This is a genomic window from Streptomyces sp. NPDC058880 (assembly GCF_042742535.1).
In the GTDB taxonomy this organism is placed as follows: domain Bacteria; phylum Actinomycetota; class Actinomycetes; order Streptomycetales; family Streptomycetaceae; genus Streptomyces.
In genome coordinates this window covers 1-55,896 of sequence record NZ_JBHYMC010000043.1, presented here as the reverse complement: position 1 = coordinate 55,896, position 55,896 = coordinate 1, and the positions used below count along the sequence as shown (strand labels likewise).

Genomic DNA, 55,896 nt, shown 5'->3' with positions numbered 1-55,896 from the left:
CAGGGCGCCCGAGGCCTCGTCCAGGGCCGCCACGACGGCCGCCTTGGCCTCGGCCAGCGCCAGCGCGAGCTCGGCCGGCTCGTCGTGGTCCAGGGTGTCCTCGTCGAAACCACTGACGATCACGTGCGGGGCGAGACCGGCCTGCCGCAGCAGGTTCAGCCGGGCGGGGGAGGCGGAGGCGAGGACGAGCTTGCGCCCGCTCGCGGGCCGGGGTGTGGCAGTCATGCACGCCATCGTAGGTGCGCCCGAGGGCGGCTCAGAAGTGGCGCACACCGAGGACGTAGACCACCACGAGCATCGCGACGGCGAGCACCACGGTGAGCCGCCGGATCATCGCCTGCGCGTCGCGCATCTCCTCGGGCGGCTCGTTCTTCGGGTCGGACCAGAGCATGTTCCGATCCTGGCCCCGGGAGGGGGTGCGGCGCCTGAGTACGGGTACTCAAGCGCCGCAGCGTGTTCACGCCGTGCCGGCCCCGGCTATCCGGGCCAGTACGTCCGCCCCCAGGCCCGGGGCCCCGGCTGCGGCAGCCGCCGCCGTGCCACCCGGGCCGGCGTCGACCACTCGTCCGCGACCTCCGGGGCGCCCGGGGGCGGCGACGAGGCCAGCAGCGCCGCGCGCGCCCGGACCACCGCCAGTGCGGCGGCCAGCTCCTCCGGGGTCGGATTGCCCTTGACGACCTTGATCACCACGGTGACCTCCTGGAGGGACTAGAGGGGGATGTTGCCGTGCTTCTTCGGCGGCAGGGACTCCCGCTTGGTGCGCAGCTGCCGCAGCCCCTTCACCACGTGCGCACGGGTCTCCGACGGCATGGTCACCGCGTCGATGTAGCCGCGCTCGGCCGCCGTGTACGGGTTGAGCAGGGTGTCCTCGTACTCGGCGATGAGCCGGGTCCGGGTCTCCTCCACCTCCTCGGGAGCGGTCTCGGCAAGGGTGCGGCGGTGCAGGATGTTCACCGCGCCCTGCGCGCCCATGACGGCGATCTGAGCCGTCGGCCAGGCCAGGTTCAGGTCCGCGCCGAGGTGCTTGGAGCCCATGACGTCGTAGGCGCCGCCGAAGGCCTTGCGGGTGATGACGGTGATCAGGGGGACGGTGGCCTCCGCGTACGCGTAGATCAGCTTGGCGCCGCGCCGGATGATTCCGTTGTACTCCTGGTCGGTGCCCGGGAGGAAGCCCGGCACGTCCACGAACGTCAGCACCGGGATGTTGAAGGCGTCGCACGTCCGTACGAAGCGGGCCGCCTTCTCGGAGGCGTCGATGTCCAGGCAGCCCGCGAACTGCATCGGCTGGTTGGCGACCACGCCCACCGGGTGGCCCTCGACCCGGCCGAAACCGGTCAGGATGTTCGGCGCGAAGAGCGACTGGGTCTCCAGGAACTCCGCGTCGTCGAGCACGTGCTCGATCACGGTGTGCATGTCGTACGGCTGGTTCGCGCTGTCCGGGATCAGCACGTCGAGTTCGCGGTCGCCGTCGGAGACCTCGGTGTCGGCCTCCTCCGGGAAGGCGGGCGGCTCGGAGAGGTTGTTCGACGGGAGGTAGGACAGGAGCGACTTCACGTACTCGATGGCGTCCTTCTCGTCGCCCGCCATGTGGTGCGCGACGCCGGACGTGCTGTTGTGCGTGCGCGCACCGCCGAGCTCCTCGAAGCCGACGTCCTCGCCGGTGACCGTCTTGATGACGTCCGGGCCGGTGATGAACATGTGCGAGGTCTGGTCCACCATCACCGTGAAGTCGGTGATCGCGGGCGAGTACACGGCTCCGCCTGCGCAGGGACCGACGACCAGGCTGATCTGCGGGATCACACCCGAGGCGTGGACGTTGCGGCGGAAGATCTCGCCGTACATGCCGAGCGCGCTGACGCCCTCCTGGATGCGGGCGCCGCCGGAGTCGTTGATGCCGACGAGCGGGCAGCCGGTCTTCAGCGCGAAGTCCATGACCTTCATGATCTTCTGGCCGAAGGTCTCGCCGAGGGCTCCGCCGAAGACGGTGAAGTCCTGCGAGAAGACGGCCACGGGGCGGCCGTCGACCGTGCCGTAGCCGGTGACGACGCCGTCGCCGTAGGGCCGGGTCTTCTCCAGCCCGAAGTTGGTGGAGCGGTGCCGGGCGAATTCGTCCAGCTCGACGAAGGATCCTTCGTCCAGCAGCAGGGCCACCCGCTCACGCGCCGTCAGCTTGCCCTTGGCGTGCTGCTTCTCCACGGCACGGGCGGAACCGGCGTGGGTGGCTTCGTCGATGCGGCGCTGCAGATCCGCGATCTTGCCCGCGGTGGTGTGCATGTCGATCGGCTCTGACGGATGTGACATCGGGGTCGCGGCTCCCTGCGTGGTGTCAACTGCCTGGTCAATTGATTGACTACTGCTGGCTACTGGTGCGTAGCGTATCGGCGGGCATGGCGCTCGGCAGTGCGGCGTTTGACACACCTACATTGGGTTGCATGACGCCATCAGATGCATCAGCCGGAGCCTCCGCAGGTCGTTGGTCGAGCCTGGACCGGCCGCCGCTCAACGCCGCCGCGCTGCGGCGGGCCCTCGTCACCGGGGACGGGCTGTGGACCTCCGTGGAGGTGGTCGCCTCCACCGGGTCCACCAATACCGACCTTGCCACGCGGGCGGCCGAGCTGCCCGAGGGGGCCGTGCTCGTCGCGGAGGAGCAGAGCGCCGGACGCGGCAGGCTCGACCGGAGCTGGGTCGCCCCGGCCCGGTCCGGGCTGTTCTTCTCCGTGCTGTTCAAGCCGGGCGACGCGGTGCCGCAGGAGCAGTGGGGGTGGCTGACCCTCCTGGCCGGCGTGGCCACCGCGACCGGGCTCTCCCGGGCCGCCGGCGTGGACACCGCCCTCAAGTGGCCCAACGACCTGCTGGTCGCCGTGGAGGGGGAGGAGCGCAAGGCCGGCGGCATCCTCGCCGAGCGGGTCGAGGACGGTGTGGTCGTCGGGATCGGGCTCAATGTCACCCTCACCGAGGACGAGCTCCCGGTGCCGGCCGCCGGATCGCTGCTGCTGGCCAAGGCCACCGTGACCGACCGCGAGCCGCTGCTGAAGGCCGTGCTGCGGTCCCTGGAGGAGTGGTACGGGAACTGGCGTGCCGCCGGGGGCGACCCGGCGGCCAGCGGCCTGCAGGAGACCTACGCGGCGGGTTGCGCCACCCTCGGCCGGCACGTGCGTGCCGAGCTCCCGGGCGGGCGCACCCTCACCGGAACGGCCGAAGCCGTCGATTCCGATGGCCGCCTGGTGATCCGTACGGCCGAGGGGACCCACGAGGCGGTGGGGGCGGGCGACGTGGTCCACCTGCGGTCCGTGCACTGACGGGGGCGGGGCCGGGCGTGCGGCGGAATGCATCGAATGAGGCGTTTCGGGTGCGCGCGGCCCCCGCGTCGCCTCGGGGAGCCCCGGGCCGGACCCGGATCGGAGCAGGGGAGGGGGAGTGAGCTACGGCACACCTGCCGTATGGTTTAGGCGATCCCGCTGCTCGTGGTGATCAACCGGTTCGGCAGGGCAGTGCGCACGGAATGGACAGGAGGCGGCCCTTGACCGTCGACGACTCTGCCTCCGGCGCGTCCGCCCCCGGGCCCACCGGTCCGGGCACCCCGATCGGGCGCGACCAGCACACTCCCCACCACGAGGTGGATCACACCGTGCAGCCGACGGCGGATCCCCTCGCGATCCGCCTGGAGCAGCTGATCCTCGGCGCGGAGCGCCGTTACACGCCCTTCCAGGCCGCCCGCAGCGCCGGGGTGTCGATGGAGCTCGCCTCCCGCTTCTGGCGGGCCATGGGCTTCGCCGACATCGGCCAGGCGAGGGCGCTGACGGAGGCGGACGTGCTGGCCCTGCGCCGACTCGCCGGCCTGGTGGAGGCAGGGCTGCTGTCCGAGCCGATGGCGGTGCAGGTGGCGCGGTCCACCGGGCAGACCACGGCGCGGCTGGCGGAGTGGCAGATCGACTCGTTCCTGGAGGGGCTCACGGAGCCGCCGGAGCCGGGCATGACCCGTACGGAGGTCACATACCCCCTGGTCGAGCTGCTTCTGCCGGAGCTGGAGGAGTTCCTCGTCTACGTCTGGCGGCGCCAGCTGGCGGCGGCCACCGGGCGCGTGGTGCAGGTGGCGGACGACGAGGAGATGGTGGACCGGCGGCTGGCGGTGGGCTTCGCCGACCTGGTCGGCTTCACCCGTCTGACGCGCCGGCTGGAGGAGGAGGAGCTCGGTGAGCTGGTCGAGTCCTTCGAGACGACCGCGGCGGACCTGGTGGCCGCGTATGGCGGCCGGCTGATCAAGACCCTCGGCGACGAGGTGCTGTACTGCGCCGACGACGCGGCGACCGCCGCGGAGATCGCGCTGCGGCTCATCGAGACGATGGAGGCGGATCCGCAGATGCCCGAGCTGCGGGTCGGGATCGCCTTCGGGACGGTGACGACCCGGATGGGTGATGTCTTCGGGACCACGGTGAACCTGGCGAGCCGTTTGACGTCGATAGCCCCCAAGGACGCCGTGCTGGTGGACGGGGCGATGGCCGAGGAGCTCTCCCGGACCGGCGCCGCGCCGGTGTCGGAGAAGGAGGCGGAGGCGGAGCCCGACGAGGGTGCGGCCTACCGGTTCGCCCTCCAGCCGATGTGGCAGCGGCCGGTGCGCGGTCTGGGCGTCGTGGAGCCCTGGTCGCTGACGCGCCGCAAGCGCCGCTGACGTGCGGCAGGCGCCGCCGGCGTGCGGCAGGCGCACGGCCGGGTCCGGCGGCGGCACCGCGACGGGCCACTGGCCGTCCCCGCCGGTGGGGCCACCCCCTAGTATCCCGGGGTAACGTTCGTTAACCGGGAGGGTCCTATGGCGTCCGAGTTCGAGTCGGAGTTCGTGGCGGTTCGCCGTCACGAGGGCGGGGTTGCGGAGCTGGTCCTGGACCGCCCCAAGGCCATGAACGCGGTCTCGACCGGCATGGCCCGGGCCATCGGCGCGGCCTGCGCCGCGCTGGCCGCGGACCGTTCCGTGCGGGTGGTCGTGCTCTCCTCCGCCGCGGAGCGGGCCTTCTGCGTGGGGGCCGACCTCAAGGAGCGCAACTCCTTCTCCGACGCCGAGCTGACGCGGCAGCGGCCGACCACGCGCGGGGCCTACGGCGGCGTGATGGAGCTGCCGATGCCCACGATCGCGGCCGTTCACGGGTTCGCGCTGGGCGGCGGCTTCGAGCTGGCCCTGGCCTGCGACGTGATCGTCGCCGACGAGACCGCGGTGGTCGGTCTGCCCGAGGTCTCCGTCGGTGTGATCCCGGGCGGCGGCGGTACGCAGCTGCTGCCGCGCCGGGTGGGCGCCGCGCGGGCCGCCGAGCTGATCTTCACCGCGCGCCGGGTGGAGGCCGCCGAGGCGCTCTCCCTGGGGCTGCTGGACTCCGTGGTGCCGGCCGGCCGGGACACGGCCGAGGCGCTGGCCCTGGCGTCGCGGATGGCCGCGAACTCGCCGGTGGGCCTGCGGGCCGCCAAGCGCGCGCTGCGGCTGGGGCACGGGACGGACCTGGCGACCGGTCTGGAGATCGAGGACGCCGCCTGGCGGACGGTCGCCCTCTCCGGCGACCGCGTGGAGGGCGTGGCGGCCTTCAACGAGAAGCGCAAGCCGAACTGGCCGGGGGAGTAGGCATCGGACCGGGGGCCCGGACGGGCCTCCGGTCGTCCTGCCGGTGAGCGGGCCGGCAGGGAAACTCGCGCCAATTATCTCAAAATCCGACAAAACTCCCTAACCTGGGGTGATGGGAGCTGACGGGCGGCTGCGAGCCGTGGTGGGCCTCGCCCAGGCGATGGCCGCGGCGGGCACGCCGCGCGACAGTGTGCGTGCGGCCGCGCGGGGCGCGCGCCTGGCGATGGACGGCTCGTTCGCCGCGATCTCCGCGTGGGAGCGGGAGCGCGGGTGTCTGCGCGTCCTCGTCAACGAGGGCGAGCGGCGGGCGGGGGAGGAGGAGTTCCCCGAGGACGAGTCCTATCCGGTGCACGACTTCCCCGAGATCACCGAGTTCCTGCACGAGCGCTGGGTGGGCGGCGGCGGTCCGCATGCCTGGGTCGAGAGCGCCGTCGGCGACCGGCCGGGGCGGCGCGGCGAGGCCCTGCGCCGTCGGGGCCGGGGGACGTGCGTGGTCGCGCCCGTGGTGCTCAGCGGGCGTGCCTGGGGCGAGCTGTACGTCGCCCGGGACGAGGGGCTGCCCGACTTCGACGAGGACGACGCGGAGTTCGCCACCGTGCTCGCCGCCGTGGTCGCGGCCGGCCTCGCGCAGAACGAGCGCCTGGAGGAGGCGCGGCGGCTCGCCTTCACCGACCCGCTGACCGGGCTCGCCAACCGTCGGGCGGTCGACATGCGCCTCGACGAGGCCCTGGAGGAGCACCGCCGGACCGGTGTCGTCGTCAGCCTCGTCGTCTGCGACCTGAACGGGCTGAAGAAGGTCAACGACACCCTCGGGCACGCTATGGGTGACCGGCTGCTGGAGCGGTTCGGATCGGTGCTGAGCCTGTGCGGGGCCATACTCCCGGGCGCGCTGGTCGCCCGCTTGGGCGGCGACGAGTTCTGCCTGGTCGGGGTCGGCCCGCCGGCCGATGACGTGGTCCGGGTCAGCGAGGAGCTGTGTACGCGCGCCGCCGGGTTGGAGCTGGGCGAGGGCGTGGCCTGCGGGGTGGCCTCCACCGGGGACCCGATCGGGCCGGTGAAGTCCTCCCGGAGGCTGTTTCGCCTCGCGGACGCCGCCCAGTACAAGGCGAAGGCGGCGCGGTCGGCGGGGCCGGTGGTGGCGGGCCGGGACACCGCGGTGGTCCGGCTGGCGGACGCCGCCGCCCAGGAGGCCCCGGGGGAGCGGCGGCGCTTCCGTGGCCGGCGGTGACCGCGGACGGCGGGCGGCGGGCGGCGGCCGCGGAGCCGGGCGTCCGGCCGTCCTCGCGGACCCGGGGCCCGGCGCGTCCGTGCGTAAGGGGTCCAGTGGCTGCCCGATCGTGACAGTTCCAGCTAGTGACATGAAGCGATTCAATCCGTAGGGTGCTGAATATGGATATGCACACTGTCGTGGTGGGGACGTCCGGTACCACCGCCGAGGACGTCATCGCCGTTGCCCGCGGCAACGCACGGGTCGAGCTGTCCGGCGAGGCGCTCGACGCACTCGCCCGCGCCCGCGAGATCGTCGACGCGCTGGCCGCCAAGCCCGAACCCGTCTACGGGGTGTCCACCGGGTTCGGCGCCCTCGCCTCCCGACACATCAGTCCCGAGCTGCGCGCCCAGCTCCAGCGCAACATCGTCCGCTCGCATGCCGCCGGCATGGGTCCGCGCGTCGAGCGCGAGGTGGTCCGCGCGCTGATGTTCCTCCGGCTCAAGACCGTCGCCTCCGGCCACACCGGGGTGCGCCCCTCCGTGGCGCAGACCATGGCCGCCGTGCTGAACGCCGGGATCACCCCGGTCGTCCACGAGTACGGCTCCCTCGGCTGCTCCGGCGACCTCGCGCCGCTGTCCCACTGCGCGCTCGCGCTGATGGGCGAGGGCGACGCCGAGGGCCCGGACGGCACCGTCCGCCCCGCCGCCGAGCTGCTCGCCGAGTATGGCATCGAGCCCGTCGAACTCCGCGAGAAGGAAGGCCTCGCCCTCCTCAACGGAACCGACGGCATGCTCGGCATGCTGATCATGGCCCTCGCCGACCTCGACAGGCTCTACAAGTCCGCCGACATCACCGCGGCCCTCACCCTGGAGGCGCTGCTCGGCACCGAGAAGGTCCTCCAGCCCGAGCTGCACGCCATCCGCCCGCACCCCGGCCAGGGCGCCTCCGCCGCCAACATGGCCGCCGTGCTGAAGGGCTCCGGCCTGACCGGGCACTTCCAGGAGGAGTCCGCGCCGCGCGTGCAGGACGCCTACTCCGTGCGCTGCGCCCCGCAGGTCGCCGGCGCGGGCCGCGACACCATGGCGCACGCCGCCCTGGTCGCCTCCCGCGAGCTGGCCTCCGCCGTCGACAACCCGGTGGTGCTGCCCGACGGCCGCGTGGAGTCCAACGGCAACTTCCACGGCGCCCCGGTCGCCTACGTGCTGGACTTCCTCGCCATCGCCGCCGCCGACCTCGGCTCCATCGCCGAGCGGCGCACCGACCGGCTGCTCGACAAGAACCGCTCGCACGGCCTGCCGGCCTTCCTGGCGGACGACGCCGGCGTGGACTCCGGTCTGATGATCGCCCAGTACACGCAGGCCGCCCTGGTCAGCGAGATGAAGCGGCTCGCGGTGCCGGCCTCGGCCGACTCGATCCCCTCCTCCGCCATGCAGGAGGACCACGTCTCGATGGGCTGGTCGGCCGCGCGCAAGCTGCGTACCGCGGTCGACAACCTGACGCGGATCATCGCCATCGAGCTGTACGCGGCCACCCGCGCCATCGAGCTGCGTCACGGGCTGACGGCAGCCCCGGCCAGCCTTGCCGCGATCGCCGCCGCCCGCGCGGCGGGCGTGCAGGGGCCCGGGCCGGACCGCTTCCTCGCCCCCGACCTGGCAGCCGCCGACGCCTTCGTCCGCACGGGCGGGCTGCTCGCCGCGGTGGAGCCGGTGACGGGTCCGCTCGCCTGACGGCGGCCACCGCACGACACGCCGAAGGGCTGCCCCGGGAAGACCCCGGGGCAGCCCTTCGGCGTCGTACGCGTCCGCGGAAGTCCTGCGCGGAGGTGTTCCTACGACCTGGGGGAGCGGCGCACGGAGAAAGCCACGAAGGCGGCCCCCACGCCGAGGCAGAAGGTGCCGCCGAGGAGGTACGGGGCGGTGTCGACGGAACCGGTGTCGGCGAGCGAGAGGGACTGCGCCCCCGCACCCGAAGCGGAAGGCGCGGAGCTGGTGATCGTGCCGGTGGTCGAGGTCCCGCCGGCCGGCTCCGCGGTGTTCGCGCCCGCGGGCACGGCGGAGGTGCTCCCCGCCGCTTCCGGTGCGGTCGCGCCCGCCGAGGGCACGAACCACAGGGCGGCGAGGAGGGTGGTCGCTCCGAGAGCGGTGAGCATCGGTCGGCGTGCGGACACGGTGCGATCCCCCTTGTGGCAGCAGCGAATTGGCCGTGTGCGCCGATGCTACGGAAAGGGGCGGGTCGTGGGAAAGTCAGGGCTTCCCCGGGCTTACTCTCCGTCGTATGAACTCTTCTGAGACATCACGGTATGTACGACTTCGGGTGGATCTGGTGCTTGAGGTGCCGGACGCCCAGGCGCTCACCGGCGCCGCGCTCGCCCACATCAAGGCCGACGAGTTCATGCCGGACGAGGAACGCAGCCATGCGGAAGCCGCCGTCCGGGAAGACGAGTCGGAAGCCCTCGCCTACCTCGTCGACCCCACTGACCTGGTCCTGGACATCCCCGGGGTGGAGCTGGCGCAGGCGTCCTGGAGCAGCGAGCCCGTCGAATACGACCCCGAGTCGTTGGAGTGGGACCTCGACGAGGAAGATGGGGACTTCGACGAAGAACCCGACAACGCCTGACCGTGCGGTGGCCCACATCCCAACGGAATGTGGAACCGGCCGGCGCCGTTAACGCGTTGTCAGGACCGGGCAGGGGGGTGCGCCCCCTGCCGGGCCAACCCCGTGACGGATGTCCCGGGGTTACCGGCAACGATGGAGTGGCGTGTGAGGACGGACAGCAAGCGGCGGAGAAGGTCCCTGGCGGCCATATCCGTCGTGCTCGGCGGCGTACTGGTGCTCTCGGCGTGCAACGACGGGGACAGCGGGGGCGGGGACCCGAAGGGCAACGGGGAGGCCAGCAAGTCCCAGGCGGACGTGGACGCGGCAGCGGCCAAGGACACCTCGAAGGCCAAGATCACGATCACGCCGGAGGATGGCGCGACCAACGTCGGCCTCAACGACGCGGCGAAGGTCACCGTCGCCGACGGCACGCTCACGCAGGTCGAGCTGAAGACGAGCGAGGGCACGGCGGTGGCCGGCGACATGGCCGCCGACGGCAAGAGCTGGAAGCCCAAGGCGGCGCTGAAGCGCTCCACCAAGTACGCCCTGTCGGCGACGGCCAAGGACGCGGACGGCAAGGAGGCGCACGAGAACGCCTCCTTCACCACCGTCTCCCCGGAGAACAGCTTCGTGGCCAACTTCGTGCCGGAGGAAGGCCAGACCGTCGGCGTCGGCATGCCGGTCTCGATCACCTTCAACAAGGCGATCAAGGACAAGAAGGCCGTCCAGGCGGGTATCACCGTCTCCTCCAGCAGCGGCCAGGAAGTCGTCGGCCACTGGTTCAGCGCCCAGCGCCTGGACTTCCGCCCCGAGCAGTACTGGCAGGCGGGCTCCACCGTCACGCTGAAGCTGGCGCTGGAGGGCGTCCAGGGCGCTCCCGGCGTCCAGGGCGTCCAGAGCAAGACCGTCACCTTCAAGATCGGCCGCAGCCAGGTCTCCACGGTTGACGCCAAGACGAAGAAGATGACGGTCACCCGGGACGGCGCGGTCATCCGGACCATCCCGATCTCCGCGGGCGCCCCGGCCAACCCGACCTACAACGGCCAGATGGTGATCTCCGAGAAGTTCAAGGAGACCCGGATGAACGGTGCCACCGTCGGCTTCACCGACGCCGACGGCAAGGGCGAGTACGACATCAAGGACGTGCCGCACGCCATGCGTCTGTCGACCTCCGGGACCTTCCTCCACGGCAACTACTGGGGCGCGGACTCGATCTTCGGCAGCGTCAACACCAGCCACGGCTGCGTGGGCCTGAACGACGTCAAGGGCGCCGGCGACCCGAACCAGCCGGCCGCCTGGTTCTACGACAACTCGCTCATCGGTGACGTCGTCACGGTGGTCAACTCCCCGGACAAGACGATCAAGCCGGACAACGGCCTCAACGGCTGGAACATGAGCTGGGCCGACTGGAAGGCCGGCTCGGCCGCCTGACGCAGGGCGCGCCCCGCCGCCTCCGGGCGTGCGGCGCCTTCGGGCGCTCGGCTCGCACGAGCAGGGCGGCTCGCGCCACCGGGACGGCGGGGAACCCCCACGGGTTCCCCGCCGTCCGCCGTTTCCGGGGCACGGACGGCGGTGGCGCCGTCGCCGCACCCGGTGACCGAAAACCCGCGGGCGGCGCGTCCGGGCGCGCTCTAGGGTCGGGCCCATGATGATCCATTCTCTCGCCCTGCCCCCGTCCGACACCGAGGTGGACACCTGGCTGACGGTCCTGGCCTCCGCCGCGGCCGTCGACCTGCCGCAACTGCCCCCGCCCTCCCGCGTGGAGATCGCCGGGCGGCTGTGCGTGAGGCCGGCCCGCGGCCGGCCGGTGCTGTGGACGGCCGGCGACGGCGAGGGCGTGGCGGCCCTGCTGCTGTTCACCGAGGAGGGCAACGAGCGCACCGCGTTCCTGGACGCGCTGACGGTGCGCCCGGCGGCGCGGCGCCGCGGCATCGGCACCGCCCTGTGGGAGCAAGTCCGCGAGGAACTGCTCGCGGACGGTCGTACCTCGGTCGCGGCCATGCTGGACCTCGGCGGGCCCGGCCAGGCCTTCGCGGAGGCGATGGGCTTCGAGAACGTCCTGCCGATGGCCTGGTACGTACAGGACATCCCGAACGGCACGGCGACGGACGGCAGGGCGGCGGACGGCACGGCAGCCGCTCCGGCGGCCACCCCGGCGGACGGGCCCGTCCACGACCCTGCCGTCCCCGGATACGAGCTCCTGACCTGGTACGGCCTCGTCCCCGACGCCTGGGCGCCGGCCGCGGCGGCGGCCCACGCGGCCATGGAGGACGCCCCGACCGGCGATATGGACGAGCGGATCCAGACCTGGACGGCCCAGCGGCTGCACACCCTCCAGCAACTGGTCCTGGACCGGGGCGGAGAGATGATCACAGTCGCGGCGGTGACCCCCGGGGGTGAGGTGGCGGCGTACACCGAGATCGTCCTGCCGGATCCCGCGGGTACCAGCGCCCTCCAGTACGACACGGTGGTCGTACCCGCCCACCGCGGGCACGGCCTCGGGCGCGCCGTGAAACGGCACATGGCAGCGCGGGCCGCGGCCCGCCACCCGCAACTGCGCCGCATCGCCACCACGGTGGCGGACGAGAACGTCCCCATGCGGGCGGTGAACGAGGCCCTCGGCTACCGGCGCGAACGCGGCGCCGGCGTCTTCCAGATCACTCTCTAGACGGCCCGGGCGACAGGCCGCCACCGCAGGTCAGCCGGTCGGCTGCGCGGTCTGCTCCGCCGTCCGCGCAGCCGACCGCTCCGCGGCCCGCTGCGCGTCCCACGACGCCAGCAGGCGCAGTGCGTCCTCGGAGGCCGAGCCCGGCTCCGCATGGAAGGTCACCAGGGCCTGCGTCGGATCGTCGGGAAGCGTCAGCGTCTCGAAGGACAGGCGCATCTCCCCCACCAGCGGGTGACGCAGCAGCTTCACGCCGTGCGTCTTGTCCGCCACCGTGTGCGCCGCCCAGAGCCGTCGGAACTCCTCGTTCTTCACGGACAGCTCGCCGACCAGCGCCGACAACTGCTCGTCGTCCGGGTGCTGGCCCGCGTACAGCCGCAGGTTGCTGACGACCCAGCAGGCCTGGCACTCCCACTCCCCGTACAGCTCCGCGGTCGCCGGGTCCAGGAACATCAGCCGGACCAGGTTCCGCTCCGCGGCCGGAAGTGCCCCGAAGTCCCCGAAGACCGCGGCCGCCAGCCGGTTCCAGCCGATGACGTCCTGGCGGTGCCCCACGAGATAGGCCGGTACGCCGTCCATCGCGTCCATCAGCGTGCGCAGCGCCGGACGCACCTGCTGCGGCCTTCGGCTCTGGCGGCGCCTGCGGGCCCTGGGCCGCGCCAGGTCCATCAGGTGCGCCCGCTCCGTCCCGTCCAGGCGCAGGGCCCGCGCGATGGCCTCCAGCACCTCCGTCGAGACGTTGACCCCGTCGCGCTGCTCCAGCCGCGTGTAGTACGCGACCGACACCCCCGCCAGCTGCGCCAGCTCCTCACGCCGCAGCCCCGGCACGCGCCGCCGGCGCCCGTAGTCCGTCAGGCCCACGTCCTCCGGGCGCAGCCGGGCGCGGCGGGAGCGGAGGAACTCGCCCAGGCAGGCTCGCTGATCAAGCTGGTCCATGCCGCCCAGTATCTCCGGGCGGCCCACCGCCCGGACGGTCCCAGCCTGACCCCAGCAGTAGTAGGTTCGCCAGTCGTACGAAGCGCAGGGGCCTGGGTACCGGCGGCACGGACCGGCAGCGTGGTGCGCACCGCGACACCACCGCCTCAAGGAGCCCCATGTCCGCCACCGCCGCCACCACCGCCGCCGGCACCGCGCACACCCCGGTCACCCGGGTCGCCGCGTACGCCGCCCCCGCCCCCGGCGACCCGCTGGAGCGCACCACCGTGCCGCGCCGTCCCGTCGGGCCGCACGACGTCCTCATCGACATCATGTACGCGGGCATCTGCCACTCCGACATCCACCAGGTGCGTGACGGATGGGGCGAGGGCATCTACCCCATGGTCCCCGGACACGAGATCGCCGGAGTCGTCGCCCAGGTCGGCGCGGAAGTGACCCGGTTCGCCGTCGGCGACCGGGTGGGCGTCGGCTGCATGGTCGACTCCTGCCGCGTGTGCGAGCACTGCCGCAGTGGCCGGGAGCAGTACTGCACACAGGGCATGACCGGCACCTACAACGCCCTCGGCCGGGACGGCGAGCCCACCTACGGCGGCTACTCGACCCACCTCGTCGTCGACGAGAACTACACCGTCCGCATCCCCGACGGCCTCGCCCTGGACGAGGCGGCCCCGCTGCTGTGCGCGGGCATCACGCTCTACTCGCCGCTGCGGCACTGGCAGGCGGGCCCGGGCAAGAAGGTCGCGGTCGTCGGTCTCGGCGGCCTCGGCCACATGGGGGTGAAGATGGCGCACGCGCTGGGCGCGGAGGTCACCGTGCTGTCGCAGACCCTCCGCAAGGAGGCCGACGGCCGGCGGCTGGGCGCCACCCACTTCCACGCCACCAGCGACGAATCCACCTTCGAGAAGCTCGCCGGGACCTTCGACCTGATCCTGTCCACCGTCTCCGCCCCGCTGGCCCTGGACGCCTACCTGGGCCTGCTGAAGGTGGACGGCGCCCTGGTCAACGTGGGCGCCCCGGAGGAGCCGGTCTCCCTCAACCTCTTCTCCCTCATCGGCGGCCGTAGGACCCTCGCCGGATCGATGATCGGCGGAATCGCCGAGACCCAGGAGATGCTGGACTTCTGCGCCGAGCACCGGCTGGGCGCGGAGATCGAGCTGATCGACGCCGCCCGCATCAACGAGGCCTACGCCCGCGTCCTGGCGAGCGACGTCCGCTACCGCTTCGTGATCGACGCCTCCACGATCTGACGGGGCGCCGGCCCCGGCTGCGCGCCCCGGCCGTCGCCGCCGGCGAAGAGCCCGTCGAGGACGGTGCCGGGGCGGGGCAGGGGGCCGCTCACTCCCCGGGCGCCGGGGCCACGCCGATCGGGCAGGACACGCCCGTGCCGCCGATGCCGCAGTATCCGCCCGGGTTCTTGTCGAGGTACTGCTGGTGGTGTGCCTCGGCCGGCCAGAAGGGGCGCTCCGCCGCCGGGAGGACGGCCGTGGTGATGTTGCCGTAGCCCGAGGAGCCCAGGACCTGCTGGTAGGCCTCGCGGGAGGCCTCCGCCGTGGCCTGCTGGGCGGGGGAGTGGGTGTAGACCGCCGAGCGGTACTGGGTGCCGACGTCGTTGCCCTGGCGGAAGCCCTGGGTCGGGTCGTGGGACTCCCAGAAGTGCTTCAGCAGGGCCGCGTAGGAGACCTCCGCGGGATCGAAGACGACCCGGACGACCTCCGTGTGGCCGGTCAGGCCCGAGCACACCTCCTCGTACGTCGGATTCTCGGTGAAGCCGCCCTGGTAGCCGGCCACTGTGGTCCACACCCCGGGGGTCTGCCAGAACGTGCGCTCGGCCCCCCAGAAGCAGCCCAGCCCGAAGTCGGCGACCTCCAGGTGGGCCGGATACGGTCCGGCCAGTGGGTTGCCCAGCACGGTGTGCTTCTCGGGAAGGGCGAACAGCGGCTCCGGGCGGCCCGTCAGGGCCTCCTCGCGGGTGGGGAGCTCGGGCGTGCGGCGGTACGAGAACATGGATTCCCTCCTTGTGCGAGGGACAACGCACGGAGGGCGGGCCGGGATTCCCCGACCCGCCCCCATGGCTCACAGGCCCGGCGTCACCACGCCCACCGCCCAGTCGCGGGCGTACAGGTACCGGCTCTTCGGCGACCCGGCATAGCTCCACGGCAGGGCGCCGATGTAGCCGTCGATGTGCCGGAACTGCTCCACGGCCTGCTCGTCGCGGTCCTGCCAGAACAGCAGGTAGGCCAACAGGTGCCGCATGTGCGCCGCCCCGGGGTGGTCGTCGCCGGCCGCCGCCAGGTCCAGGAGGGCCGCGTCCACGGCGGCGACGATCTCCGGCTCCTTGAAGTACGTCTCGGCCGCCAGGTCGTCCTCGTACGTCTCCTGCTCGAAGTACGCGATCAGCGGCAGCAGCGACAGCAGGTCGCCGGGTTCACCGACGGCTGCGGACGCCCGCGCGTGGGCGAGCGCCAGCTCGTGCGAGCCGCGCCACTTCCGGCACCAGTACTGCAGGCCGGCGATGTGCGACCACAACACCTTCGGGTCGCGTTCGACGACCTTCGCCCACAGCTCCCGGTAGCGCTCGTGGGAGTAGCCCAGCCCCTGGCCGATGGGCTGTTCCACGATGTACGGGGTGGGGTCCGCCGGGTCCGCCAGGCGCTGGGCCTCGTGGGCGGCCTCCTGGGCCTTGACCAGGAGCTCGCGGAAGAGCCGGAACTGCTCCTGTGTGGTTCGGCTGCCGGACTGGCTGCCGCGCACGTTCCACGCCACCATGATCGCGGCGTCGGCGTTGACGAGGGCAGCCGTCGGGTCGGACGGACGGGCCGCGCGCCATGCCAGCAGCCAAGCGTCGTCGTCCGCGGCGGCCGCCTCGGCCAGCGGGCGGACCCGTTCCATCCGCTCGTGCCAGTCCGTGCCCGCCGCCTCCACGTAGGCCGCCGCCGCTTCCCAGTCGCCCGCCGCAACGGCCTGCAGGACGGCAGTCCGCTCGGGCGGCACCGGCGCCGGGTTCTCGGTGTCGAGGTCCTCCTCCGCCACGAAGCCGAGCGCGACGACCGCCGCGGCCTTGTCCGCCTTCAGGCCCGCCTCGACTGCCTCCGTACCGGCGTCCAGCGTGGCGATCTCCGCCTCCAGCCGCTTCGCCTTGCGGATGTAGTAGACGCCGCGCAGGAACTTGAAGGCGCCGAACAGCAGCACGGCGCCGAGGATGTACAGGCCGATCACGGGGCAAGCACCAGCTTTCGCAGGGGTTCGGTGTCGGGCTGGTCGGCGACGACCGCGTCGAGGGCCAGCCGGAGCTGCTCCTCGAAGCCCTCGGTCGGGTAGCGCAGGGTGGCCGAGTCGGACCAGGACAGCTGCCAGCGGGCGGCGCCGCGGCCCGTCAGCTCTACGGTGACCAGCTGGTTCAGGGCCCGCCGCACGACCGGGCGGGCGAACTCGCGGGCCGTGCGGCCCGTGGCGGCCGCGGCCTCCTCCGACTTCGGGAAGCGGTCGGCGACCCGCCAGCGGACCGCCGGGTCGGCGTCGACCGCGTCGAGCAGAGCGGACAGCCCGGGACCGGCGCCCTCGGCGGCGAAGGCCTCGCGGATCTCCTCCGCGCCCTCGCCGACGTACCGCGTCATCGACTCGTGGACCAGGTCCTCCCAGTCCACCCGCTTGAGCGCGAGGGCCTCCGGGGTGAGGACGACCTGCTCCAGCGCGGCCAGCGAGGCGCCGGCGTCGGACAGCAGCTCCAGGGCGGGACGGGCGCCCTGCCCGCCGCGGCCGTCGTCGGGCAGGGCCTCGATACGGGCGACGCGCTCGGCGAGCGGGGGGTGCGAGTCGTACGGGGAGGCGGGCTCGGTCGACAGGTCCCGGCGCAGGTCGTCCAAGTCCTCCGTACGGGCGTCGAGCAGCTTGCGCAGGCCGCCGAAGACCTCGCCGGGGCGGGGCAGCAGGCCGGCGCCGACGCCGAGGGTGGCGTACGAGCTCATGTAGAAGCCGTGCGCCGAGTCCAGGACGTTGATCTCGCGCAGCGCGGAGGCGGCGGAGTCGCGGCCGGCGACGCGCACCGAGGCGAGGTCGGCGGCGAGCTCCTGGCGTCGGCCGGCAGCGCGGGTGGCGCGCAGGTAGAAGGAGCCGTACGCCGTGTAGATCTTGGCCATGGCGCGGTACGTCGCGCCCTCTCCGGAGGTGTCGACGCCCTTGGCGCCCTTGCCCTTGGCGATCCGCTTCTCGTCCCGCTTCTCCTGGCGGGCCCGCTCCTTGGCGACCTTGTTGTCGGCGCGCTCGTGGAAGTGGCCGATCGTACGGATCAGCTGGGCGCGGCCCCGGGCGATCAGCGGGGTGAGGCGGGTGTCGAAGTTGGCGTAGTGGCCCATCTCGTGGGCGAGCACGGCGCGCAGCTGCATCTCGTCCAGGCCCGTCATCAGGGGCAGGCCGAGGTAGAGGCGACGGGTGCCGGGGCGCAGGCCCAGCAGGCGGGCGTCCTCGGCGACGGCCGCGTTCACCTCGTCGATCAGCACGATCTCGTCGGGGGCGCGGGTGCCGACCTGCTGTGCGATCTCGCGCACGGTCCGCCACAGGACGGGCTCCTGCGCCTCGGTGACGGTGATGCCGGCCGGCGGGTCGTCCTTGGGGGTGCGGAGCATGAACAGGCCGCGGACGATCGGGACGGCGAGGACGACCGACACGATCACGATCTTGAAGGCGGCCGGGCCGTGCAGCCAGGTGACGACGGCGAAGTCGAGGCCTGCGAGCGCGGCGAGCAGGAAGACGCCGAGCAGGTAGAAGCCTGCGAGCAGGACGAGCGCGCGAGCGGCGCGCAAAGAAGCGCCCATATGGACAGATCCCCCCACGGGATGAAAGCGGTGCCGAGACGCGCGGCGGGGGGTGGCCGCCGCCCCGCACGATGCGGCTCAGAGAATGGTGACGGCAACTTTATGCACCGCTCATCGCCGCTGGTCGTGGGGGGTACCCGCCGGTAGTGGGCGGTGGGTGGCGTTGCTGCTTGCGCGGGACCGGCCCCCGGCGCGGCCGGCGCGCCGGGGGTGTCCACCGCTACTGGGGGAGCGTGGCGGGGGAGCCGCCGTTGGCCTCGTAGCCGGCCACCGCCAGGGCCCGGTACAGGGCGTACTGCGCCGCCGGATCCTCCGCCGCCGACCACGGCAGCGCGCCGACGTATCCGTCCACGTGGCGGACCTGCTCCATCGCCTCCGCCCACCGCTCCATGTTGACCAGGAACAGCAGCAGCAGGTGTCGTACGTGCGCCAGCATCGGGTCGTCCTGCCGGGCCGTGTGCACGGCGTACAGCGCACCCTCCACCGCCCGCGTGACGGCCTCGCTGCGGTAGAAACCGCTGCTCAGGATCACCTCCGGCAGGTTCTCGTACAGCGCGAACAGCGGCAGCGCCGCCAGCAGGGAGCCCTGCGGCGCGCGCGCGGCGGCCGCGTGCGAGAAGGCATCGGCCTTCTCCCGCGAGCCGTGCCACTTCGCGCACCAGTAGTGCAGCGCCGCCAGGTGCGCGCCCATGTGCTCCGGCGCCCGGTCGATGACCTTCGCCCACAGCTCGTCGAACTCCGCCTCCGGGTACGCCAGGCCGCGGGCGATCGCCAGCTCCGTGATGTACGGGACCGGGTCGCCCGGAGCCAGCAGCGCGGACTTGCGGCAGGCCTCCCGGGCCTCCTCCAGGATGATCCGGTGGTCGTCGGAGCCGACCCCGCCCGAGTGCCGCCACGCCTGCTGCACCAGCAGTTCCGCGTGCACCTGCGCGCCGCCCGCGTCCTTGTCCGCCTCCAGCCGCCACGCCTTCAGCCACTGGGCGCCCGCACCCGGCTGCGCCGCCAGCTCCAGCGCCGCCGCGCCGCCGAAGGCCTGCACGCGCTGCCAGCGCCGCTCGCCCTCCCGCGGTGTCCCGGCCAGCAGCTGCGAGGCCGCCTGCCACTGCCCGGTGCGCCGCACGTTGTCGAGGGCGTCCATCAGGTCCTGGTCCGGCCCGGGGATGCGGATGTCGAGGTCTTCCTGCCGCTCGAATCCGTAGTTCGCCGGGTCGGCCGCGTCGGGGCTGCCGGGCGCGACCAGGCGGATGCCGCCGCGCCGGCGCCGGACGTACGGGCCCACGACGAACAGGATCATGAGCACCGCGAACAGGAACCATAGAATCTCCATGCCTCCAGCGAACCAGACCGGAGGGCCGACAGGCGAACAGGGGGGGTGCACGCCGACCCTGGGCATAGCATCTGAGCATGAGCGACGACAGCCACGAGCACCAGAGCTTCGAGACCCGCGCGATCCACGCGGGCAACACCGCCGACCCGCAGACCGGCGCGGTCGTGCCCCCGATCTACCAGGTCTCCACCTACAAGCAGGACGGCGTCGGCGGCCTGCGGGGCGGTTACGAGTACAGCCGCAGCGCCAACCCGACGCGCACCGCGCTGGAGGAGAACCTCGCGGCGCTGGAGGGCGGCCGCCGCGGCCTCGCCTTCGCGTCCGGACTGGCCGCCGAGGACTGCCTGCTGCGCACGCTGCTCTCGCCGGGCGACCACGTGGTCATCCCGAACGACGCCTACGGCGGCACCTTCCGCCTCTTTGCGAAGGTCGTCTCCCGCTGGGGCGTGGAGTGGTCGGTGGCCGACACCTCCGACGCCGACTCCGTCCGCGCGGCCCTCACCCCGAAGACGAAGGTCATCTGGGTCGAGACCCCCTCCAACCCGCTGCTCGGCATCACCGACATCGCCGTCGTCGCCGACATCGCGCGGACCGCGGGTGCCAAGCTGGTCGTGGACAACACCTTCGCCTCGCCGTACCTGCAGCAGCCGCTGGCACTGGGCGCGGACGTGGTCGTGCACTCGCTGACCAAGTACATGGGCGGGCACTCCGACGTGGTCGGCGGCGCGCTCGTCACCGCCGACGAGGCGCTGGGCGAGGAACTGGCCTACCACCAGAACGCGATGGGCGCGGTGGCCGGGCCGTTCGACTCGTGGGTGGTGCTGCGCGGCATCAAGACCCTGGCCGTGCGCATGGACCGGCACGCGGAGAACGCTGCCAAGATCGTCGAGGTGCTCACGCGCCACCCGAAGGTCACCAAGGTGCTCTACCCGGGCCTGCCCGAGCACCCGGGGCACGAAATCGCCGCCAAGCAGATGCGCAACTTCGGCGGCATGGTGTCCTTCCAGGTCGCCGGCGGCGAGGAGGAGGCCGTCGCGGTCTGCGGCCGCACCAAGGTCTTCACGCTGGCCGAGTCCCTGGGCGGCGTCGAGTCCCTCATCGAGCACCCGGGCCGCATGACGCACGCGTCGGTGGCCGGTTCGGCGCTGGAGGTTCCGGCGGACCTGATCCGTGTCTCGGTGGGCATCGAGAACGCCGACGACCTGATCGCGGACCTGACCCAGGCCCTGGGCTGACCCCCGCGGGCCCCGCCGGACCCGGCCCGAACCCGGCGGGGTCCGGCACCCGGCCCGAACCCGGCGGGGTCCGGCACCGGGCCCTGCTGCGCCGGGCCCGGGCCGGCACACGGGCCGGCGCACGGGACTGCCCCCGGCTGGCCGCCCGCGGGCTACCAGCCTTCCAGGGGTGGCGAGATGCCGGTCGGCGGGCCCGCCCAGGGCCGGGCCAGGGAGGCCCAGACCACGAAGGCCACCGCGGCCGCGAACAGCACCGCCCAGCCGAACCTGCGCAGCGCCCGGCGCCGGCGCAGGAGCCGGTCCCCGCGGGCCGCCGCACCGGCGGCCAGGCCCGTCGGCACCACCGGGTACGGGCCTTCCAGCAGCTGCTTGACCTGGGCTTCCTTGCGGTCCGGGATCCCGCTCACGCCGCCTCCCGCGCCCGCAGCAGGGACACGGCCCGGTTGCAGAGCACGCGGACCCGCTCCACCGGCATCCCGAGTTGCGCCGCCGTGACCTCCTCCGCGAGCCCCTCGTAGAGCCGCAGCACGAGCACGAGCCGCTCGTTCGGGCTCAGCCGCGCCAGCACCCCCGCCCCGCCGTGGTGGCGCCAGCCGGTCCGGGCGAAGGCCGCGCACAGCTCGTGCCGGGTGAAGTCGTACGGGTCGTCCGCGCGCAACCGCCGCCAGTGCGCGTACGTGCGCGCCAACGCGCCCCCCAGCAGTCCGCGGGCCGCATCCGGGTCTCCGGTCAGCAGCACCGCGACGTGCAGGAGTCGCCCCGCCGCACCCGCGACGAAGGCCTCGAACTCTCCGTAGGAGCCCGCCGGTTGATCAACCACCCGCATATGCACATAGTGCGGCCGGTGGCACCGGTCAGGTCAAGAGGACGGACGGACTCCGCTCAGGAGGCGGGACCGGCTTCGGCCACGGCCGCCATCAGCTCCGACAGCGACAGGTTGAAGCGCGTCAGCAGCCCGGTGAAGGACTCGCGCTCGTCCTCGCTCCAGCCGTCCGTCACCCGGGCCATGAGTTCGCGCCGCGAGGAACGTACCTCCTCCAGCCGCGCCAGCCCCCGCGGGGACAGCGCGAGGACCACGGCCCGCCCGTCCTCGGGGTGGGAGGTCCGCTTGACCAGACCGCTGTCGACCAGCGGCGCGACCTGCCGGGTCACCGTGGAGGAGTCGATGCCCATCCCTCCGGCGAGCGCCTTCACGCCCATCGGGCCCTCCAGGTCGAGCCGGTTGAGCAGCAGGTAGGCGGCGCGGTCCATCGAGTTGCGGGCCTGGCCCACCCCTCCCAGACGGGTCTGCTCGGCGCGCCGGGCGAAGACCGCCACCTGGTGCTGGAGCGCGTCGAGGAGACCGGCTCCGGCGGGCGCTTCGGTCTGCACGGGCAGATCGGAATTGGCCGGGGAGGAAGGCATGGCCATGGGCTCTCTTCGCGTGGGTCCGACAGGGATGGGGGACAGAGTACGCGGCCCTGCGGCGGCTCGTACGCCGCGTACGAGAACTGGTGCGGCCCACGGGGACACCCGTCCCGCGGGTGTTCCGGTTGGCGAGATCTCGACCCTGATCCCAGACCTGCCCCGGACCCCCGCGGCGCGCGCCCCGGCCCCTCCCGCAGCCCCGCCGGACGCTCCGCGCCCGGCCGCGTCCGGGCTGCGAGACTGGCGGCATGAACTACCGCGTGCCCCAGCCCGTTCCCCAGGTCATCCTCGACGACGTCCGGGGGGCTCAGAAGATGCTGTCCGGCGTCTCCCGGGTCACGCCGATGGAAGGCAGCCGGCACCTGTCCGCACTCACCGGCTCGCCCGTCCACTTCAAGTGCGAGAACCTCCAGCGCACCGGATCCTTCAAGCTCCGCGGAGCCTACGTGCGCATCGCGGGTCTGCGTCCCGAGCAGCGGGCCGCCGGCGTCGTGGCCGCCAGCGCCGGCAACCACGCCCAGGGCGTGGCACTGGCCTCCTCGCTCCTCGGCGTCCGCTCCACCGTCTTCATGCCGGTCGGGGCGCCGCTGCCGAAGGTCGCCGCGACCCAGGAGTACGGGGCCGACGTACGGATGCACGGCCAGGTCGTCGACGAGACCCTTGCCGCGGCCCAGGACTACGCCGACCGCACGGGCGCCGTGTTCATCCACCCCTTCGACCACCGCGACATCATCGCCGGCCAGGGCACGGTCGGACTGGAGATCCTGGAACAGTGCCCGGAGGTGCGCACCATCCTCGTCGGCATCGGAGGCGGCGGGCTGGCCGCCGGAGTGGCCGTCGCCGTGAAGGCACTGCGGCCCGACGTGCGGGTCGTCGGGGTGCAGGCGGCCGGCGCGGCCGCCTACCCGCCCTCCCTCAAGGCCGGCCACCCGGTCTCGATCGACCACCCGAACACGATGGCCGACGGCATCAAGGTGGGCCGCCCCGGCGACGTCCCGTTCAGGATCATCGGCGAGCTCCTCGACGACGTGCGCACGGTGTCCGAGGACGCCCTCTCCAGTGCCCTGCTGCTGTGCCTGGAACGGGCGAAACTCGTCGTCGAGCCGGCCGGGTGCAGCACGGTCGCGGCCCTGCTCAGCGAGCCCGAGCGGTACGGGGCGGGCCCGGTGGTGGCCGTACTGTCCGGAGGCAACGTCGATCCGCTGCTGCTCCAGCGGATCCTGCGGCACGGCATGGCGGCCGCGGGCCGGTACCTGTCCCTGCGGTTGCGCGTGGCGGACCGGCCGGGTGCGCTGGCCGGTCTCCTGGGCGTGCTGTCCGTGGTCGACGCGAACGTGCTGGACGTGAGCCACGTACGGACCGACCCGCGGCTGGGGCTCACGGAGGTGGAGGTGGAACTTCACCTGGAGACCAAGGGACCGGAGCACTGCGCTGAGGTCGCGCGGACGCTGCACGGCGCGGGGTACAAGGTGATGGGCTGACCGACCGGGGGCGAACGGCGGCCGCGCAGGACCTGCCGTACGCGCAGGACCTGCCGTACAACAGGACCCCGGTACGGAGGATGCCCCGGCCGGAGAACCGGACGGGGCATCACATGCGGACCGAAGGTGATCGGGGGTGATCAGCCGGTGAAGGGCTTGACGTCCAGGATCTTGACCGAGGCCTTCTTGCCGTTCGGCAGCTCGTACTCGGCGTCCTCGCCGATCGCCTTGCCGAGCACGCCGGTGCCCAGAGGCGACTGCGGGGAATACGTCTCGAAGTCCCCGGAGGCGTACTCGCGCGACGCCAGGAGGAACTCCATGGTGTCGTCCTCGTCGCCGTCGAAGGCGATCTTCACGAGCGTGCCCGGCGCCACCACGCCGTCGGACGCGGGCGCGGTGCCGACCTTGGCGTTCTCCAGCAGCTGCGTGAGCTGACGGACCCGGAGCTCCTGCTTGCCCTGCTCCTCCTTGGCCGCGTGGTAACCGCCGTTCTCGCGCAGGTCGCCCTCCTCGCGGGCGGCTGCGATCTTCGCGGCGATCTCCGTGCGGGCGGGACCAGAGAGGTAGTCCAGCTCCGCCTTCAGCTGGTCGTACGCCGCCTGGGTCAGCCAGGTGACGCTCTCGCTCGTCTGGGTCACGGGTGCTCCTCGTCGGTACAGGGGACTACACGCCCGCCAGCGGCGGACGAAACCACGAGCCTAACAATTCGGGAAGAAAAGGGGGAGGACCCCAGAGGGCCATTGCCCCGCCGACGGCACTCCCATGCCTGGGGGCAGCGCCCGGAGGGACGCCTCCGGGGAGCGCCGCGGGCCGAGCGCTCCGACTCCGACCCCCGCCGGCGTATCCGCCGGAGTGTCCCGGCCGGGCGTCTCAGCCCGCGGCCCCGGCGGGCTGGCAGCCGATCAGCTCGATCATGGTGGCCCGTCCCGTGGTCTTCACCGAGACGACCTCGTCGACCCGCGACGCGTGCTGGGCGAAGGTGAAGTCGGCGCGGCCCACCTCGGCGTGCTGCTCGTCCTGCGAGACCATGGTGCACACTCCGGTGACCGAGGCGTCCTTGCGGACCTCCAGGTGCACCTTCACCTCGGTGTCCGAGATCACCTGGAACTTGATCACCTCGGCGCTCACGCTCCGGCCCGCGACGTAGTCCCAGCCGATCCAGCCGATCAGGCCCAGCAGCAGGGCCCCCGACACCGCTCCGATGATCTTGAGCTTCCGGTCGGTACGCTCGTCCGCCGACCGGCCGTACCGGCCCTCGGGCAGTCCCTCGCGCACCGCGCTCATGATCTTTGTCCTCTCGCTGGGGAGGGTGGGGCATCCCCGGAATTTTCCGTCCCCCAGTTCGGTCACTATAGAAGCCGAGTGTCGCGCCGAATCGCAGAGGATCCTGTTTTGACCGAGCAGCTTCGACTGATGGCCGTCCACGCCCACCCCGACGACGAGTCGAGCAAGGGCGCGGCAACGATGGCAAAGTACGTGTCCGAAGGCGTTCCCGTGATGGTCGTGACCTGCACGGGCGGCGAGCGGGGCTCCGTGCTGAACCCCAAGCTCCAGGGCGACGCGTACATCGAGGAGAACATCCACGAGGTCCGCGCCAAGGAGATGGAGGAGGCCCGCCAGATCCTCGGCGTCGAGCAGGAGTGGCTCGGCTACATCGACTCCGGACTCCCCGAAGGCGACCCGCTGCCCCCGCTCCCCGAAGGCTGCTTCGCCCTCGCGGACGTCGACGAGGCCGCCGGCGAGCTGGTGAAGAAGATCCGCGCGTTCAAGCCGCAGGTCGTCACCACGTACGACGAGAACGGCGGCTACCCGCACCCCGACCACATCATGACCCACAAGATCTCGATGGTCGCCTTCGACGGAGCGGCCGACACCGAGAAGTACCCCGAGGCCGAGTACGGCCCCGCCCACCAGCCGCAGAAGCTCTACTACAACCAGGGCTTCAACAAGCCGCGCACCATCGCCCTGCACGAGGCGATGCTCTCCCGCGGCCTGGAGTCCCCCTACGGCGAGTGGCTGGAGCGGTGGAAGGAGTTCGAGCGCAAGGAGCGGACCCTGACCACCCATGTCCCCTGCGCGGACTTCTTCGAGATCCGTGACAAGGCGCTCATCGCGCACGCCACGCAGATCGACCCGGACGGCGGCTGGTTCCGCGTGCCCATGGAGGTCCAGAAGGAGGTCTGGCCCACCGAGGAGTACGAGCTCGCGAAGTCGCTCGTCGACACCTCCCTCCCCGAGTCGGACCTCTTCGCGGGCATCCGGGAGAATGTGCAGCCATGAGCGCTACGCAGGCAGCACTGACCCAGCTCCTTCCCCTGGCGGGTGACACCTTCGACAAGAACAAGGTGACACCCGGCATCCTGGGCTTCATCGTGTTCGCGGCCCTCGCACTCGGCGTGTGGGCCCTGATGAAGTCCATGAACCGGCACATGGGCCGGGTGGACTTCGAAGAGGCCCCCGAAACGGGCCCCGCCGCCACCCCCGCCCCCACGGCCAAGCCGACGGCCTAACCGCCCGGACCCCGCCGCGCGCCGCCCCGCCCCCGACGACGGTGGGGCGGCGATCACGCGTGGGCACGGCCCCCTTGCCCGGCCGCGTCCCGCGCTCGTACGGGCCGGGGCCTGCGGTGGCCGGGCCGGGCCGTCGGACGCGCGCAGGGGTTCTCCCGCCGACGTCCCCGGCCCGTGTCGGTGACCGCCCGGCCCCCACCTCCGCGATGTCTCGGTGACCGCCCGGCCCGCACCTGGCCACACCGCCGTGACGGCGCGGTTCACACCCGCGGCACGCCCATGACCTCCCGCGATTGCAGGTCCGGCACCAGGCCCAGCCGCCACGCCTGCCAGCCCTCCGCCGGGTCCACGCCCCGGCCGAGGATCACGCCGTACGTCTCCAGGCACTCCTCCAACCGGCCGTCCCGCGCCGCATGCGGCGCCTCCGCCAGCCGTGCCAGCTCCGCCCGCGCCTCCTCCGGTACCCCCGGGCCCGCCAGCCCCACGTACGGCAGCAGCGTGCACCGCAGGAACCGCGCCCAGTCCTCCCCGCGCCGGTCCCCGTACGAGATGAACAGCCGGACCGCCTCCTCGCACAGCCTCAGCGCCTGCGACAGCCGCCCGTTGCCGGCGTCCACCACCGCCAGCTCCAGGCAGGTCCACGCCTCCCCGTGCGCCAGCCCGATCCGCTGGAAATCCGCCCGCGCGTCCACCAGCAGCTGCCGGGCGAAACCCGAGTTCTTCAGGTTCCCCGTCTGCGCCGCCCGCTGGTCCCGCGTCACCCGGCCCGAATGGTGCCGGGCGTGCGCCAGCCCGTACACGTCCCGCATCCGCGAGAACATCGTCCGCGCCCGTTCCAGCTCCCGCACCGCCCGGTCCCGCTCCCCGCTCACCTCCAGCGCCTGCCCCAGGTAGTACTGCGTCCACGCCTCCCCGCGGGCGTCCTCCGCCTCCCGGTGCCGCGCGAGCGCCTCCCGCAGCCGCTCCACCGCCGGCCCCGGATCCCCGGCCACCACGCGTGCCCGGCCCAGCTGCGTCAGCGCCCAGGCCTCACCACGGTCGTCCCGGGTCCGCCCGTACAACTGCAACGCCAGGTCCAGCTCCTTCTCCGCCCGCTCCACCTCACCGAACCGCAGGTGCACCTGCCCCAGCTGGAAGTGCGCCCACGCCTCACCGTGCACGCTCTCGCTCTCCCGGTGCAGCTCCAGCGACGTCTCCAGCAGCCGCGTCGCCTCCGCCAGGTGCGCCAGGTCCCGTTCCACCGCTGCCAGTGCGTGCAGCCCCCAGGCTCGGTCACCCGCCAGCTCCGCCGGCTCCTGCAGCACCAGTGCCTCCCGGATGCGTACCGCCGCCTCCGGCAGATTCCCCTGGTGGTGCAGCGTGATACCGAGCGAGACCAGCGCCATCGCCGCCCCCGCCTCCTGATGGGCCTCCATGTACTGGTCCACCACCGACGTCAGCGTGGTCCGCGCCTTGTCCAGCTCACCCAGCTGCCGCGCCGCGATACCCGTACGCCACTGCACCGACCGCACCAGCCGACCCTGCGGCCCCGCCTGATCCCGCCGGCCCGCCGCGACCGCCTGCGTCAGCTCGTCGATCTCACCCAGCCGGTACAGGTCCCCGCGCAGCAGACAGAAATCGCACAACGCCCCCAGCAGGTCCAGCACCGCCTGCTGGTCCACTCCCTCCGAATGCCGCAGCGCCGCCGTGATGAAGCTCGACTCGTCGTCCAGCCACCGCAGCGCCGCGTCCAGCGAGACGAAGCCGTGCCCCCCGAACTGGTTCGCCCGCGTCGACATCTTCCCGTCGACCATCCGGATCACCGAGTCCGCGAGCTGCGCGTAGTCACGGATCAGCCGCTCGTGCGCCGCCACGACCTCCGCCCGGTCCTCGTCCGCCGCCAGCCGGGCCGCAGCGTACGCGCGCACCGCGTCATGCATCCGGAACCGCTGCCCCCGCACCCGCTCGATCAGGCCCGCCTCCCACAGCTCCTCCAGCGTCCGCAACGCCGCCTGCTCCGGTACGTCGGCCAGCGCGGCCGCCGCCGCACCCCCCAGCGAGGCCCGCCCCGCCAGCGGCAACCGCCGCAGCAGCAGCCGGGCGGGCTCGGCCAACCGGGCATCGGCCGCCCGCAGCGCCGCCTCCACCGGATGCACCCCGGCGCCGCCCTCCCCGGCGGAAACCTCCACGCCCGCACCCACCAGCGGGGCCAGCATCCGCAGCGCGAGCGGCAATCCACCGCTCAGCCCCACCACCGACGCCACCGAAGTCGCGACACCCTCGGCGGCCGCCGCCTCCGGCGCCACCGCCCGCACCAACTCCGCCGCCGCGTCCCCGTCCAGCCGCTCCACCGGCAGCCGATGCACCCACGCCGCCAGATCCCCCGGCAACTCCAACGGCTCCCGCGCCGTCACCAGCACCAGACTCTCCGAACGCTCCGGCACCAGCATCCGCACCTGCGCCGCATCCACCGCGTCGTCGAGCAGCACCGTCACCGGCAACCCCCGCAGGTACTGGTGGTACAACTCGCCCAACCGCCGCACCTGCTGTTCCGCCGAGGCGCCCTCCCGGAACAGCAGCTGTTCACGCGGCGCGCCCAGCCGGTTCATCAGGTGCAGCAGAGCCTCCCGCGTCGACAGCGGAGCCTCGCCCGGCTCCCCGCCCGGCGCACCACCCCGCATGTCCACCAGGCACGCACCCCGGAACTGGTCCCGCAGCGCATGTGCCGCCCGCAGCGCCAGCGCCGTCCGGCCCACTCCCGGCTCCCCGTACAGCACCACCACCACCGGCCGGGTCTCCGTGCTCGCCCGTGCCGCCTGCACCCACTGCGCGATCCGGGTCAGCTCCGCCCGCCGCCCCGCGAACCGGTCGGCCACATCCGGCAACTGCCCGAACGAATGCTCCAGCGCACTGCGCCGCCTGGCCTCCGCACTGCGATCCACCCCGCGCAACGGCGGCCCGGCAGCCCGCGCCGACGACAACGTGACCGGCCGCGTCGCCCGCGGCGCACGCGCCGCCGCCGCCACCGCACGCTGCTGCTCCAGGAACGGACGTATCCCGCGCACCTCCAGCGCCGACAGCCACTGCAGCTTCAGCTGCTCCGCCCCGCCCGGCCGGCCCAGTTCCCCGGCCCGCCGGTTCGCCGCCGGCACGTGCAGTGCCGTCACCTTCGCCACCGTCGCCACCGCTCCGGCGATCCCCACGATGGCGCCCGTCGTGAGCGCCGTACCCGCAGCGACCCCCAGGGACAGGTCCGCCCCGACGGCCGCGGCGGCCGCGACCGCGGTCACCAGCGCCGCCGTCGAGGTGTTGCCCCGCCGGAACGCCTCGCCCAGCGACTGCTCCCCGGCCGCCGCCTCGTCCAACGCCCGTACGTACGCCTCGTACTCGGGAGCCGCGCTCGCGGCGAGCGCGTCCAGGGCCTCCCTGCCGCGCGCCAGCAGTGCCGCCCGGTCCACCACCGCCCCGCCCGCGGCATCCGCCGGGCCCGCCCCCCGCCGGACCGCCTCGTCCACGGCCCGCTCCAACAGCCGCTCGGCCTCACCACGATGGCTGTCCCGCATCGGCATCCCCCTCAGAGAGCTCCCGGCAACGTGCCCCAAGTGTCCTGCGGGACTCCCCCGCGCGCGAGGGAATCTGAGCTAGTTCAGAGGGAAGCGGACACTTCTTCGTGTAGGTGTGTCGAAATCCACCAACTCCCGTGTGCGCGACGCCGTATGGCGCCACGAGAGCTTCCCCTTCGCAGCGCCCTCGTGTGACGCCGTCTCCTTATCCGTGCGCCGACACACCCCAACGGCGACCGGGTTCCGCCGCACCCTCTCACCTGGGCTCCTTCCTGCGACGGTGTTCCGACCCGTGCGGCAGGACGGGCTCGTGCCGGATCGCCCTGCGACCGAGCGACGCTGATCTTCGACCACCCGACCGCCGCGGACGTGGCGAAACTGGTGCGCTCGCAGATGGAGGAATCCGACACCGGCGTGGTCGAGCAGGCAACGACCGGCGTGCGCGGCACGATCACCGACCTGGTGACGGCGGCGCACCGCCGCGGCGACCTGGCAGGGGCGATGCCCCTGCTGACCGCCGGCTCGGCCCTGATGAGCGCGTACTCTGTCGACGAGGCCGCCGCACAGCGCCCGGCCGCGCAGCTCCTGGCGCGCGGCGCTGCGGCACCGGTACTGGTCTGCATCCCCTCGTTCCTGGCAGGATCGGGCCCGCACCAGTTCGCCCGCCTGGCCCGCGAACTGGGCGGCGAGCGGCAGGTCAGCGCGTTGCGGCTGCCCGGTCTGCGCGCGGGCGACGACCTGCCGGCGACATGGGCTGCGGCGATCGAGAGCCTCGCGGTGTCCGTCGCGTCGGAACTTGAGCGAGGCCCGGTGGCGCTCGTGGGCTATTCGGCCGGCGGTGCGATCGCCCATGCGGTCGCCCGGCGGCTCGAGGACGACGGCTGCGAGCTCGCGGGCGTCGCGATGATCGACACCTATTCCCCGGAGGAGCACGAACTCAACCGCCTCGTGCTCACCGACGCGTTGGGGCAGATCCTGTCCCGGGACAACGCACTGACCCCCGTCGACGACCACGGCCTGGTCGCCATGGGCGGTCACGTACGGATATATCCGGAGCGGAAGGCCGAGCCGATCGCCGCGCCGACGCTGAATCTGCGGGCCACCGGGACGCTGAGCGGCTTCGGGGAAGCCGCCCCCGTCCCCGGCTGGCAACACAACGGACCGGCCGAGTACATCGAGGCAGATCACTTCTCGATCATCGAGGACCGGGCGGCGGAGACCGCCGCGCACCTGCGGCGCTGGCTCGATTCGCTCCGCGGCCACTGATATCGGGGGTGCCCTGGCCTCACGGTGCCGTCGACGTCCCTCGACGGCACCGGGAGGCCGGCGGGCTCACCGGGGACACGAGAGACCCACAGCCGCAACCCTCCGCACGTCACATCCTTCGACTCCTTCGACATGTAAATCAGGAGGCATGAAATCGCCCGTTCCGCAAATCTCTCCGAGGCATAAAAATTCGCTCTCGGCAAATCCGGTAGAGGCATACGGCGCGTTCGATCGCAATGACTTTCGGCGAGAAAGTCGGAGCTTGACAGTGTTGTGGGGCTTGCTTATATTCCAGTCGGTCAAGTTCCCGCCGTGCGATATCCGAAGGTGTTCATGGCCGCGCCTCCAGCGTTACCGAAGTCCCGGCAGCAGTTCATTCTTGCCATTCTCATGCTGTGTTCACTGCTGATTTGGATCGAAAATACCGTCCTGAGTACTGCGCTGGAGACCCTTGCGGACCCGGTCCGCGGGCTGGGGGCCGATCCCGGTCAGCTGCAATGGGCGACCGGTTCGTACACCCTGGCCTTCGCCACGCTGATGTTCACCGCAGGTGCCCTGGGCGACCGGTTCGGGCACCGGACCGTGTTCTCCAGCGGGTTGGCCGTCTTCGCCGTGTCCTCGCTCTGGGCGGCCTACGCAAGCGGTGCGGGCCAGCTGATCGCGGCCCGAGCCGCGATGGGGGTGGGCAGCGCACTGATCACGCCTGCCATGATGGCGATCCTGATGTGGACCTTCACCGGCCCCGCGCGGGCCGCCGCGATCGGTATCTTCTCGACGTCGGCCGGGGTCGGAATGGCGGCTGGCCCGGTGCTGGCGGGGTTCCTGCTCGATCATTTCTGGTGGGGCTCGGTCTTCCTGATCAATGTTCCGGTCGCGGTGGCGGCGTTCGTCGGGCTCGTCCTGCTGGTTCCGAACTTCCGCAGTCCCGTTCCGCGGCCGCTGGACCCCGCTGGAATGCTGCTGTCGATCAGCGGGCTCGTGGCGCTGGCCTACGGGCTGATCCGAGCGGGGCAGGTGGCGGAGTGGGGTCGCGCCGACGTGTGGGTGCCGATCTTCGCCGGCCTGGTCCTGCTCGCCGTTTTCGTGCTCGTCGAGCTGCGCCTCAAATCACCCAGCTTCGATCCGCGGCTGTTCGCGCAACGCGCGTTCGGCGGCGGCAATGTGGCGCTCGGACTGCTGCTCTTCGGTGTGGCCGCCATTACCTTCTACAACGCGTTCTACCTGCAGGGTGCGCTCGGGTTCTCGCCGATGAAGGCGGGTCTGGCCAACATCCCGACCGCTGTCGGCGCGCTCGCTGGGGCGCCCCTCGCCTCGCGCCTGGTCCGCAGCCTCCCGCTCCGCCCCGTTGCCGTGCCGGCGTTGACCGTGGCCGCGCTCACCATGGGCGCGTACGGGTTCCTCGGACTCCACACTCCGCTCATCTGGATCGAGCTCCTGCTGTTGGTACAGGGCCTGGCGATCGGCATGGTGATCGGACCCGTCACAGCCGCGCTGATCAGCGACCTGCCGCTGGAACAGGCCGGTGCAGGATCGGCCGTCACCAACACCGTGCGACAGACTGGCAGCGTGATCGGGATCGCCGTGGGCGGCACGATCATGTCGATCACGTACCGGCGTGCGATCGAACCCTCGCTGGAGGGCGCATCCGGCCCGGTGCAGGATCGGGCACGGGTCTCCGCCGAGCAGGCCCGCCACGTCGCCGCCGCCATCGACCAGCCCTCTCTCGCTCAGGCCGCCGACGACGCCTTCATCCACGCCATGCACGTCGGCGCGGGCTGGATCGCGGCCATCGCATTCCTCGGAGCGGCTGTGCTGCTGATCACCTTGCCCGCTGCCGGAAGGAAGAAGGCCCCGACACCGGAGCCCGACCACGAAGAGGCCCGCACCTCCCCGTCACGACCCACCGCGTCATGGGAGACCCCTGTTGTCGAAAACCAGTGATCCCGCAATCCGCGCGCTCGAATCGGAGCGCGACTACGTGTCCTCCTTGTACACACTGCTCACCGAGCGGCTTTCCGAGGCGCGGGCACAACGGGCGAGTGTGCTGAAGGGTCCGGCGGACAGCGCCCGCGAGGCATACGAGAGGGAACTCGCCGCCGAGCGCCTGGCCAAGGAGATCGGCCGGCTGGAGGGAGCCGAGAAGGGGCTGGTCTTCGGGCGCATCGACTGGACGGACGGTACGGCCCTGCGCATCGGGCGGATCGGGCTGCACACGGAGGAGGACGACCTGCCTCTGCTCGTGGACTGGCGCGCGAACGCGGCACGGCCCTTCTACGAGGCGACACCGGTCCACCCGATGGACCTGCGGCGGCGCCGACACCTGCGCCTGGAGGACCGCACCGTCGTCTCGGTGAGTGACGAACTGCTGGACGGGACCGCCCCGACCGACGAAGACGTCGTGGGGGACGGCCCGTTGACCGAGGCCCTGTCGGCACGGCGTACGGGCAGGATGCACGCGGCCGTCGCGACGCTGCAGGCCGAGCAGGACGAGATCGTCCGCTCCGCCCACCGCGGGGTGACCGTGGTGCAGGGCGGACCCGGCACCGGCAAGACGGTGGTGGCCCTGCACCGGGCGGCCTACGTCCTGTACGCGTTCCCGCGCGCCGCGGAGGAGGGCGTCCTGGTGGTCGGCCCGAACCCCCGGTTCATCGACTACATCTCCCAGGTCCTTCCCTCGCTCGGAGAGAACGACGTCGTTCTGGCCACCTGTCGGGAACTGGCCGGAGTGTCCACGGACACGGTGGGCCCGTTCGACACGGCGCGCCTCAAGGGAAGTTCCGACCTCGCCGACGCCCTGGGCGGCCTACTGCGCGTGCACCAAGCCCCTGCCGGCGGTTTCACCGTGCGGGTCGGACAGGAGCCGGTTCACCTCTCCGGCGAGGAAGTCGCCAGGGCACGCGACGCCGCCGTGGCAGCCGTGGTGGGGCACAACCCCGCGCGCCAGGTGTTCAAGGAGCTCTTGGTCGACGCAGTCACCGACACGATGCAACGAGACATGGGCGACCTCCTGGAGCAGATCGACGCCGATGCCGAAAGAATGACGGGCCTCAACCTCGACCGGTTCACGGGTGCCGCCCAGCGTCGCGTCGAGGGTGCGGCCGACCCGGGGCCGGCCCACGAGCTGGACCTGGACGCCATCCGAGCCGATCTGCTCGACGACGCCGGCGTCGACGGAGCCGTCGAGGCTCTGTGGCCGCGGCTGGTACCCGGTGACCTCGTGAAGGCGCTCCTGACGAACGCCGACGCTCTCGCCGAGCGCCTGCCCTGCCTGAGCGCGCAGGAGCGGTCCCTGCTGCTGCGCGGTCCGGACGACCCGTGGACCGATGCCGACGTGCCGTTGCTGGACGAAGCGGCGAGCCTGGTCGACGGTCCCCCCGAGCGGACGTACGGGCACGTCGTCGTCGACGAGGCGCAGGAACTGACCGCCATGCAGTGGCGGATGATCGTCCGCCGCTGCCCGTCGAGGGCGATGACGCTGGTGGGCGACTTCGCCCAGGCGGGCCCGGTCGCGACGGCACGGGACTGGAAGGAAGCACTGGGCCCCCACGTCGGACCGCGGTTCAAACTGCACAACCTGACTGTCAGTTACCGCACGACGCAGGAGATCCTGGAGAGCGTCCGGGACCTGCTGACGCGGATCGATCCGGACCAGAAGCCCACACGCTCACTGCGAAGCGGTGAAAGCCCCCGCACCGTGACCACGGAACCCGACGGGTTGGTCACCGCCGTCGTCGAGGAACTACGTGCCCAGAGCACCGCCCACCGGGGGGAGCTCCTGGGAGTGGTCTGCGCGGACACCAGGGTGGACGAGCTGACGGCCCGGGGCGTCGCCCGCCACGCACGCATCGTGCCGGCGTCCGAAGCACGCGGCCTGGAGTTCGACGGGGTCGTCGTCATGAACCCCGAGGAAATCATCACGAACCGCCCCGGTGGGGAAAGGGACCTGTACGTGGCCCTGACCCGGGCCACCAAGCGCCTCTGCACCGTCACCGTCCGGCCCGCCTGACGGCTCGGCGCCCGCGGCGCGGCCGCGGGCGCACCCGGCGGGGTCGGCCGCGCCGACGCGTTTCACTTCTCGGGCTCCGGCTGCATCGCGGCGCACACCCACAAGTACGGCTCGGGCAAGTTGCCCATCGAGCCGGCCGGCGGGCGGACTTACATGCTCGACCTTGACGAGCTGCCCCGGCCCGAGGCTGACGCGCTCTGACCGCACCACCTGGCTCATCGTCTGAGTAGTCGACCTTGATCGGTTCGCGCTTCGGTGTCGTATGGTGCGCAACAGCCCCTGGCCTCTGGCCCCAGGCGACACGCGGCTCCTTGTTCGGCGCGGACAGGCTTGAGCCGGTCGGCTCTTGGGAAACTTCGCATGCCGTTGCAGCACACCCTCATCTGTCACCGCAGGCTCTCCACGTGGGGCGACGTCTCAGCCAGGGCCGCTACGGGATCGTGAAACCGGACCGGAGTAGCGGCCGCTCGTGGTCTCACGGGCCAGGACGGCCGGTTTTCCGGAGAGCGACCGGGCCACGAGCCGCCCCACTCCGGGCAGTCCGGACAGTCGCATGGCCGCCCGCCTGGCGCGCAGGCGCGACGGCGACGCGGGGAGGAACCACTCGGCCGCCGCCCTACCCGCCTCCTGCTTGTCCAGGGTCACAGGGCGCCAGCGCTGCTCGTATGCGGCCAGCCCGGCCGCCACGGTCGAGGCCCGGCCGAGTTCTTCGGCCAGCACGTACGCTCCGGCGACCCCGAGCGAGGCCCCCTGGCCCGCGAGCAGGGACACGGCGTAGGCGGCGTCTCCGACCAGCACCGTGCGCCCCCTGCTCCAACGGTCCATCACGATCTGCGCCACCTGGTCGTAGTACACCTCGCTGGACGGAGGGCACTTGCGCAAGGCGCGCGGGACGACCCAGCCGAGCCCGTCGTAGGCCTGGCGTACGGCTTCCCGGGTGTCGCGTGGAACGTCTCCGCTCTCGGACCGGTGCACGCCGAAGGCGGCGACCCGCCCGTCGCGCAGGCCGTAGAGCCCCATCTGGCGATCGACCGTGTCGGTCAGGCAGAGCCGGCCCCGCACCTGCTCGAAGACGTCCGGGTCGTCGAAGACGTAGGCGGCCGTGTGGAACCCCCGGTACTTCAGGAAGGACGCCTCGCCGCCGAAGACCAGCCCGCGCACGGTGGAGTGGACGCCGTCGGCGCCGACCAGCAGGTCGGCCCGTTCGACGCTGCCGTCGACCAGGGTCACGCGCACCTCGTCGGGCGCCTCCTCGATGCTCGCGGGGCCGGTGCCGAAGCGCAGGTCCACGCCTGGAGGGAGCGTCTCGCGCAGCGCCAGCTCCAGGTCGGGTCGCATGATGCTCATCAGCCGCCCGCCGAGCGCGCGCGAGAACTGGGTGTAGTCCAGGCCCGCGCGGCGACGCCCGTGCTCGTCGACGAAGCTCGCCTCGTCGATGCGGTAGGCCAGCTCCGTCAGCCGCGGAAGGAGCCCCATGGCCTCCATCGCGTCGTACCCCGGGCCGAAGAAGTCGACCATGTACCCCTGGGTCCGGGGGCCGGGGGCCTTCTCCAGCACCACGACGTTCCAGCCCAGCGCGTCCAGTCGACGTGCCAGGGCGAGCCCTGTGATCCCCGCCCCGCAGATCACTGCTTTCATGCCGTATCACCTGTTCCCTCGGCGGTCAGTCCTCCGCCGTAGACGGCCAGTACTTCCGGCGCCCAGCGTTCGAGGCCCGCGGCGGACAGTGGGTCGGTCCCCAGGACCTCGGTCAGCCGCGGTCGCAGGAGGAGCAGCGCGAGGTCGTTGACGAGCAGGAACGCGGCCCGCACCTGCGGATCGCGGCCGCGTGCGGCCTGACCGGCCCGCTCCATCTCCTCCAGGGTCCGCAGGCTGAGCTCGAAGAGCCGGCGGAAAAGGGTCCGGCCGGCTTCGGAGCCCGACATCAGCAGCCGCCCCAGGTAGGCGGGGACCGGCGAATCCTCGGGCAGATGACGCAGTACGGCGGCCCCGAGGGAATGCGCCTGCCCCCCGGCCTGCTCGGCGCCCTCGGGACCGTGCGTCGAGACCTCGCCAAGTACCGCCTCGAAGACGGCGACCACATGCCGGTCGACGTCCTGCCGCAGCCCGTCCTTCGAACCGAAGTGGTGCAGTACGAGCCCCGGTGACACGCCGGCGGCCTGCGCGATCTGCCGTACGGACACCGCATCGGGCCCGGACTCCGCGAAGAGTCGGAGAGCCTCGTCGCGCATGACGGCGCGGCTCGTCCGGTCGTTGCCGTCTCTCATGGTTGAACGCATGTTCAGCATTCTAAACAATCGTTCAGTCCGCGGGCAAGGGGGTGCCGGGGCGGGGTCTGTTCCGTAGCCGGTGGTGGCGGGGGTGTGATCCGCCCGGGATCCGGTGGCGGAGGAGTGGAGCCGTTGCGGTGCGGCAGAGTGAGGGCGGCGCCGACCGTGGAGCGGTCCTTACGCGTCCCCGAGATCGACCGTGAGGGAGAAAGGTGCGGTGGCCTTCACTGCGCCGGTGAACATCTCGCCCTCCCTGTAAGCCCTGGTGGCAGGGTCGAGGACGTACGTATAGACGAGCGGGACACCGGTGGCGGCCTGCTCGACCCTCCAGTAGAAGGGGATGCCGGCCTTGGCGTACTGGTCGACCTTCACGATCCGGTCGGTGGTCTCCGAGCCGGGCGACACGACCTCGACGACCAGGAGCACGTGCTCGGGCCGGGTGGGCGTGAGGTCGATGGTCTCCGCCCGGTACACGGTGACGTCTGGACGGCGGTTGGTGAGCGGGACGTCCTGCAGGCGGACGTCGAAGTCCGTGTCGGCGTTCCAGTCCGGGCCTGCGGCGGCGTCCAGGGCATTGGCCAGGAGTCGAGCCAGCCGTTTGTGGCGCTTGGAGGCGCTCGGGCTCACGACGACCATCCCGTCCACGATCTCGATGCCGGCGCACTGCTCCTCGGACCAGGAGTCGTACTGTTCCACGCTGATCTGTGTGTGCATCCACGCGGGCGCCACCATCTCGGCGGTCATGAAGTGCCTCCTTCGAGGATGCGGTGCTGCTCGCCTCAGCGTACTGCCCGCTTCCGGTCGGGCACCGGCTTTGGGTCGGGGCAGAACCTTCAGCGTCCGCAGGGCGACCAAGGTGCAAAAGGGGCGATCCGCATTAACCGTGTGATGGCGCATGAGTGTAAATCGGCCAAGTAGGGCGGGGGCTTGCGGGCCGAACCGGCAGCGCCGTGTCGGCGTGAGACGCTGGGCCGTATGAACCGGTTGGCTGGTATGACCTCGCCTTATCTGCTTCAGCACGCTGACAATCCGGTCGACTGGTGGCCGTGGGGACCCGAGGCGTTCGAGGAAGCGAAACGGCGCGATGTACCCGTTCTGTTGTCGGTCGGATACCCTGCGTGTCATTGGTGCCAATGAACTTACACAACCAGGTAGTCCTGACCTGGGACGTTTCCAGAGGGTAGTCACGTGGGAGCGTACGGTGAGCCGCTAGGTGGAGACATTGGCGCCTGGGGCGAAGGCCAGCTGGCAGCTTCTCCCGAGTGGACGTCCGAGCGAGTAGTCGTTGCCGCTGTTGCTTGGCTAGAGGGCGTAAGCGCACGACGATGGCCCGCACTCGAGACCGAGGGTGGGATCAGCCAGCCGTGATCAGGCCATGGGCTGAAACGGAGCCGACCACAGCGCGGCGGCAACCGGGGTCCAGCCGCAATCGGTCCGGGCATCGCCGAGAGCGGCTGCCGCCACCACATTCTCGTTCTTCACCACGCCTCAACCTGAGGTTGGAAAGCCTCAGAGGCTGCTCAGCACCTCGCTCAGGTCGTGGGTGAACGACTGCCATGATGCGAGCTGCTTGACGGGACCCTCGCGATCTAGCATCTGGAGGAGTCGCGCGCGGTTCTCTGAGAAGCGCGCCTGGACTTTCTTGAGGCCGCGGCCCTTCTCCTCGCTGGCCGTGGCGATGGCTTGCTTGAGCAGTGCTTTCGGGTCCGCCACGGACTCCGCCCGGTTCGGTTTCGGAAGGTCGAGTGAAACTCTGCCGTTGGGGTTCCCCGCCACCTCCCGGATCGCCCTAGGGTCGAGGATCAGCCAGGCCTCCAGCATGCGCACGGGGATCACGGGCACGTGGGCCAAACTGGGGTTCACCGAGGCCACCGCGGCGGCGATCTCATCGCGACGTGTCTGCGGAGGATTGCCGTCGGAGTCGCGGTGGACCACTACCAGGTCGTACTCGTCTGCGTCGTGGCTGAGCTGCCGCGCGGCTCGCAGTTTGTCTCCGACCGAGTGCCCAGGCTTGTTCGGCAGGCGGTGCAGGTCCGGCACGGTTACGTGGATCTCCCGGCCAGTCTCCACCGCGATCCCCTCGATGTGAAAGCGCAGGCCGGTGTCGCTGGATCCCTCGCAGAGGTAGAGGGCGCGAAGGGTCACGAGGCGCTCTCCTCAAGAGTCAGCCGGGCCTGTGGAGGAGAAGTGAGGTACGCAAGGATGTCGGCCACTGTGCCGTAGCCCTTCTCCACACCGCCTGCACGCCAAGTGCCGGCCAGCGGCCGGAGCCGCAAGGCGCGCGCGGTCTTGCTTCCCTCCCTGGGAACGGTGGCCGTGTCGGCGATGAGCAGGTCCGCAGGATCGACGAGTTGCACGACCCCTGGTGAGTGCGTGTTGATCAGGACCTGCCGGAAGGGGTTGTCCTCGTCCACTGGCTCGGAGGGGTCCACCGCCAGATCCCGGACGAGGTTCACCATGGCGAGGAGGTTGGCCGGGTGAATGCCGTTCTCCGGCTCCTCCATGCAGAGCAGGCCCTGCGCGCTGGGGTCCTCCAACAGCACGCAGAGGGCCAGGAAGCGCAGGGTCCCCTCAGACAGGCTACGAGCTGGCAGTTCCATGCCGTCGATCTCGTGGAGCTTGATCGTGAGCAGCTCACGTGTGTCATCGGCCTCGACGTGCAGCGTGCGTACGTGCAGGCCCGACAGGTCCGACAGGCGTCCCGCGACCCGCGAGTAGACCCGCGCGGGATCGTCCGGGGACTTCTCCCGAGCGATCCGGTCCAGGCTCCGTGGCAGGTGCAGGCCATCGGGCTGCATTGTGCTGGGGTCCTGATAGCGGTCCGAGGTGCGCAGGGCCGAAGGCTCAAGGGCCAGCCGTCGCCAGGATTGCATCTCCCGTCTGGCCGCCAGAATGGTGGGGTCGTCGTTCCGGTTGATCGTGGAGAGCATGGTCCCAGGTGCCCGGCTCGCAGGCGCGGGACGGGGCTGGCCCCTGCGGCCGTCGGCGTGGATCTGGACGACGGCATCGCCTGTGTCGAGAGACGTGGAGATGTAGGGGGCAGTAGACGGGCGGCCGCGAACCACGGTGTTCCGAAAGCCCTTGGCACTGTGCGGAAACCGCAGTTGCGACGCGGCATCACGGGGCCTGATCTTGCTGAGATCCTCGTACAGCAGCGTCAGTCTGCCGCCGCGCTCCCCGCCTTGCGGTGGTTGGTAGCCGAGCCTGAGCTCGTAGCGCAGAAACGTGGACGTCGGCTCGGCGAGTCGGCCGAAGTCGTCCTCTACTTCCCCGGGGATGATCATCTCCGCGGCGAACGTCATCAGATGCTCGCCCTCCGCGTAGCCGTTCCAGAACAGGTCGCGCGCGTCACCATGCAGCGAACCATGGGTCCCGCGCACAGCCTGGGCAGCCTCGATCATGGAACGGTCGGCGAGCAGGCTCAGAAACTGGATCGCGTCGAAGACGTTCGACTTTCCCGTGCCGTTCTCCCCCGCGATACAGGTGAAGGGACCGAACTCGACCCTGAGATCCAACAGATTCTTGAAGCCATCGACTTCGAGTCGCGTCAGCATGTATCCCCTCGATGGTCTACCCCGGCCTGACCCAGGTACCCGCGGTTGCCGACTGGGTCGTGTGCCGGTGCGCACAGAATGATAGGGGTCGGGGATGTGGCTGGTGGTGCCTATCCGGACGGTCACCGGCGACGGACGCGGCCAGCCAGCCGGGGAGCTGGCAGGATGTATCCGACAGGACAGTGGATCGTGGACGTCGACGACGTACGGAGGAGAGGTCGCCGCTGTGTCTCCGACTGGCGGAGCCGAGACGGGGACGTCCTCGCTGGACCGTGCCGCACTCGTCTCAGACGTGCGGAAACAGGTTCTGGCACTGCGGACGGACCTCCGCGAGCGCAGCGACAATGTCGACCGTTACCGCAGCCGCCTGCGGAACGCATACGAGCAGGCGAGGGCGGCTCGGCGCACGGCCGACACGTATGGTGCCTGGCGGGACGAGCACATCACGCAGGCGGCGGTGGCGTGGGTGCTCGGCACAGTGTTCGTGCGCTTCTGCGAGGACAACGGACTCATCGGCTGGCCGTTCATCGCGGGGCCGGGACGGAGGCTGGCACAGGCGGAGGAACTGCAGGACGCCTATCGTGCGGAGCACCCCGGGAACGGCGACCGGGAATGGCTGCTGGAGTCGTTCACACACCTGGCCCGGTCCCACCGAGCGATGGCCCGCGTCTTCGACAGACGGCACAGCCCACTGTGGCAGTTGTCGCCCTCTCCGCAGGCCGCGGCCGAGCTGGTCTCGTTCTGGCGCCGGCGCAACAGGGACGGCTCGATCCGATTCGACTTCACCGACCCGGAACTCGACACCCGGTTCCTCGGAGATCTCTATCAGGACATCAGTGACACGGCGTCCAGGTCCTACGCCCTGGTCCGGACACCTGAATACATCGAGGCTTTCATCCTGGACCTCACCATGGATCCGGCTGTCGCGGAGTTCGGCCCTCGAGGCTTCCGCGGTATCGACCCAGCCTGTGGGTCGGGAACCTTTCTGCTCGGGCTCTTCGAACGCCTTCTCGGTGCCTGGCGCGCGCTAGAGCCTGGAACCGCGGATCGCGAGCTGGTTTGTCGGGCCCTGGAATCAGTCCACGGCTGTGACCTGAATCCGTTCGCCGTGAGCATCACGCGGTTCAGGCTGCTGATGGCCGCCACACGGGCGAGTGGTGAGCGCGTGCTGGGGAAGGTTCCCCAGCACATGATCAATGTGGCTGTCGGCGATGCTCTGTTGGGAGGGCGAGGCGCCCCGGGGCAGCCGCCAGCGAAGCTTCCAGGGGACTGGGAGGACGCGGGCGTTGGGAGTGTTGAGGATGTTGAGGAGTTCTCCGAGCGATGCGACCTCCTGGGGGCCGATTCCTACCACGTCGTGCTGGGTGAGCCCCCCTTCACGGTCGTGCGTGACAAGTTCAAGAGGGCTGCGTACAGGGAGGCGTATGCCACGGCCGTCGGCGCGTTCCCGCTCTCGGTTCCCTTCGTGGAGCGCATGTTCCAGCTTGCGGTGAGGGGAACCGGCGGAGAACGCGGTGGCTACGTCGGGCAATGGATGCCCAGCTCGTTCACGAGTCGTGCTTTCGGCGAGAAGCTGATCGAGGAGTTCCTTCCGCGAGTCGGGTTGACGCACGTGATCGACACGTCTGGAGTCTTCGTACCGAGCCATCGGACCTCGACCCTGATCCTGATCGGGCGGAATGATCCGAGCCGACGTGACGCCCCGGTGAGGTCGGTGCTTGGCGTGCGCGGGGAGCCGGCGATGCCGCAGGATCCGGCCGAGGGAATTGTGTGGCAGGCGATCGTCGACCAGATCGACCGGCCCGGCACCACCTCGGAGTGGGTGAGCGTCCAGGACGAACCGCGGCAGCGTTACTCGCGCTTCCCGTGGACGATGACGGGAGGCGGTGGAGCGGACCTCATGGATGTGCTCTCGGAGGCCCCGCGACGGTTGTCGGACTTCCTCTCTGGTCCGCCCCGAGTCGTCGCCGACCCGGGGCAGCGAGATGTCTTCACCCTCGGGCGGTCGTGGTTCGCCCGGCACCCGGACTCGGCCAGTGCGGGCCGCGACATGGTCACGGGCGAGACAGTGCGGGACTGGCGCGTGAGAGCGTCGACCGAGGTACTTGCTCCCTACGACGAGCACGGCTCTCCGCTCGCGCTGGACCTCGACACCGCATGGGGACGTCATCTTTGGGCGATGCGCCAGGTTCTGCGGACAGCGCCGGGTGCAAGGGATGCATCCCGGTCCCGCCCTTGGTGGACTTGGAGGGTCTGGTCGCTGGGCGACGATCGCGAGCCAGCGATCACGTTCGCGTATGCGGCGACGCACAACCACTTCGCGCTGGAGCCCGGTCGGAAGGCGTTCAACCGGACCGCCCCTGTGCTCCGGCTCCCCTCAGCCACAGACGAGAACGACCTCTTCGCAATTCTGGGGGTTCTCAACTCGTCGGCAATCTGTTTCTGGCTGAAGCAGGCCAACGCCCCCACAGGGGCCAACGGGCTCGATTCCCCCCTGCCTGGTCAGGAATGGGCCCGGCCCTACCTCTTCACGGCGGCTTCCATCTCGCGCCTTCCCTTGCCGGGTGGCACTCCACCGGACCACGCGCGGGAGCTGTATGACCTGGGGCTAGTTCTCGACGCCCACGAGCCGGGCGACGTGTGCGCGGGTGAACACCCGCCCAGCCGAAGCACACTGAACGCGGCGAGAGTTGTCCAGGAGAGGGCACGTCACCGGATGGCCGCGCTTCAGGAGGAACTGGACTGGGACGTCTACGCCGCCTACGGGCTGCTTTCCGCTGATGAGCGGACTCGTCTGGCCACCGTCCCCAGCACCGACTTGCCGCCGCTCCGGCCGGGCGAGCGTGCCTTCGAAATCGTGCTGGCACGCAAGGTCGCCCACGGTACTGCCTCGTCGTCCTGGTTCCAGAGGTTGTCCTGGTTCGAAGAGCAGGGAGTCACGCCGGTCACCGACGTCCCGAACCACTGGCCGGCCGCCTACCGGGACGTTGTGCAGGCCAGGGTCGATGCCATCGAGTCGGGGCATACGATCGCCCTCCTGGAACGTCCGGAGTACAAGCGGCGCTGGCTGTCGGACCCATGGGCGAAGCGTGAGGAACGAGCGCTGCGTTCCTGGTTGCTCGATCGCTGTGAGGACGAACGCCTGTGGTTCGAGCTCCGGGATGGGGCCAAGCACGCTCGCCCCCGGACGATCGATCAGCTCGCACGGGACCTCGGAGACGACGCCGACGTGACTGCCGTGGCCACGCTCTATGCGGCCGACCACCTCGGGAGGCGGCAAGCAACGCTTGGTGAAGTGCTGGCGTCGGTGCTGGCCGAAGAGCATGTGCCGTACGCGTCAGCGAAGCGATACAAAGAGTCGGGTCTGCGTAAGCGTGCCCAGTGGGAGCAGGTCTGGGAGCTTCAGCGTCGAGAGGACGAAACAGGCGAAGCACTGGGGATTCCCGTTCCACCCAAGTTCGTGAGCGCCGATTTCCAGCACGCGTCCTATTGGTCGATCCGAGGCAGCCTCGACATCCCCCGGGAACGCTTCATTTCCTATCCCGACGCTGTTGTCGCTGGCCAGGGCCTGCTGCTTGGCTGGTCCGGCTGGAACGAGGCAGACCGCGTGCGCGTCCTGCTGGAGTTGGCCCGCGCGCACCACCAGCAGCCTCATCCGAGCGCATACCGGATCACCCCCCTTCTGATCGGCATCCAGGAACTGATTTCCTGGATCCACCAGTGGGAGGCTCACCCCGGATCCGGGATGAGGCCCGGCCAAGCAGACGAATTCCAATACGAGTTCGAGCAACTGCGCAGTGCGTACCAGCTCACCACGCACGACTTGACCTCTTGGCGGGCGCGGAACAATGTCCCCTGAGCGGGGTGGACGTCGCTAGAAGGGGGAGAGTCACGCCGCGCTTGCCCTCCGGCAGGCTTGGCCCTGTCGAGGCATGGGGTGCTACCGCTCCGTATGGCGCAGGAACTGCAAGCCCAGTACGGCCAGGGCGAGCGTCTGTCCGAGAGACGCGAGCAGGAACAGGGGCTGAACGACGGGAGAGCACCAGAACGCGGTCGTGCAGACCATGGGAAGGACCAGGTACGTGAACAGGTCCACTGCGCTCTGAAGCCGCTTGCGCACGGTGTGGCCCGCGACGTCGCGGTGGTAGACCTCCCAGCCGAACACCGTGCCGTCGGCGGAGGTGAGCTCCCCCAGGCGGGGTCCCAGCCGGTCGCGGACATAGTCGCCGATCGCCGAGATTTTCTCGTCGTTGGCCAGGTAGGTCCAGCCCAGGATCAGACAGATCGCCGGAACGAAGAGCAGCAGCCGGGGCTGTCCGCTCTGGGCGGTGATCGCCACGACCGCGGTGGCTGCGGCGAGCGTGAAGTAGAGGAGGTTGTCGCGAAACCCTATGCGGGTCTTCTGTTCCTCCTTGAGACGGTCGTACTCGGCAAGCAGGACCTTGCTCTCGGTGACGTCGTCCATGCAGGTCACAGGTGCTCCTCTGCTTGAGTTCAGTCAGCCGGCGATCTAGAAGGGCGCCAGGCTGTCGGGGCCGTGCCGTTCGATCCAGCGCTTCCCGTCCGCCGCTATCCCCTCCAGGAGGCGGAAGGTGTGGGTGGAGCCGGCCGCGCTGAGGCTGATCTCGGAGATTTCCTGGGGATTCTCGGTCGGCGCCAGCTGACGGGCTTCGGCGTCCTTGACGCGGATCTTCCTGGCTGGTCCGTTGGCGAGGAGAAGCTCCAGGTCGTAGCCGACGTCGGCGTTCTCCGTCACCTGCACGGAGGTCAGGGCGTCGAACCCGTAGTTGTTCCGCTGCTCGTTCTTGCGCGTCGCGTCGGAGAAGTCGAACTCGGAGCTGATCTCGCGGATGCCGTCCTGGGTGAACAGGAACAGACGGAAGACGTAGTGCGAGTACCGCCACGGGCCGGCGCGGACCCGGCCCCGCTTGTAGGAGGGAGCCGGGGCCACCAGGATGGTGTGAGTGATCAGGTCGCGCCAGGTGAGCCGGTGGTGTTGGAGCGCCTCATCGACGAACGACGTCTTGTCGCAGGCAAGCCAAGTCTCCATCTCCTGTTCGCTGGGCCGCTTGTCGTCCAGGAAGGACTGCCAGCGCTGGTAGGCGCTCTGCCGTGCGGCCAGTTGTTCCAGGTACTCCTGATTCTCCCGGTCCAGTCGGTGCTCCTCACGTCGGACCTCCAGCCAACGGGAAGCGGCTGCGTGCCCGGACCAGGCCGCACCGAGCACGGCCAGGAACGCCCACAGAACCTGCTGCTGGGTGGCATCGGTGACCGCCGTGGCGAACGCGGCCAGAGCCGCCGTGCCGAGAACGGCGAGGGCTGCCACGGTCAGGGCCTTCGTCCTGCGCGGAGTTCGGTCCTGGTGGTGCTGATCGAACAGGGTGCCGCTGTTGTAGCGATTCCGGGCATCCTCGGCGAGGTACCGGATCAGCCATTCGACCCGCTCCACACCGATCCGGCTCTCGCGGTAGAGATCCGCGATCTCGGCGGCGAGGCCGCTGCGGATCTGATCCGTGTGGGCGAGCCAGGCGTCCGAGGTGAACCCGTGGGGCCTGCGCCTGCTGAAGTAGTGATCGAACGAATGGCGGACGCGCTTGGTGAACCTACCCTCGGCGGAGTCCGGGCCGGAGTCGGACCCGGAGTCCGGGCCGGGTGCGGAGTCGGAGGCAGGATCGCGTGGGTGGGGGACGCGCGCCCCGGCCGCGAGGCCCGGCCCGGGGCACCGGCCCCACCACCGGACGCCGAAGCGGGCCGCGGTCAGGCCCGCGCCGAGTGCCACCGGTAACTCGACGATCGCCTGGGCCGGATCCGTGATCAGCGCCAGGGCCCAGAGGAGCGCACTGCTCACAACGAACAGGATCGCGCGGAGGGGGAGGGCCGCCTTGGCGGCGGCAGCGGTGCTCGGGCGGGGCGGAACGGCCCGTGCCCCGATGGGGGTGGGTGCGAAGTAGGTCCAGACACGCTGGCCCCGGTCGTTGGCGAAGCGTTCTGCCTTGGCCCGTTCAAGGGTTTCCGCCCACAGGTAGTCCTTCAGGCCTCCGGTGAGCATGAGGTCGAGGTGGCGGAGGATCGCGTCGTGCTGGCTGTGCGGCAGGTCCTGCAACTGCTTCAGCACGGGTCCGGTCTCGCTGCCAGCCGTGCTGAGCGCCGCCAACAGGTCGAAGGTCACGCGTAGGGCTTCCGTCCACTCGTCCTCGGCGTAGTCCCGCACGCGCCCGGCGGTGTAGCGCAGCCGCTGAACCTCTTCGTCGCTCAGGTCGTGGTGGGTACGTGCGCTGAGCATGGCCAGCACCCAATGGAAGCGCACCTCCGTGCCGTCGTGGCCGTGGGCGATCGCATCAGTGATCATTTCCCGGGCGCGACTGGGAACGCCGTCCTCCAGGAGTCGCGCGCCGACCCGGTACTTCTCCTGCGGCGAGGCGTCCGGGTGGACGATGTAGACGTGGGAGTCGTGGACGGTCTCGGCCTGAATCCCGACGGTGGAGTATGCGGCCGAGTTGTACGAATCCGGGCTGTACGCGGCACTGTCGTCGCGGCTCATGCCAGGCCACCGGCCGCAGCGACCAGGGGTGCCAACGCGGCTACCAGCGCGGGGCATTCCGCGACCAGTCCACGCAGCCTCTTGAGCGCAAGGACGGTCTGCTTCGACGCCCTAGGGGCACGCTCTCCGGCCGACCGGAGGGAGGATTCCAGATCGGTCAGGGCCGCCTGGTAACTGTCCTCGTCGAGCATGCCCTCGGCGCGGTGCGACCTCAGCTGGTCGCGGAACCCGTTCAGCTCCGTGACCAGGTCCGTCGGACCGGATGCCTTCGGGGCCGTGCCCATGTGGACACTGCTGCCCGTGACCGAGCTGGCCATGATGCCGACGGTGCTGTTGTGAGCGGTGTTGATGACCCCCCGGTCTGATCGCTCGACCGAACAATCCCTGTCGTCCTGGGCCATTGCGGACTGTATGGCGGACTCCCCCTGCTCGTTCACCAGTTCCACTGCCAGGCGGACGGCGAAAGCCGCCGCGTTCGCCGCGGCCCGAGGCTGCCAGTTGCGGTCGTCCGAACTGTTCTTCGTGCCGTCCGCTCGGTCGCTTATTCCCCGGACGATGGCCACGGGAGCTCCGCTGAGATGGCCGGCCTGGGCCACACCGGCGGCCTCCATCTCGATGGCGAGCGCATCGTTGTAGTGCTGCCGGATCCACTTCGCCTCGGCCGAGATCCTCGAGTTATGGACGATCTCGCCGGCGGCGACAGCCCCGAAACGCACCTGCGGTCGGTCCTCGTGACCAGGCGGGGGATCCGCCCACTCGTCCAGACGGGCCAGGTGCGAGGCGAGCTGGCTGATGCCGTGCGGCGCTTCCCACACCCGAGGGCGGGCTTTGAGCCCATCGTCCTCGCTGGTGCCGCCGTGGTAGGCGTACACATGCGACGCCACCACCACGTCACCCAGCCTCGTGGCATCCCACAGGGCGCCGGCGACTCCGACGAACAGCACGGCCACGGGCGAGAACTCCTGGATCGCGCGTTCCGCGATCACCGCGGAGGACTGGTTTCCCTTGCTCGTCAGTCCGAGTGCGACACGGCACGACGTGCCCTTCACGACGCCCACTTCGAACCGGGTACCACTCTTGTGGAGATGTAATCGAAGATCCACCAGCCTCTCGCGCACGGACTGATACTCAAGATTGAGGGCGGTGAGAATCACCACCAGGCCTTTCGACATCTACTCCTCTTCCCCTGGCGTGTGGGGTCGGATCAGCGGTGGGAACAGCACGGTGTTCGGCCCGGCCCGGTACAGCCGCGCGGGCCGCCCCCCTGTGGCCTTGCGGTCCGCGCCGGTGGGAACGATGAATCCCTTCGCGGCCTGGACCTTCCGATAGAAGTTGCGGGTGTCGAGCGGAGTACCCCAGACGGCCTCGTACACCTGCTGGAGCTCCGCGATGGTGAAGCTCTCCCCGCAGAAAGCGGTAGCCAGCGCTGAGAACTCGATCTTGGCGCGCGCGCGTTCGATCCCGTCTTCGGCGATGCGACGGTGGTCGAACGCGAGAGCGGTCTCGCCGGACAGGACGGCGTCCGCGGGAATCCACGCGGCCTCGGTGGCATCCGTCCCCGCGACGGGATCAGGCAGCCCCGGTGCGATCGCCAGGTGAGCTACGGAGACGACTCGTCCCCGCGGGTCGCGGCCCGGACTTCCGTACACGGCCAGTTGCTCAAGGTGCACCCAGCCGGAGGTCAGTGCCGTTTCCTCGCTCAGCTCGCGGTGGGCGGCGTCGAGGATCTCCTCGTCATCGTGGTTCAGAAATCCTCCCGGCAGCGCGAGGGCGCCCTGGAAGGGTTCTTCGCCCCGTTCCACCAAGAGCACGTGCAGACGGCTCTCCCGCAGCGTCAGGATCACGAGATCGACTGTCAGTAGGACGGGAGGTGGTGACCATGCTTCATCTGGCATGTTTTGCAAGGTACTTCAGATACTGTCACTTACACAAGAAGTCGGGCGGCGCGATCGACGCACCACTCGTCCCCAAGAGTCCTGGCGTGACGGAATGGCCCGCGGTCCAGCCGGCGGTTCCGGGGCAGTGGGACCCCGACCCGGCCGAGCGTGGCGGGCTCGGGCGGGTTTCGGTGCTCGCGGCATACCCTGTGGGAGGCTGACCCGCATGAACCGGTTGGCTGGTGCGACCTCGCCTTATCTGCTTCAGCACGCTGACAACCCGGTCGACTGGTGGCCGTGGGGACCCAAGGCGTTCGAGGAAGCGAAACGGCACGATGTTCTGGTTCTGCTGCCAGTTGGATACTCTGCGTGTCACTAGCGGCAGGGCGTGTGAGTGGCCAGGCAGTCATGGCCTGGGGTGTGTCAGGGGCGGGAGTCGCGTGGATACGTACGATGAGGACCTGAACGCAAGTATCGACGCCTGGGTGGAGGCCGAACTGGCCGCTTCGCCCGAGTGGGGGCCCGAGAAGATCGCCAGTATCCGCCAGTACTTGGAGGGCAGCGCACCCGCTGTCGCCGCTGAGGAGTAGGGGGCGCGGAGCCGCAGTCTGCGGCCCACGCCACAGTCAGGATTACGTGGCGGAGTGGCAGGGGGTGGGCCGCCACGGGGCTGCGACAGGTCTCCCGATCCGGCAGCAGCCCCGTGGGGTCAGAGTGGCGGTGACGGGAGCGGCCACACCCGCCGCCCGTGGCCGAGTGTGAGGACTACAGGGCGGGTGCGCCGAGGGTGATCAGCTACGGCGCGGCCGGGGTAGACCCAGGCGCCGGAGCGGCCGACCGTATCTGGGGGCACTGCGGCTTCATCGGTACTGGCATGTGCATCCCGCCCAAACTCGGGACCTGGGCCCTCTTGCTGACCAATAAGCTCTACTGCACCCGCGACTGCGAGTCGCTGACCAGCATCCGCAACGGCTTCTGCGCACTCGTCTTCAACTGGGCACGCATGCAGAGGGAATGGGTGCGGACTTGGGCGAGCCACGCGTGTTGATCTGCGGAAGTCACGGCTGGCCGTAGAGGCCGTCCCGACCGCCTGGTGGCCACCGGCGGCGTCTCGGCGGTCTCATCCGGCTGGCCCGCTGCTGGTCCGGTTCACAACGTAGCCCCGACCTCAGCAGCACGAGGCGGGCGTGCCTGGAGTTGCGGCATGCGAGGTCGCGCGAAGTGTCAGACCAGGGGCGTACCGTTCTCTCACGGTGCAGGATTCCCTGCCCCTGCAAGCGACTTGGCGTCCTGCGAGGTTCAGTTGGCGACGAAGAAGAGCGGCTATAAGCGGAAGGCCCTGCCCCAGCCGGTCAGGTTCGAGGTCTGGGTCCGCAGCGGGGGCCGATGCGCGATCTGCAACCGCTACCTTCTGGATGGGGCTCTGGCCAACAAGACCATCCGCCTCGGCGAGCTCGCCCACATCGTCGGCCAGCAGAACACAGCGGGCTCTCCCCGGGGGCAAAATGATCTTGTCGAGCGCGACACCGCGGACAACGTGATGCTGGTCTGCGCCGACGAGCACGACGAGATCGACGCGCCGGAGAACCTCGACGTCTTCACCGTCGGGAAGCTGCTCGCGCTCAAGCACGCCCACGAAGACCGGATCAAGCACGTCACCGGCATCGCACCAGACCGTACGACCACTGTGCTGCGGATGATCGGTCAGGTCTGCGGGCAGCAAGTCGAACTGACCCGACAGACAGCCTCGTCCGCCGTCCTCATCTCGGGCGACCGCGTCCCTCTCTTCCTGGAGTCCTACTCCCGCCATGGAATTGAGATCGAGCTCCGCCATGTACTGGGCGAAGCCACGATCGACCTCCGCGACGTCCCCGGGGAGGACGGGACCAACGGCGAGTACTACAGCCAGGCGAAGGCCGTGATCGACAACGTGGTCGACAACAAGCTCAACGAGGGCATCTCCCGCGACCAGGTGGCCCATCTCAGCGTTTTCGGATTCGCCCGCATCCCGCTCCTCGTCTACCTGGGATCGCGTCTGGATGACACGGTGCCCACCGATATCTACCAGCGCCACCGCCACGATGAGACCTGGACATGGAGCGAGGACGGACCGGTCGTCGCCTTCGCGACACACCTCGACCTGGACGTGCCGCCCGCTGAAGAAGCCGTCCTGGTGCTCAACATCTCCGGCACCATCCAGCCTGGGGAACTGCCCCCTCGGCTGGCAGGGCTGCGGCGCTACCGGATCAGTCCGGCGGACGCGGCGGCTGCCCCGGACATCATGCGCCACCGCGACAGCCTCGCCCGCTTTCAAGAGAACCTTCGTGCCCTGTTCGCCGACATCGAGGCGAACGCGAAGGCCATCCGCCGCCTGCACATCCTGCCCGCTGTGCCGTTGTCCGCCGCAGTGAGTCTGGGCCGTGTCCACGACCGGCAGGTTCACCCCAGCCTGACGATCTACGACCGCACCGACGGCGGCTACCGCCCCGCGCTGGAGATCAAGTGAAACTGAACGGGCACTTCAACACCCTGCTCAAGGGGACGGTCAACCTCAACCAGACCAGGCTGGATCAGCTGGACACCCGGGTGACGGCCATCTTGAACTTCCTGACCAGCGACTCGGTTATCGGCCCGCTGATCCTCGGCACCACCAGACAGGGCTCCTGGGCCCATCGCACCATCATCAAGCCAGTGGCCGGCAAGAACGACGAGTTCGACGCCGACTTCCTGCTCAACCTGACCGTTGTCGAGGCATGGGAAACGACGCCGTCGGAGTACCTGAAGGCCCTGTTCGCCGCGCTCAAGCGCAGCAACACTTACAAGTCGATGGTGGTGAAGAAGAACCGCTGCGTGCGGATCAACTACGCGGGCGACTGCCACGTCGACATCGTCCCCCACCTCGTCCTGCCCGACGGTCGGCAGGTGATCGTCAACTCGGAGGTAGAGGAGTTCGAGGAGACCAACCCCGAGGGCTACACCGCGTGGATGAAGGAGAAGGACTCACTGACCGGCGGTAACCTGCGCAAGGTGATTCGCCTGGTGAAGTACCTGCGGGACTCCAAGGACACCTTCAGCATCCCCTCGGTGATCCTGACCGCCTTGCTCGGCGAACGGGTCCAGGTGTACGACACGAGCAACCGCTACAGCGGGGTGCCCACCACTCTGGTCCACCTCATCGAGGACCTCGCCGCGTGGTTGTCCCTCAACCCGCTAATGCCCGTGATCGCCGACCCGAGCTGCCCGCAGACCAGCTTCAACCACCGCTGGGATCAGGACCGGTACGCCAACTTCGCCAAGCACATTCAGTCGTATGCGACCCGGATGCGTACGGCCCTGGACGAGCAGGACAAGGACAAGAGCGTCAAGCTCTGGCAGGAACTCTTCGGCGACGGGTTCAGGACACCGGCCACGCCGGCAGCGGCCTCCCTTGCCAAGGCCGGGCAGCCGGCCTCGACGGAAGGGGTCACCCGGGCACCGTCGGAGAGGTTCATCGAGGAGATGGGCGTGCAGTGGGCGGGTGGACGCTGGGCCCGGATCGAAGCCCGTGTCGCGAACCCCATCGGCACCGGATCCGTGGACCTGCGCCGTACCGGCTTCGCCCCCGTCGGCCGGGACATCTACTTCACGGTGAGCACCGACGCCTCGCAGCCGTACGACATCTGGTGGAAGGTCCGCAACTACGGACCGGACGCCGAGAATGCCCACGGCCTACGTGGTCAGATCACGCCAGGGCGCGGGCCACGGATTCATGAGCGCACCAGGTATCGGGGTCGGCATTACGTGGAGGTATGGATCGTCAAGGACGGCAGGGTCGTCGCCAGTGATCACCACGACGTAGTGATCCGCTGACGACGCCGCGCCATCAGGGTGACGGGCATGAAGCGGGGGTGGCTCCCCATGCGGCTCGTCCCCGGCGAGAACGCACAGGTCGGCACCTGGTTGAAGCTGTCCAGTTTCCCTCCGGACCGCCTACGACGGGTCCGGGCCGAGCTGGGGGCCGATGCCCAGAGGTCCCCGGTTGCGGACATGTCTCAGCCCACAGTGCGTCGGAGGCGCCGAGGGCGCGGGCGATTCCTCGTTGCTCACGGGGCCCCAAGGTCGACCATGACAGGGAAGGGCGCGGTGGCCTTCACGGTGCCGGTGAACACCTCGCCGTCCCGGTAGGCCCTGTTGGCTGGGTCGAGGACGTAGGTGTAGACGATCGGAACGCCGGTGGCGGCCTGCTCGACCCGCCAGTAGAAGGGGATGCCGGCCTTGGCGTACTGGTCCACCTTCACGATCCGGTCGGTGGTCTCCGAACCGGGCGACACGACCTCGACCACCAGCAGCACGTGCTCGGGCCGGGTGGGCGTGAGGTCGATGGTCTCCGCCCGGTACACGGTGACGTCAGGGCGGCGGTTGGTGAGCGGGACGTCCTGCAGGCGGACGTCGAAGTCCGTGTCGGCGTTCCAGTCCGGGCCTGCGGCGGCGTCCAGGGCATTGGCCAGGAGTCGAGCCAGCCGTTTGTGGCGCTTGGAGGCGCTCGGGCTCACGACGACCATCCCGTCCACGATCTCGATGCCGGCGCACTGCTCCTCGGACCAGGAGTCGTACTGTTCCACGCTGATCTGTGTGTGCATCCACGCGGGCGCCACCATCTCGGCGGTCATGAAGTGCCTCCTTCGAGGATGCGGTGCTGCTCGCCTCAGCGTACTGCCCGCTTCCGGTCGGGCACCGGCTTTGGGTCGGGGCAGAACCTTCAGCGTCCGCAGGGCGACCAAGGTGCAAAAGGGGCGATCCGCATTAACCGTGTGATGGCGCATGAGTGCAAATCGGCCAAGTAGGGCGGGGGCTTGCGGGCCGAACCGGCAGCGCCGTGTCGGCGTGAGACGCTGGGCCGTATGAACCGGTTGGCTGGTATGACCTCGCCTTATCTGCTTCAGCACGCTGACAATCCGGTCGACTGGTGGCCGTGGGGACCCGAGGCGTTCGAGGAAGCGAAACGGCGCGATGTGCCCGTTCTGTTGTCGGTCGGATACTCTGCGTGTCATTGGTGCCATGTCATGGCTCACGAGTCCTTCGAGGACGACGACACCGCCGCGTACATGAACGAGCACTTCGTGTCCGTCAAGGTGGACCGCGAGGAGCGGCCGGACGTGGACGCGGTGTACATGGAGGCCGTGCAAGCCGCCACCGGGCAGGGGGGCTGGCCGATGTCCGTGTTCATGAACCCCGACGGGGAGCCGTTCTACTTCGGGACCTACTTCCCGCCCGAGCCGCGGCACGGGATGCCCTCCTTCCGGCAGGTGCTCGAAGGCGTGCGGGCGGCCTGGGTGGGGCGCCCCGAGGAGGTCGCCGAGGTCGCGCAGAAGATCGTGCGGGATCTGGCCGGGCGGCAGCTGGACTACGGGAAGGCCGGGACCCCGGGGCCCGAGGAGCTGGCGCAGGCGCTGCTCGGGCTGACGCGCGAGTACGACGCCGCGCGCGGCGGGTTCGGCGGGGCGCCGAAGTTCCCGCCGTCCATGGTGCTGGAGTTCCTGCTGCGCCACCATGCGCGCACCGGGTCCGAGGGCGCCCTGCAGATGGCCGCCGACACCTGTGAGGCGATGGCCCGCGGCGGGATCTACGACCAGCTCGGCGGCGGGTTCGCGCGCTACTCGGTGGACCGGGACTGGGTGGTCCCGCACTTCGAGAAGATGCTCTACGACAACGCCCTGCTCTGTCGGGTCTACGCCCACCTGTGGCGGGCCACCGGTTCGGAGCTCGCGCGGCGGATCGCCCTGGAGACCGCCGACTTCATGGTCCGGGAGCTGCGCACCGCCCAGGGCGGTTTCGCCTCCGCCCTCGACGCCGACAGTGAGGACCCGCTGACCGGCGCGCACGGGGAGGGGGCCTACTACGCGTGGACGCCGGCCCAGTTGCGGGAGGTGCTCGGGGAGGACGACGGGGCGCTCGCCGCCGGGTACTTCGGGGTGACCGAGGAGGGGACGTTCGAGCACGGCAGGTCCGTGCTCCGGCTGCCGCAGGACGGCCCTGCGGTGGACGCGGAGCGGATCGACGGGATCCGGGCGCGGCTGCTGGCCGCGCGGGCCGAGCGGCCCGCGCCAGGGCGGGACGACAAGGTCGTGGCCGCGTGGAACGGCCTGGCCATTGCGGCGCTGGCGGAGTGCGGGGCGTACTTCGAGCGGCCCGACCTGGTGGAGCGGGCGACCGAGGCGGCCGATCTGCTGGTGCGCGTCCACTTCGACGCGGCCGTCGGCCGGGCCCCTCGGCTCGCGCGGACCAGCAAGGACGGGCGCGTGGGCGCCAACGCGGGAGTCCTGGAGGACTACGGCGACGTCGCCGAGGGCTTCCTCGCCCTGGCGGCGGTGACCGGCGAAGGGGTCTGGCTGGAGTTCGCCGGGTTCCTGCTGGACCTGGTCCTGGACCGGTTCACCGCCGAGGACGGGTCGCTGTACGACACGGCGCACGACGCGGAGAAGCTGATTCGCCGGCCGCAGGATCCGACGGACACGGCCGCGCCGTCCGGCTGGACGGCCGCCGCGGGCGCGTTGCTCTCGTACGCGGCGCACACCGGTTCGGAGGCGCACCGCACGGCGGCGGAGCGGGCACTCGGTGTGGTGCAGGCCCTGGGCCCGCGCGTGCCGCGTTTCATCGGGCACGGGCTCTCGGTGGCGGAGGCCCTCCTGGACGGGCCGCGCGAGGTGGCCGTCGTCGGGCATCCGGAGGATCCGGCGCGGGCCGCCCTGCACCGGGCGGCGCTGCTGGGGACGGCTCCCGGTGCGGTGGTGGCGGTGGGTCTGCCGCAGTCCGCGGAGGGAGTAGAGGGGGAGTTCCCGCTCTTGGCCGGGCGCGGGCTCGTGGACGACCTTCCGACGGCGTACGTGTGCCGGCACTTCGTCTGTGCGCGGCCTGTGACGGACCCGGCCGAGCTCGCCGCGCAGATGGGCGCCGCCGGCGGCTGAAGTGCCCGGAGCGCCGTCGGATCCGCCGGCGGGTGGGCGGGCGGGCCGGTCGGACGGCGCCGCCGGGCGGTGTCCGGGAGGTGATGGGCGAGGGGCCCGGCCGCGCGTCGCGGC

The 55,896-nt window shown here is 70.8% G+C and carries 48 protein-coding genes and 2 pseudogenes (1 of these 50 only partly in view); 24 read left to right on the top strand and 26 right to left on the bottom strand.

Annotated elements, in window-relative coordinates:
• The 4 genes from ACFW2G_RS22730 to ACFW2G_RS22715 form a co-directional block, all read right to left on the bottom strand.
• Positions 1-225: the beginning of a Maf family protein gene (locus ACFW2G_RS22730; RefSeq protein ID WP_384454915.1), read on the bottom strand. It extends 396 nt beyond the left edge of the window; the window shows 225 of its 621 coding nt (coding positions 1-225); its start codon is at positions 223-225; its stop codon lies off the left edge, out of view.
• A 31-nt stretch (positions 226-256) separates the two neighbouring features.
• Positions 257-391, bottom strand: a complete 135-nt coding sequence (gene mmpB, locus ACFW2G_RS22725; RefSeq protein WP_269084502.1) for a morphogenic membrane protein MmpB — start codon at positions 389-391, stop codon at positions 257-259.
• Positions 392-477: 86 nt separating this feature from the next.
• Complete coding sequence (locus tag ACFW2G_RS22720) at positions 478-690, bottom strand: acyl-CoA carboxylase epsilon subunit (RefSeq protein ID WP_037919222.1); 213 nt, start codon at positions 688-690, stop codon at positions 478-480.
• Positions 691-708: 18 nt separating this feature from the next.
• Positions 709-2,301, bottom strand: coding sequence for an acyl-CoA carboxylase subunit beta (locus ACFW2G_RS22715; RefSeq protein WP_037919224.1), 1,593 nt, complete (start codon positions 2,299-2,301; stop codon positions 709-711).
• A gap of 131 nt (positions 2,302-2,432) precedes the next feature.
• On the opposite strand from ACFW2G_RS22715, the gene ACFW2G_RS22710 reads away from it, so the two are divergent.
• From ACFW2G_RS22710 to hutH, 5 genes are all read left to right on the top strand, one after another.
• The gene (locus ACFW2G_RS22710) at positions 2,433-3,299 is read left to right on the top strand and encodes a biotin--[acetyl-CoA-carboxylase] ligase (protein WP_037919225.1); all 867 of its coding nucleotides are present in this window, start codon (positions 2,433-2,435) and stop codon (positions 3,297-3,299) included.
• A gap of 221 nt (positions 3,300-3,520) precedes the next feature.
• Positions 3,521-4,669: an adenylate/guanylate cyclase domain-containing protein gene (locus ACFW2G_RS22705; RefSeq protein WP_030851135.1), complete on the top strand. Its 1,149-nt coding sequence runs from the start codon at positions 3,521-3,523 to the stop codon at positions 4,667-4,669.
• Positions 4,670-4,807: 138 nt separating this feature from the next.
• Entirely contained in the window at positions 4,808-5,605 is a 798-nt protein-coding gene (locus tag ACFW2G_RS22700; RefSeq protein WP_384454909.1) for an enoyl-CoA hydratase-related protein, read from the top strand.
• A 112-nt stretch (positions 5,606-5,717) separates the two neighbouring features.
• Positions 5,718-6,833 carry a diguanylate cyclase domain-containing protein gene (locus ACFW2G_RS22695; RefSeq protein ID WP_384582562.1) on the top strand — a complete coding sequence of 372 codons (1,116 nt, stop codon included), beginning with the start codon at positions 5,718-5,720 and terminating at the stop codon, positions 6,831-6,833.
• 167 nt (positions 6,834-7,000) lie between these two features.
• On the top strand, positions 7,001-8,542 hold the full coding sequence (hutH, locus tag ACFW2G_RS22690; protein ID WP_037919230.1) for a histidine ammonia-lyase: 1,542 nt from the start codon (positions 7,001-7,003) through the stop codon (positions 8,540-8,542).
• A gap of 101 nt (positions 8,543-8,643) precedes the next feature.
• Here hutH and ACFW2G_RS22685 read toward each other — a convergent pair whose 3' ends face one another.
• Positions 8,644-8,964, bottom strand: a complete 321-nt coding sequence (locus tag ACFW2G_RS22685) for a hypothetical protein (protein WP_384454923.1) — start codon at positions 8,962-8,964, stop codon at positions 8,644-8,646.
• Positions 8,965-9,137: 173 nt separating this feature from the next.
• Between ACFW2G_RS22685 and ACFW2G_RS22680 the strand changes: the two genes are divergently transcribed.
• The 3 genes from ACFW2G_RS22680 to ACFW2G_RS22670 all read left to right on the top strand — a co-directional run bounded on the left by ACFW2G_RS22680 (position 9,138) and on the right by ACFW2G_RS22670 (position 12,078).
• Complete coding sequence (locus ACFW2G_RS22680; protein WP_030964547.1) at positions 9,138-9,431, top strand: hypothetical protein; 294 nt, start codon at positions 9,138-9,140, stop codon at positions 9,429-9,431.
• 132 nt (positions 9,432-9,563) lie between these two features.
• The gene (locus ACFW2G_RS22675) at positions 9,564-10,841 is read left to right on the top strand and encodes an Ig-like domain-containing protein (RefSeq protein WP_384454903.1); all 1,278 of its coding nucleotides are present in this window, start codon (positions 9,564-9,566) and stop codon (positions 10,839-10,841) included.
• A gap of 214 nt (positions 10,842-11,055) precedes the next feature.
• Entirely contained in the window at positions 11,056-12,078 is a 1,023-nt protein-coding gene (locus ACFW2G_RS22670) for a GNAT family N-acetyltransferase (protein ID WP_384454900.1), read from the top strand.
• Between the two features lie 30 nt (positions 12,079-12,108).
• Here the strand turns inward: ACFW2G_RS22670 and ACFW2G_RS22665 are convergent, their stop codons facing one another.
• Entirely contained in the window at positions 12,109-13,011 is a 903-nt protein-coding gene (locus ACFW2G_RS22665) for a helix-turn-helix transcriptional regulator (protein ID WP_052030289.1), read from the bottom strand.
• Between the two features lie 158 nt (positions 13,012-13,169).
• Between ACFW2G_RS22665 and ACFW2G_RS22660 the strand changes: the two genes are divergently transcribed.
• Positions 13,170-14,258, top strand: a complete 1,089-nt coding sequence (locus tag ACFW2G_RS22660) for an NAD(P)-dependent alcohol dehydrogenase (protein ID WP_384454897.1) — start codon at positions 13,170-13,172, stop codon at positions 14,256-14,258.
• An 88-nt stretch (positions 14,259-14,346) separates the two neighbouring features.
• Here ACFW2G_RS22660 and msrA read toward each other — a convergent pair whose 3' ends face one another.
• The 4 genes from msrA to ACFW2G_RS22640 form a co-directional block, all read right to left on the bottom strand.
• On the bottom strand, positions 14,347-15,015 hold the full coding sequence (gene msrA / locus ACFW2G_RS22655) for a peptide-methionine (S)-S-oxide reductase MsrA (RefSeq protein ID WP_384454894.1): 669 nt from the start codon (positions 15,013-15,015) through the stop codon (positions 14,347-14,349).
• A gap of 69 nt (positions 15,016-15,084) precedes the next feature.
• Positions 15,085-16,227 carry a hypothetical protein gene (locus tag ACFW2G_RS22650; protein ID WP_052030292.1) on the bottom strand — a complete coding sequence of 381 codons (1,143 nt, stop codon included), beginning with the start codon at positions 16,225-16,227 and terminating at the stop codon, positions 15,085-15,087.
• A complete protein-coding gene (locus ACFW2G_RS22645; protein WP_384582566.1) occupies positions 16,224-17,822 on the bottom strand; it encodes a M48 family metallopeptidase in 1,599 nt (532 codons plus the stop codon). Before ACFW2G_RS22645 ends, ACFW2G_RS22650 begins: the two co-directional genes overlap by 4 nt.
• A 220-nt stretch (positions 17,823-18,042) precedes the next feature.
• Positions 18,043-19,149 carry a hypothetical protein gene (locus ACFW2G_RS22640; RefSeq protein ID WP_037919249.1) on the bottom strand — a complete coding sequence of 369 codons (1,107 nt, stop codon included), beginning with the start codon at positions 19,147-19,149 and terminating at the stop codon, positions 18,043-18,045.
• A 77-nt stretch (positions 19,150-19,226) separates the two neighbouring features.
• Between ACFW2G_RS22640 and ACFW2G_RS22635 the strand changes: the two genes are divergently transcribed.
• Positions 19,227-20,384, top strand: a complete 1,158-nt coding sequence (locus ACFW2G_RS22635) for a cystathionine gamma-synthase (protein ID WP_037919254.1) — start codon at positions 19,227-19,229, stop codon at positions 20,382-20,384.
• A gap of 152 nt (positions 20,385-20,536) precedes the next feature.
• Here ACFW2G_RS22635 and ACFW2G_RS22630 read toward each other — a convergent pair whose 3' ends face one another.
• Genes ACFW2G_RS22630 through ACFW2G_RS22620 form a run of 3 tightly spaced genes read right to left on the bottom strand, consistent with a single transcriptional unit; the run spans position 20,537 to position 21,788 of the window.
• A complete protein-coding gene (locus tag ACFW2G_RS22630) occupies positions 20,537-20,791 on the bottom strand; it encodes a hypothetical protein (RefSeq protein WP_037919255.1) in 255 nt (84 codons plus the stop codon).
• Positions 20,788-21,210: a sigma factor-like helix-turn-helix DNA-binding protein gene (locus tag ACFW2G_RS22625; RefSeq protein ID WP_370466476.1), complete on the bottom strand. Its 423-nt coding sequence runs from the start codon at positions 21,208-21,210 to the stop codon at positions 20,788-20,790. The genes ACFW2G_RS22630 and ACFW2G_RS22625 overlap by 4 nt, the downstream gene beginning before the upstream one ends.
• Before the next feature lie 56 nt (positions 21,211-21,266).
• Complete coding sequence (locus ACFW2G_RS22620) at positions 21,267-21,788, bottom strand: MarR family winged helix-turn-helix transcriptional regulator (RefSeq protein WP_052030326.1); 522 nt, start codon at positions 21,786-21,788, stop codon at positions 21,267-21,269.
• Between the two features lie 251 nt (positions 21,789-22,039).
• On the opposite strand from ACFW2G_RS22620, the gene ilvA reads away from it, so the two are divergent.
• Positions 22,040-23,272 (top strand): threonine ammonia-lyase, encoded by a 1,233-nt coding sequence (ilvA, locus tag ACFW2G_RS22615; RefSeq protein ID WP_037919256.1) that lies wholly within the window; start codon positions 22,040-22,042, stop codon positions 23,270-23,272.
• 140 nt (positions 23,273-23,412) lie between these two features.
• Here the strand turns inward: ilvA and greA are convergent, their stop codons facing one another.
• Both greA and ACFW2G_RS22605 read right to left on the bottom strand, forming a co-directional pair.
• Positions 23,413-23,910: a transcription elongation factor GreA gene (greA, locus tag ACFW2G_RS22610; protein ID WP_037919257.1), complete on the bottom strand. Its 498-nt coding sequence runs from the start codon at positions 23,908-23,910 to the stop codon at positions 23,413-23,415.
• 232 nt (positions 23,911-24,142) lie between these two features.
• Positions 24,143-24,556, bottom strand: a complete 414-nt coding sequence (locus tag ACFW2G_RS22605) for a DUF4307 domain-containing protein (RefSeq protein WP_037919260.1) — start codon at positions 24,554-24,556, stop codon at positions 24,143-24,145.
• A 108-nt stretch (positions 24,557-24,664) separates the two neighbouring features.
• Here ACFW2G_RS22605 and mca point away from each other — a divergent pair, with 108 nt between their 5' ends.
• A complete protein-coding gene (gene mca, locus ACFW2G_RS22600; RefSeq protein WP_384582569.1) occupies positions 24,665-25,552 on the top strand; it encodes a mycothiol conjugate amidase Mca in 888 nt (295 codons plus the stop codon).
• Positions 25,549-25,782, top strand: a complete 234-nt coding sequence (locus tag ACFW2G_RS22595) for a hypothetical protein (protein WP_384454880.1) — start codon at positions 25,549-25,551, stop codon at positions 25,780-25,782. The genes mca and ACFW2G_RS22595 overlap by 4 nt, the downstream gene beginning before the upstream one ends.
• Positions 25,783-26,042: 260 nt before the next feature.
• On the opposite strand, the gene ACFW2G_RS22590 is transcribed toward ACFW2G_RS22595, so the two are convergent.
• Positions 26,043-29,324, bottom strand: coding sequence for a tetratricopeptide repeat protein (locus tag ACFW2G_RS22590; protein WP_384582572.1), 3,282 nt, complete (start codon positions 29,322-29,324; stop codon positions 26,043-26,045).
• 369 nt (positions 29,325-29,693) lie between these two features.
• On the opposite strand from ACFW2G_RS22590, the gene ACFW2G_RS22585 reads away from it, so the two are divergent.
• The 3 genes from ACFW2G_RS22585 to ACFW2G_RS22575 all read left to right on the top strand — a co-directional run bounded on the left by ACFW2G_RS22585 (position 29,694) and on the right by ACFW2G_RS22575 (position 34,596).
• Positions 29,694-30,590 (top strand): alpha/beta fold hydrolase, encoded by an 897-nt coding sequence (locus tag ACFW2G_RS22585; RefSeq protein WP_384450660.1) that lies wholly within the window; start codon positions 29,694-29,696, stop codon positions 30,588-30,590.
• Between the two features lie 312 nt (positions 30,591-30,902).
• Positions 30,903-32,531, top strand: a complete 1,629-nt coding sequence (locus ACFW2G_RS22580; protein WP_384582575.1) for an MFS transporter — start codon at positions 30,903-30,905, stop codon at positions 32,529-32,531.
• A gap of 37 nt (positions 32,532-32,568) precedes the next feature.
• Entirely contained in the window at positions 32,569-34,596 is a 2,028-nt protein-coding gene (locus ACFW2G_RS22575) for a HelD family protein (RefSeq protein ID WP_384450834.1), read from the top strand.
• A gap of 417 nt (positions 34,597-35,013) precedes the next feature.
• Here ACFW2G_RS22575 and ACFW2G_RS22570 read toward each other — a convergent pair whose 3' ends face one another.
• The 3 genes from ACFW2G_RS22570 to ACFW2G_RS22560 all read right to left on the bottom strand — a co-directional run bounded on the left by ACFW2G_RS22570 (position 35,014) and on the right by ACFW2G_RS22560 (position 37,610).
• Positions 35,014-36,234: an FAD-dependent oxidoreductase gene (locus tag ACFW2G_RS22570; RefSeq protein ID WP_384582578.1), complete on the bottom strand. Its 1,221-nt coding sequence runs from the start codon at positions 36,232-36,234 to the stop codon at positions 35,014-35,016.
• Positions 36,231-36,875, bottom strand: coding sequence for a TetR/AcrR family transcriptional regulator (locus tag ACFW2G_RS22565; protein ID WP_384582581.1), 645 nt, complete (start codon positions 36,873-36,875; stop codon positions 36,231-36,233). The genes ACFW2G_RS22570 and ACFW2G_RS22565 overlap by 4 nt, the downstream gene beginning before the upstream one ends.
• A gap of 168 nt (positions 36,876-37,043) precedes the next feature.
• The gene (locus ACFW2G_RS22560) at positions 37,044-37,610 is read right to left on the bottom strand and encodes a Uma2 family endonuclease (protein WP_384681027.1); all 567 of its coding nucleotides are present in this window, start codon (positions 37,608-37,610) and stop codon (positions 37,044-37,046) included.
• A gap of 231 nt (positions 37,611-37,841) precedes the next feature.
• Between ACFW2G_RS22560 and ACFW2G_RS22555 the strand changes: the two are divergent.
• A pseudogene (locus ACFW2G_RS22555) lies at positions 37,842-37,997 on the top strand (DUF255 domain-containing protein); the annotation flags it as partial.
• Positions 37,998-38,375: 378 nt separating this feature from the next.
• Here ACFW2G_RS22555 and ACFW2G_RS22550 read toward each other — a convergent pair.
• Together ACFW2G_RS22550 and ACFW2G_RS22545 are read right to left on the bottom strand one after the other, a co-directional pair.
• A complete protein-coding gene (locus ACFW2G_RS22550; RefSeq protein ID WP_384585367.1) occupies positions 38,376-39,011 on the bottom strand; it encodes a hypothetical protein in 636 nt (211 codons plus the stop codon).
• The gene (locus ACFW2G_RS22545) at positions 39,008-40,420 is read right to left on the bottom strand and encodes an AAA family ATPase (RefSeq protein WP_384585364.1); all 1,413 of its coding nucleotides are present in this window, start codon (positions 40,418-40,420) and stop codon (positions 39,008-39,010) included. The genes ACFW2G_RS22550 and ACFW2G_RS22545 overlap by 4 nt, the downstream gene beginning before the upstream one ends.
• A 94-nt stretch (positions 40,421-40,514) precedes the next feature.
• On the opposite strand from ACFW2G_RS22545, the gene pglX reads away from it, so the two are divergent.
• Positions 40,515-44,279 carry a BREX-2 system adenine-specific DNA-methyltransferase PglX gene (pglX, locus tag ACFW2G_RS22540; RefSeq protein ID WP_384585361.1) on the top strand — a complete coding sequence of 1,255 codons (3,765 nt, stop codon included), beginning with the start codon at positions 40,515-40,517 and terminating at the stop codon, positions 44,277-44,279.
• Between the two features lie 81 nt (positions 44,280-44,360).
• On the opposite strand, the gene ACFW2G_RS22535 is transcribed toward pglX, so the two are convergent.
• From ACFW2G_RS22535 to ACFW2G_RS22520, 4 genes are read right to left on the bottom strand one after another with little or no spacing between them, the layout of a single operon-like run.
• Positions 44,361-44,885: a hypothetical protein gene (locus tag ACFW2G_RS22535; protein WP_384585370.1), complete on the bottom strand. Its 525-nt coding sequence runs from the start codon at positions 44,883-44,885 to the stop codon at positions 44,361-44,363.
• A gap of 45 nt (positions 44,886-44,930) precedes the next feature.
• Positions 44,931-46,961, bottom strand: a complete 2,031-nt coding sequence (locus tag ACFW2G_RS22530; RefSeq protein ID WP_384585358.1) for a hypothetical protein — start codon at positions 46,959-46,961, stop codon at positions 44,931-44,933.
• Positions 46,958-48,133 (bottom strand): purine phosphorylase, encoded by a 1,176-nt coding sequence (locus ACFW2G_RS22525; protein ID WP_384450698.1) that lies wholly within the window; start codon positions 48,131-48,133, stop codon positions 46,958-46,960. The genes ACFW2G_RS22530 and ACFW2G_RS22525 overlap by 4 nt, the downstream gene beginning before the upstream one ends.
• Entirely contained in the window at positions 48,134-48,856 is a 723-nt protein-coding gene (locus ACFW2G_RS22520; RefSeq protein WP_384450701.1) for an NUDIX domain-containing protein, read from the bottom strand.
• Positions 48,857-49,064: 208 nt separating this feature from the next.
• On the opposite strand from ACFW2G_RS22520, the pseudogene ACFW2G_RS22515 reads away from it, so the two are divergent.
• The 5 genes and pseudogenes from ACFW2G_RS22515 to ACFW2G_RS22495 all read left to right on the top strand — a co-directional run.
• Positions 49,065-49,214: pseudogene (locus ACFW2G_RS22515) on the top strand (DUF255 domain-containing protein); the annotation flags it as partial.
• Between the two features lie 64 nt (positions 49,215-49,278).
• Complete coding sequence (locus ACFW2G_RS22510) at positions 49,279-49,428, top strand: hypothetical protein (protein WP_193554964.1); 150 nt, start codon at positions 49,279-49,281, stop codon at positions 49,426-49,428.
• Positions 49,429-49,748: 320 nt separating this feature from the next.
• Positions 49,749-49,886, top strand: a complete 138-nt coding sequence (locus ACFW2G_RS22505; protein WP_384585354.1) for a hypothetical protein — start codon at positions 49,749-49,751, stop codon at positions 49,884-49,886.
• Positions 49,887-50,141: 255 nt separating this feature from the next.
• Positions 50,142-51,344 (top strand): SAVED domain-containing protein, encoded by a 1,203-nt coding sequence (locus tag ACFW2G_RS22500; RefSeq protein ID WP_384585351.1) that lies wholly within the window; start codon positions 50,142-50,144, stop codon positions 51,342-51,344.
• A complete protein-coding gene (locus tag ACFW2G_RS22495; protein ID WP_384585348.1) occupies positions 51,341-52,687 on the top strand; it encodes a cyclic GMP-AMP synthase DncV-like nucleotidyltransferase in 1,347 nt (448 codons plus the stop codon). The genes ACFW2G_RS22500 and ACFW2G_RS22495 overlap by 4 nt, the downstream gene beginning before the upstream one ends.
• A 233-nt stretch (positions 52,688-52,920) precedes the next feature.
• Here the strand turns inward: ACFW2G_RS22495 and ACFW2G_RS22490 are convergent, their stop codons facing one another.
• Complete coding sequence (locus tag ACFW2G_RS22490; RefSeq protein WP_384681024.1) at positions 52,921-53,487, bottom strand: Uma2 family endonuclease; 567 nt, start codon at positions 53,485-53,487, stop codon at positions 52,921-52,923.
• A gap of 231 nt (positions 53,488-53,718) precedes the next feature.
• On the opposite strand from ACFW2G_RS22490, the gene ACFW2G_RS22485 reads away from it, so the two are divergent.
• Positions 53,719-55,782, top strand: a complete 2,064-nt coding sequence (locus ACFW2G_RS22485) for a thioredoxin domain-containing protein (protein ID WP_384583332.1) — start codon at positions 53,719-53,721, stop codon at positions 55,780-55,782.
• Positions 55,783-55,896 lie beyond the last annotated feature (114 nt).

What these genes read in the sequence shown, in the direction of transcription:
- ACFW2G_RS22700 (WP_384454909.1), top strand. Translation starts at nt 4,808, where the DNA reads ATGGCGTCCGAGTTCGAGTCGGAGTTCGTGGCGGTTCGCCGTCACGAG.
- pglX (WP_384585361.1), top strand. Translation starts at nt 40,515, where the DNA reads ATGTGGCTGGTGGTGCCTATCCGGACGGTCACCGGCGACGGACGCGGC.
- mmpB (WP_269084502.1), bottom strand. Translation starts at nt 391, where the DNA reads ATGCTCTGGTCCGACCCGAAGAACGAGCCGCCCGAGGAGATGCGCGAC.
- ACFW2G_RS22545 (WP_384585364.1), bottom strand. Translation starts at nt 40,420, where the DNA reads ATGCTGACGCGACTCGAAGTCGATGGCTTCAAGAATCTGTTGGATCTC.
- ACFW2G_RS22640 (WP_037919249.1), bottom strand. Translation starts at nt 19,149, where the DNA reads ATGGAGATTCTATGGTTCCTGTTCGCGGTGCTCATGATCCTGTTCGTC.
- ACFW2G_RS22695 (WP_384582562.1), top strand. Translation starts at nt 5,718, where the DNA reads ATGGGAGCTGACGGGCGGCTGCGAGCCGTGGTGGGCCTCGCCCAGGCG.
- ACFW2G_RS22685 (WP_384454923.1), bottom strand. Translation starts at nt 8,964, where the DNA reads ATGCTCACCGCTCTCGGAGCGACCACCCTCCTCGCCGCCCTGTGGTTC.
- ACFW2G_RS22645 (WP_384582566.1), bottom strand. Translation starts at nt 17,822, where the DNA reads ATGGGCGCTTCTTTGCGCGCCGCTCGCGCGCTCGTCCTGCTCGCAGGC.
- ACFW2G_RS22675 (WP_384454903.1), top strand. Translation starts at nt 9,564, where the DNA reads ATGGAGTGGCGTGTGAGGACGGACAGCAAGCGGCGGAGAAGGTCCCTG.
- ACFW2G_RS22660 (WP_384454897.1), top strand. Translation starts at nt 13,170, where the DNA reads ATGTCCGCCACCGCCGCCACCACCGCCGCCGGCACCGCGCACACCCCG.
- ACFW2G_RS22530 (WP_384585358.1), bottom strand. Translation starts at nt 46,961, where the DNA reads ATGAGCCGCGACGACAGTGCCGCGTACAGCCCGGATTCGTACAACTCG.
- ACFW2G_RS22620 (WP_052030326.1), bottom strand. Translation starts at nt 21,788, where the DNA reads ATGCCTTCCTCCCCGGCCAATTCCGATCTGCCCGTGCAGACCGAAGCG.
- ACFW2G_RS22710 (WP_037919225.1), top strand. Translation starts at nt 2,433, where the DNA reads ATGACGCCATCAGATGCATCAGCCGGAGCCTCCGCAGGTCGTTGGTCG.
- ACFW2G_RS22625 (WP_370466476.1), bottom strand. Translation starts at nt 21,210, where the DNA reads ATGCGGGTGGTTGATCAACCGGCGGGCTCCTACGGAGAGTTCGAGGCC.
- msrA (WP_384454894.1), bottom strand. Translation starts at nt 15,015, where the DNA reads ATGTTCTCGTACCGCCGCACGCCCGAGCTCCCCACCCGCGAGGAGGCC.
- ACFW2G_RS22595 (WP_384454880.1), top strand. Translation starts at nt 25,549, where the DNA reads ATGAGCGCTACGCAGGCAGCACTGACCCAGCTCCTTCCCCTGGCGGGT.
- ACFW2G_RS22535 (WP_384585370.1), bottom strand. Translation starts at nt 44,885, where the DNA reads ATGGACGACGTCACCGAGAGCAAGGTCCTGCTTGCCGAGTACGACCGT.
- ACFW2G_RS22525 (WP_384450698.1), bottom strand. Translation starts at nt 48,133, where the DNA reads ATGTCGAAAGGCCTGGTGGTGATTCTCACCGCCCTCAATCTTGAGTAT.
- ACFW2G_RS22670 (WP_384454900.1), top strand. Translation starts at nt 11,056, where the DNA reads ATGATGATCCATTCTCTCGCCCTGCCCCCGTCCGACACCGAGGTGGAC.
- ACFW2G_RS22560 (WP_384681027.1), bottom strand. Translation starts at nt 37,610, where the DNA reads ATGACCGCCGAGATGGTGGCGCCCGCGTGGATGCACACACAGATCAGC.
- ACFW2G_RS22665 (WP_052030289.1), bottom strand. Translation starts at nt 13,011, where the DNA reads ATGGACCAGCTTGATCAGCGAGCCTGCCTGGGCGAGTTCCTCCGCTCC.
- ACFW2G_RS22490 (WP_384681024.1), bottom strand. Translation starts at nt 53,487, where the DNA reads ATGACCGCCGAGATGGTGGCGCCCGCGTGGATGCACACACAGATCAGC.
- hutH (WP_037919230.1), top strand. Translation starts at nt 7,001, where the DNA reads ATGCACACTGTCGTGGTGGGGACGTCCGGTACCACCGCCGAGGACGTC.
- ACFW2G_RS22570 (WP_384582578.1), bottom strand. Translation starts at nt 36,234, where the DNA reads ATGAAAGCAGTGATCTGCGGGGCGGGGATCACAGGGCTCGCCCTGGCA.
- ACFW2G_RS22565 (WP_384582581.1), bottom strand. Translation starts at nt 36,875, where the DNA reads ATGCGTTCAACCATGAGAGACGGCAACGACCGGACGAGCCGCGCCGTC.
- ACFW2G_RS22715 (WP_037919224.1), bottom strand. Translation starts at nt 2,301, where the DNA reads ATGTCACATCCGTCAGAGCCGATCGACATGCACACCACCGCGGGCAAG.
- ilvA (WP_037919256.1), top strand. Translation starts at nt 22,040, where the DNA reads ATGAACTACCGCGTGCCCCAGCCCGTTCCCCAGGTCATCCTCGACGAC.
- ACFW2G_RS22520 (WP_384450701.1), bottom strand. Translation starts at nt 48,856, where the DNA reads ATGCCAGATGAAGCATGGTCACCACCTCCCGTCCTACTGACAGTCGAT.
- ACFW2G_RS22485 (WP_384583332.1), top strand. Translation starts at nt 53,719, where the DNA reads ATGAACCGGTTGGCTGGTATGACCTCGCCTTATCTGCTTCAGCACGCT.
- ACFW2G_RS22605 (WP_037919260.1), bottom strand. Translation starts at nt 24,556, where the DNA reads ATGAGCGCGGTGCGCGAGGGACTGCCCGAGGGCCGGTACGGCCGGTCG.
- ACFW2G_RS22635 (WP_037919254.1), top strand. Translation starts at nt 19,227, where the DNA reads ATGAGCGACGACAGCCACGAGCACCAGAGCTTCGAGACCCGCGCGATC.
- ACFW2G_RS22590 (WP_384582572.1), bottom strand. Translation starts at nt 29,324, where the DNA reads ATGCGGGACAGCCATCGTGGTGAGGCCGAGCGGCTGTTGGAGCGGGCC.